This window comes from Mitsuaria sp. WAJ17, from assembly GCF_014174515.1.
Lineage (GTDB): Bacteria > Pseudomonadota > Gammaproteobacteria > Burkholderiales > Burkholderiaceae_C > Roseateles_B.
In genome coordinates this window covers 56,563-111,189 of the sequence record NZ_JACJUG010000007.1, presented here as the reverse complement: position 1 = coordinate 111,189, position 54,627 = coordinate 56,563, and the positions used below count along the sequence as shown (strand labels likewise).

At 69.6% G+C, this 54,627-nt stretch carries 53 protein-coding genes, 2 tRNA genes, 1 pseudogene and 1 riboswitch (1 of these 57 only partly in view); of the genes and pseudogenes, 21 read left to right on the top strand and 35 right to left on the bottom strand.

Features of this window, described 5'->3' with window-relative positions; all coding sequences use genetic code 11:
- Positions 1–201: 201 nt before the first annotated feature.
- Complete coding sequence (locus tag H5407_RS07615; protein ID WP_183103844.1) at positions 202–975, bottom strand: hypothetical protein; 774 nt, start codon at positions 973–975, stop codon at positions 202–204.
- Between the two features lie 67 nt (positions 976–1,042).
- Positions 1,043–1,696, bottom strand: coding sequence for a TetR/AcrR family transcriptional regulator (locus H5407_RS07610; protein ID WP_183103843.1), 654 nt, complete (start codon positions 1,694–1,696; stop codon positions 1,043–1,045).
- A gap of 113 nt (positions 1,697–1,809) precedes the next feature.
- Between H5407_RS07610 and H5407_RS07605 the strand changes: the two genes are divergently transcribed.
- The 16 genes from H5407_RS07605 (at position 1,810) to H5407_RS07530 (ending at position 14,009) form a co-directional block, all read left to right on the top strand.
- Positions 1,810–2,757 carry an ABC transporter ATP-binding protein gene (locus H5407_RS07605; RefSeq protein WP_183103842.1) on the top strand — a complete coding sequence of 316 codons (948 nt, stop codon included), beginning with the start codon at positions 1,810–1,812 and terminating at the stop codon, positions 2,755–2,757.
- The gene (locus H5407_RS07600) at positions 2,754–3,524 is read left to right on the top strand and encodes an ABC transporter permease (protein WP_183103841.1); all 771 of its coding nucleotides are present in this window, start codon (positions 2,754–2,756) and stop codon (positions 3,522–3,524) included. Before H5407_RS07605 ends, H5407_RS07600 begins: the two co-directional genes overlap by 4 nt.
- Before the next feature lie 94 nt (positions 3,525–3,618).
- Entirely contained in the window at positions 3,619–3,888 is a 270-nt protein-coding gene (locus H5407_RS07595) for a BolA family protein (RefSeq protein WP_183103840.1), read from the top strand.
- Positions 3,889–3,990: 102 nt separating this feature from the next.
- Positions 3,991–4,632, top strand: a complete 642-nt coding sequence (gene hisG, locus H5407_RS07590; RefSeq protein ID WP_183103839.1) for an ATP phosphoribosyltransferase — start codon at positions 3,991–3,993, stop codon at positions 4,630–4,632.
- Positions 4,633–4,642: 10 nt separating this feature from the next.
- The gene (gene hisD, locus H5407_RS07585) at positions 4,643–5,950 is read left to right on the top strand and encodes a histidinol dehydrogenase (protein ID WP_183103838.1); all 1,308 of its coding nucleotides are present in this window, start codon (positions 4,643–4,645) and stop codon (positions 5,948–5,950) included.
- Between the two features lie 142 nt (positions 5,951–6,092).
- Complete coding sequence (locus H5407_RS24660; RefSeq protein ID WP_183103837.1) at positions 6,093–7,640, top strand: methyl-accepting chemotaxis protein; 1,548 nt, start codon at positions 6,093–6,095, stop codon at positions 7,638–7,640.
- A 97-nt stretch (positions 7,641–7,737) separates the two neighbouring features.
- Positions 7,738–7,956, top strand: coding sequence for a CopG family transcriptional regulator (locus H5407_RS07575; protein WP_183103913.1), 219 nt, complete (start codon positions 7,738–7,740; stop codon positions 7,954–7,956).
- Positions 7,953–8,414 carry a PIN domain-containing protein gene (locus H5407_RS07570; protein WP_183103836.1) on the top strand — a complete coding sequence of 154 codons (462 nt, stop codon included), beginning with the start codon at positions 7,953–7,955 and terminating at the stop codon, positions 8,412–8,414. Before H5407_RS07575 ends, H5407_RS07570 begins: the two co-directional genes overlap by 4 nt.
- A gap of 13 nt (positions 8,415–8,427) precedes the next feature.
- Positions 8,428–9,522: a histidinol-phosphate transaminase gene (gene hisC / locus H5407_RS07565; protein WP_183103835.1), complete on the top strand. Its 1,095-nt coding sequence runs from the start codon at positions 8,428–8,430 to the stop codon at positions 9,520–9,522.
- A gap of 19 nt (positions 9,523–9,541) precedes the next feature.
- Positions 9,542–10,141 carry an imidazoleglycerol-phosphate dehydratase HisB gene (gene hisB, locus H5407_RS07560; protein ID WP_183103834.1) on the top strand — a complete coding sequence of 200 codons (600 nt, stop codon included), beginning with the start codon at positions 9,542–9,544 and terminating at the stop codon, positions 10,139–10,141.
- Positions 10,141–10,791, top strand: a complete 651-nt coding sequence (hisH, locus tag H5407_RS07555; RefSeq protein ID WP_183103833.1) for an imidazole glycerol phosphate synthase subunit HisH — start codon at positions 10,141–10,143, stop codon at positions 10,789–10,791. The genes hisB and hisH overlap by 1 nt, the downstream gene beginning before the upstream one ends.
- 90 nt (positions 10,792–10,881) lie before the next feature.
- Positions 10,882–11,631, top strand: coding sequence for a 1-(5-phosphoribosyl)-5-[(5-phosphoribosylamino)methylideneamino]imidazole-4-carboxamide isomerase (hisA, locus tag H5407_RS07550; RefSeq protein WP_183103832.1), 750 nt, complete (start codon positions 10,882–10,884; stop codon positions 11,629–11,631).
- Between the two features lie 71 nt (positions 11,632–11,702).
- Positions 11,703–12,482 carry an imidazole glycerol phosphate synthase subunit HisF gene (hisF, locus tag H5407_RS07545; protein WP_183103831.1) on the top strand — a complete coding sequence of 260 codons (780 nt, stop codon included), beginning with the start codon at positions 11,703–11,705 and terminating at the stop codon, positions 12,480–12,482.
- Complete coding sequence (gene rsmD, locus H5407_RS07540; RefSeq protein ID WP_183103830.1) at positions 12,479–13,096, top strand: 16S rRNA (guanine(966)-N(2))-methyltransferase RsmD; 618 nt, start codon at positions 12,479–12,481, stop codon at positions 13,094–13,096. The genes hisF and rsmD overlap by 4 nt, the downstream gene beginning before the upstream one ends.
- 127 nt (positions 13,097–13,223) lie before the next feature.
- Positions 13,224–13,733: a pantetheine-phosphate adenylyltransferase gene (gene coaD / locus H5407_RS07535; RefSeq protein ID WP_183103829.1), complete on the top strand. Its 510-nt coding sequence runs from the start codon at positions 13,224–13,226 to the stop codon at positions 13,731–13,733.
- 21 nt (positions 13,734–13,754) lie between these two features.
- Complete coding sequence (locus tag H5407_RS07530; RefSeq protein ID WP_183103828.1) at positions 13,755–14,009, top strand: YfhL family 4Fe-4S dicluster ferredoxin; 255 nt, start codon at positions 13,755–13,757, stop codon at positions 14,007–14,009.
- A gap of 15 nt (positions 14,010–14,024) precedes the next feature.
- Here the strand turns inward: H5407_RS07530 and H5407_RS07525 are convergent, their stop codons facing one another.
- The 29 genes and pseudogenes from H5407_RS07525 to H5407_RS07385 form a co-directional block, all read right to left on the bottom strand.
- Positions 14,025–14,567, bottom strand: a complete 543-nt coding sequence (locus tag H5407_RS07525) for a histidine phosphatase family protein (protein WP_183103827.1) — start codon at positions 14,565–14,567, stop codon at positions 14,025–14,027.
- Between the two features lie 4 nt (positions 14,568–14,571).
- A complete protein-coding gene (gene cobS, locus H5407_RS07520; RefSeq protein ID WP_183103826.1) occupies positions 14,572–15,393 on the bottom strand; it encodes an adenosylcobinamide-GDP ribazoletransferase in 822 nt (273 codons plus the stop codon).
- 47 nt (positions 15,394–15,440) lie between these two features.
- A complete protein-coding gene (locus tag H5407_RS07515) occupies positions 15,441–16,748 on the bottom strand; it encodes an ATP-binding protein (protein WP_183103825.1) in 1,308 nt (435 codons plus the stop codon).
- A 9-nt stretch (positions 16,749–16,757) separates the two neighbouring features.
- Positions 16,758–18,308 (bottom strand): DUF3369 domain-containing protein, encoded by a 1,551-nt coding sequence (locus tag H5407_RS07510; protein ID WP_183103824.1) that lies wholly within the window; start codon positions 18,306–18,308, stop codon positions 16,758–16,760.
- A 166-nt stretch (positions 18,309–18,474) separates the two neighbouring features.
- A complete protein-coding gene (gene cobT / locus H5407_RS07505; RefSeq protein ID WP_183103823.1) occupies positions 18,475–19,515 on the bottom strand; it encodes a nicotinate-nucleotide--dimethylbenzimidazole phosphoribosyltransferase in 1,041 nt (346 codons plus the stop codon).
- Positions 19,516–19,520: 5 nt separating this feature from the next.
- Entirely contained in the window at positions 19,521–20,342 is an 822-nt protein-coding gene (locus H5407_RS07500; RefSeq protein WP_220800515.1) for an ABC transporter substrate-binding protein, read from the bottom strand.
- Positions 20,339–21,820: a cobyric acid synthase gene (locus H5407_RS07495; protein ID WP_255501125.1), complete on the bottom strand. Its 1,482-nt coding sequence runs from the start codon at positions 21,818–21,820 to the stop codon at positions 20,339–20,341. The genes H5407_RS07500 and H5407_RS07495 overlap by 4 nt, the downstream gene beginning before the upstream one ends.
- The gene (locus tag H5407_RS07490; RefSeq protein WP_183103822.1) at positions 21,811–22,878 is read right to left on the bottom strand and encodes an aminotransferase class I/II-fold pyridoxal phosphate-dependent enzyme; all 1,068 of its coding nucleotides are present in this window, start codon (positions 22,876–22,878) and stop codon (positions 21,811–21,813) included. Before H5407_RS07490 ends, H5407_RS07495 begins: the two co-directional genes overlap by 10 nt.
- On the bottom strand, positions 22,872–23,813 hold the full coding sequence (cbiB, locus tag H5407_RS07485) for an adenosylcobinamide-phosphate synthase CbiB (protein ID WP_183103821.1): 942 nt from the start codon (positions 23,811–23,813) through the stop codon (positions 22,872–22,874). Before cbiB ends, H5407_RS07490 begins: the two co-directional genes overlap by 7 nt.
- Positions 23,814–23,823: 10 nt before the next feature.
- Positions 23,824–24,393, bottom strand: a complete 570-nt coding sequence (cobO, locus tag H5407_RS07480) for a cob(I)yrinic acid a,c-diamide adenosyltransferase (RefSeq protein ID WP_183103820.1) — start codon at positions 24,391–24,393, stop codon at positions 23,824–23,826.
- Positions 24,383–25,039, bottom strand: a complete 657-nt coding sequence (bluB, locus tag H5407_RS07475) for a 5,6-dimethylbenzimidazole synthase (RefSeq protein WP_255501124.1) — start codon at positions 25,037–25,039, stop codon at positions 24,383–24,385. The genes cobO and bluB overlap by 11 nt, the downstream gene beginning before the upstream one ends.
- Before the next feature lie 7 nt (positions 25,040–25,046).
- Positions 25,047–27,152 (bottom strand): TonB-dependent receptor, encoded by a 2,106-nt coding sequence (locus H5407_RS07470; protein ID WP_183103819.1) that lies wholly within the window; start codon positions 27,150–27,152, stop codon positions 25,047–25,049.
- Entirely contained in the window at positions 27,149–31,159 is a 4,011-nt protein-coding gene (gene cobN / locus H5407_RS07465) for a cobaltochelatase subunit CobN (RefSeq protein ID WP_183103818.1), read from the bottom strand. The genes H5407_RS07470 and cobN overlap by 4 nt, the downstream gene beginning before the upstream one ends.
- On the bottom strand, positions 31,149–31,478 hold the full coding sequence (locus H5407_RS07460; protein ID WP_183103817.1) for a DUF2149 domain-containing protein: 330 nt from the start codon (positions 31,476–31,478) through the stop codon (positions 31,149–31,151). The genes cobN and H5407_RS07460 overlap by 11 nt, the downstream gene beginning before the upstream one ends.
- 70 nt (positions 31,479–31,548) lie before the next feature.
- A complete protein-coding gene (locus H5407_RS07455; RefSeq protein WP_183103816.1) occupies positions 31,549–32,004 on the bottom strand; it encodes a hypothetical protein in 456 nt (151 codons plus the stop codon).
- Positions 32,005–32,022: 18 nt separating this feature from the next.
- Positions 32,023–33,324, bottom strand: a complete 1,302-nt coding sequence (locus H5407_RS07450; protein ID WP_183103815.1) for a cobyrinate a,c-diamide synthase — start codon at positions 33,322–33,324, stop codon at positions 32,023–32,025.
- Positions 33,325–33,362: 38 nt separating this feature from the next.
- A complete protein-coding gene (locus H5407_RS07445; protein WP_183103814.1) occupies positions 33,363–34,214 on the bottom strand; it encodes an ABC transporter ATP-binding protein in 852 nt (283 codons plus the stop codon).
- Positions 34,211–35,203: an iron ABC transporter permease gene (locus tag H5407_RS07440; RefSeq protein ID WP_183103813.1), complete on the bottom strand. Its 993-nt coding sequence runs from the start codon at positions 35,201–35,203 to the stop codon at positions 34,211–34,213. The genes H5407_RS07445 and H5407_RS07440 overlap by 4 nt, the downstream gene beginning before the upstream one ends.
- Before the next feature lie 14 nt (positions 35,204–35,217).
- Positions 35,218–36,159: an ABC transporter substrate-binding protein gene (locus H5407_RS07435; protein ID WP_404935605.1), complete on the bottom strand. Its 942-nt coding sequence runs from the start codon at positions 36,157–36,159 to the stop codon at positions 35,218–35,220.
- Positions 36,160–36,301: 142 nt separating this feature from the next.
- Entirely contained in the window at positions 36,302–36,850 is a 549-nt protein-coding gene (gene cobU, locus H5407_RS07430; RefSeq protein WP_183103812.1) for a bifunctional adenosylcobinamide kinase/adenosylcobinamide-phosphate guanylyltransferase, read from the bottom strand.
- A gap of 115 nt (positions 36,851–36,965) precedes the next feature.
- A complete protein-coding gene (locus H5407_RS07425) occupies positions 36,966–38,903 on the bottom strand; it encodes a TonB-dependent receptor domain-containing protein (protein ID WP_183103811.1) in 1,938 nt (645 codons plus the stop codon).
- Positions 38,904–38,978: 75 nt separating this feature from the next.
- Positions 38,979–39,216, bottom strand: a riboswitch (cobalamin riboswitch).
- A gap of 1,063 nt (positions 39,217–40,279) precedes the next feature.
- Positions 40,280–40,897: pseudogene (gene pth, locus H5407_RS07420) on the bottom strand (aminoacyl-tRNA hydrolase); the annotation flags it as partial.
- Positions 40,898–40,946: 49 nt separating this feature from the next.
- Positions 40,947–41,324 carry a carboxymuconolactone decarboxylase family protein gene (locus H5407_RS07415; RefSeq protein ID WP_183103809.1) on the bottom strand — a complete coding sequence of 126 codons (378 nt, stop codon included), beginning with the start codon at positions 41,322–41,324 and terminating at the stop codon, positions 40,947–40,949.
- A 319-nt stretch (positions 41,325–41,643) separates the two neighbouring features.
- A complete protein-coding gene (locus H5407_RS07410; RefSeq protein WP_183103808.1) occupies positions 41,644–42,267 on the bottom strand; it encodes a 50S ribosomal protein L25/general stress protein Ctc in 624 nt (207 codons plus the stop codon).
- Positions 42,268–42,405: 138 nt separating this feature from the next.
- On the bottom strand, positions 42,406–43,368 hold the full coding sequence (locus H5407_RS07405) for a ribose-phosphate pyrophosphokinase (protein WP_310737628.1): 963 nt from the start codon (positions 43,366–43,368) through the stop codon (positions 42,406–42,408).
- Between the two features lie 66 nt (positions 43,369–43,434).
- Positions 43,435–43,511: transfer RNA gene (locus H5407_RS07400), tRNA-Gln, on the bottom strand.
- A gap of 38 nt (positions 43,512–43,549) precedes the next feature.
- Positions 43,550–44,560 (bottom strand): 4-(cytidine 5'-diphospho)-2-C-methyl-D-erythritol kinase, encoded by a 1,011-nt coding sequence (ispE, locus tag H5407_RS07395; RefSeq protein ID WP_183103807.1) that lies wholly within the window; start codon positions 44,558–44,560, stop codon positions 43,550–43,552.
- A gap of 103 nt (positions 44,561–44,663) precedes the next feature.
- Positions 44,664–45,257 carry a lipoprotein insertase outer membrane protein LolB gene (locus H5407_RS07390; protein WP_183103806.1) on the bottom strand — a complete coding sequence of 198 codons (594 nt, stop codon included), beginning with the start codon at positions 45,255–45,257 and terminating at the stop codon, positions 44,664–44,666.
- On the bottom strand, positions 45,257–47,041 hold the full coding sequence (locus H5407_RS07385; RefSeq protein WP_183103805.1) for a tetratricopeptide repeat protein: 1,785 nt from the start codon (positions 47,039–47,041) through the stop codon (positions 45,257–45,259). The genes H5407_RS07390 and H5407_RS07385 overlap by 1 nt, the downstream gene beginning before the upstream one ends.
- A gap of 168 nt (positions 47,042–47,209) precedes the next feature.
- On the opposite strand from H5407_RS07385, the gene mutM reads away from it, so the two are divergent.
- The 3 genes from mutM to H5407_RS07370 all read left to right on the top strand — a co-directional run bounded on the left by mutM (position 47,210) and on the right by H5407_RS07370 (position 49,514).
- Entirely contained in the window at positions 47,210–48,028 is an 819-nt protein-coding gene (gene mutM / locus H5407_RS07380) for a bifunctional DNA-formamidopyrimidine glycosylase/DNA-(apurinic or apyrimidinic site) lyase (protein WP_183103804.1), read from the top strand.
- Between the two features lie 7 nt (positions 48,029–48,035).
- Positions 48,036–49,094: an A/G-specific adenine glycosylase gene (gene mutY, locus H5407_RS07375; RefSeq protein ID WP_255501122.1), complete on the top strand. Its 1,059-nt coding sequence runs from the start codon at positions 48,036–48,038 to the stop codon at positions 49,092–49,094.
- A 102-nt stretch (positions 49,095–49,196) separates the two neighbouring features.
- The gene (locus tag H5407_RS07370) at positions 49,197–49,514 is read left to right on the top strand and encodes a hypothetical protein (protein WP_183103802.1); all 318 of its coding nucleotides are present in this window, start codon (positions 49,197–49,199) and stop codon (positions 49,512–49,514) included.
- A gap of 33 nt (positions 49,515–49,547) precedes the next feature.
- Here the strand turns inward: H5407_RS07370 and H5407_RS07365 are convergent, their stop codons facing one another.
- The 4 genes from H5407_RS07365 to H5407_RS07350 are packed head-to-tail and all read right to left on the bottom strand — an operon-like array spanning position 49,548 to position 53,447.
- Complete coding sequence (locus H5407_RS07365) at positions 49,548–49,901, bottom strand: DUF3147 family protein (protein WP_183103801.1); 354 nt, start codon at positions 49,899–49,901, stop codon at positions 49,548–49,550.
- A gap of 28 nt (positions 49,902–49,929) precedes the next feature.
- Positions 49,930–50,847 (bottom strand): RNase adapter RapZ, encoded by a 918-nt coding sequence (gene rapZ, locus H5407_RS07360; RefSeq protein WP_183103800.1) that lies wholly within the window; start codon positions 50,845–50,847, stop codon positions 49,930–49,932.
- Positions 50,844–52,532, bottom strand: a complete 1,689-nt coding sequence (recN, locus tag H5407_RS07355) for a DNA repair protein RecN (protein ID WP_183103799.1) — start codon at positions 52,530–52,532, stop codon at positions 50,844–50,846. The genes rapZ and recN overlap by 4 nt, the downstream gene beginning before the upstream one ends.
- Before the next feature lie 39 nt (positions 52,533–52,571).
- Entirely contained in the window at positions 52,572–53,447 is an 876-nt protein-coding gene (locus H5407_RS07350) for an NAD kinase (protein ID WP_183103798.1), read from the bottom strand.
- A 68-nt stretch (positions 53,448–53,515) separates the two neighbouring features.
- Between H5407_RS07350 and hrcA the strand changes: the two genes are divergently transcribed.
- Both hrcA and H5407_RS07340 read left to right on the top strand, forming a co-directional pair.
- Positions 53,516–54,532: a heat-inducible transcriptional repressor HrcA gene (gene hrcA / locus H5407_RS07345; RefSeq protein ID WP_183103797.1), complete on the top strand. Its 1,017-nt coding sequence runs from the start codon at positions 53,516–53,518 to the stop codon at positions 54,530–54,532.
- A 90-nt stretch (positions 54,533–54,622) separates the two neighbouring features.
- A tRNA-Ile gene (locus H5407_RS07340) sits at positions 54,623–54,627 on the top strand; it runs 72 nt beyond the window's last position.

The following is a 54,627-nucleotide window of genomic DNA, read 5'->3' as shown; positions in this document are numbered from 1 at the left end:
TGAGACGGTGCGGCGCGGGCCCCGTGGACCCGCTCGGCGGTAAAAGTGCACACAGCTTAGCGGGCCGCAAGCCCGATGACCATTGAGGACATCCACCGAGGAGGGGCGCAATCCGTGCGCTTTCCCACGAATCGTCGGGGTCGCCCCCGCGGCTGCGGGGGCTGGGTCGGCGCCAAATTCAGGGCTTTCCCGAGTGCGGCTTCACTCCTCCAGCTCTTCCTTGGCCAGTTCCACATCCAGGCACTCCATGGCGTCCATGGGCTCGCAGGCGGCGGCGTCGGCATAGAGCTGCTCGGCCAAGGCCATGCGCTTGTCACCCTCCAGCATGACCAGCCCGTTGGCGCGCTCGATCATGGCGATGGCGCTGGTCGGATTGAGCTTGAGGGCCTGCTCGAACATCTTCAGGCCGGTGGCGGTGTCGGCCCCCTGGGTCTTGCCCAGCAGCTTGCCGACCTTGTCGATCACCTCGGCGTGGAAGGCGCCCAGGGCGATGTGGGCGTCGGCATGCTTGGGGGCCAGTTCGATGGCCTTCTCAAGCGCGGCCTTGACCTTGCCGCCAAGGCCCTGTGCCAGGGCCTTGGCCACGCTGATGCCCTGGCTGTAGCGGCCCAGGGCATAGGCCTGCCAGTACCAGGCGTTGGCGTTCTTGGGCTCTTCTTCCTGCTGAGCCTCGGCCCGCTCGGCGACCTCCAGGAACATCTCCAGCTTGGTCTTTTCCTTCTTCTCCAGGTAGTTGGCGTAGATGGCCTGGGCCTTGTTGGCCACGGTGATGCCGGCGCCGCCTGCGGCCAGGCCGGCCTCGTAGGCCTTCTGGAAGTCGCCGGCGTGGAAGTGGATCCAGGCCTGCTGCACGGCGGCGTCCTTGGGGAAGGGCTCGGCGTCGCCGGCATGCAGGCGGGCCCAATGCTTCTTCAGGCTGGCGGCGTCGTGCTGGAAGGCCGCGTTGTCGTAGGGGAAGGCAGTCCACTTGGCCATCGATGTCTCCGTGTTGTGTCGGTATCAGGTGTCTCGGGGGGGGGCAGGTCTTGCTCCGAGCCTCGGGCTAGCCGGTGTATCGGCCTGCGAGCCTGAAGAGATGCTCGCGGGAGTCGGGTTCGAGATAGGGCAGCAGGGTGCTCAGCACATGGAAGGCGCCGCGCATCAGCGCGCTGCCGGCACGGTCGGGCTCCAGGGCATGGCGCGGGTCACGCACGTATTCGTAGCTCAGCCAGTAGCTCTGCAGCACCACCATGGCTTCGGCCGTCGGGCCGGCGTCGCGGCTCTCCATGCGCAGCGCGCCGCCATGCTGCAGGCCGGACAGCACCGCGCGCATGGCCTGGCCCTTGTGCGCCAGCACGGTCTGGAAATGCGTCTCCAGCTTGCGGTTCTTGGAGAGCAGGTCGTTGAGGTCGCGGTAGAGGAAGCGGTGCTTCCAGATCAGCTCGAAGAGCATGTGGAAGAAGAGCCAGGCGTCTTCCACGTTGCGGACGTTGTCCGAGGCGCCCAGCAGTTCGGTGAGCTCGCGCTCATAGGCCGCGAAGAGCGCGTTGATCAGCTCGTCCTTGGCCGGGTAGTGGTAATAGAGGTTGCCGGGGCTGATGTTGAGCTCGGCCGAGATGAGCGTGGTCGAGACGTTGGGTTCACCGAAGCGGTTGAACAGGTCCAGCGTGACTTCGAGGATGCGTTCTGCGGTGCGCCGCGGCTTCTTGGTGGCCATGGAGTGCTTTTAGTGGCTGTCTCGGCTGATTCTGGCACCAAGACGAGTCCCTACTCTAGGGGTTTGGCTCCAGCGCCTGCAGGAAATTGGCACGCTCCCTACAATCCGCCGCCATGCAAAGCCCCACCCCTGCAGCGGCCGCCCCCACGGGCCGCGAGCACCCGGCCCTGCGCTTCGAGTCGGTCTCCAAGACCTACCGCGGCGGCCAGGTGAAGGCCCTGGACCAGGTCTCCTTCGACATCCAGCCCGGCGAGTTCTTCGGCCTGCTGGGCCCCAACGGGGCCGGCAAGACCAGCCTCATTTCCATCCTTGCCGGCCTCTCGCGGGCCAGCAGCGGCCGCGTGCGCGTGCTGGGTCATGACGTGGTGGACGACTACGCCGCGGCCCGCAAGTGTCTGGGCGTCGTGCCACAGGAGCTGGTTTTCGACCCCTTCTTCTCGGTGCGCGAGGCGCTGGAGATCCAGAGCGGCTACTTCGGCGTGCGCAACAATGGTGACTGGATCGACGAGCTGCTGGAGAACCTGGGGCTGGCCGACAAGGCCCATGCCAACATGCGCCAGCTCTCGGGCGGCATGAAGCGCCGCGTCCTGGTGGCGCAGGCCCTGGTGCACCGCCCGCCGGTGATCGTGCTGGACGAGCCCACGGCGGGCGTGGACGTGGAGCTGCGCCAGACGCTGTGGGCCTTCATTGCCCGGCTGAACAAGCAGGGCCACACCGTGCTGCTGACCACGCACTACCTGGAAGAGGCGGAGGCCCTGTGCCACCGCATCGCCATGCTCAAGACCGGCCGTATCGTGGCTTTGGAACGCACCAGCAACCTGCTGGCCGGCAAGGCCTCGACCATGTTGCGCTTCAAGACCGACGCCGCCTTGCCGCAAGACCTGACCCCCATCTCCCGGGTGACTGGGCGCATCGTGCAGATCAAGGCGCATGACGCGGCCGAGGTCGAAAGCGTGCTGGCCCGCCTGCGAGCCGCCGGCGTGCCGGTGGAGGACCTCGAGATCGGCCGTGCCGACCTGGAAGACGTGTTCCTGGAGATCATGCAAGGAGCGCAGGCATGAGCGCGATTCGCCTGGAGGGTGCGCGCACCCTGTTCTACAAGGAAGTGCTGCGCTTCTGGAAGGTGAGCTTCCAGACCGTGGCCGCGCCGGTGTTGACCGCCGTGCTGTACCTGCTGATCTTCGGTCACGTGCTGGAGGACCACGTGAAGGTCTACGGCCATGTGGCCTACACCGCCTTCCTGATCCCGGGCCTGGTCATGATGAGCGTGCTGCAGAACGCCTTCGCCAACAGCTCCTCCTCCCTGATCCAGAGCAAGATCACGGGCAACCTGGTCTTTGTGCTGCTGACCCCGCTCTCCCACTGGGCCTGGTTCCTGGCCTATGTGGGCGCCTCCGTGGTGCGCGGCCTGGCCGTGGGACTGGGCGTCTTCCTGGTGACGGCCTGGTTTGCGCCGCCGGGGCTGGCGCAGCCGCTGTGGGTGCTGGTATTTGCGCTGCTGGGGGCTGGCATGCTGGGCGCCCTGGGCCTGATCGCCGGGCTGTGGGCCGAGAAGTTCGACCAGATGGCGGCTTTCCAGAACTTCATCATCATGCCCATGACCTTTTTGTCGGGCGTGTTCTATTCGGTGCACTCGCTGCCGGCCTTCTGGCAGGGCGTGAGCCACATGAACCCGTTCTTCTACATGATCGACGGCTTCCGTCACGGCTTCTTCGGCGTCAGCGACGTCTCGCCCTGGCTGAGCCTGGCCATCGTGGGCGCGAGCTTTGTGGCGGTGTCCGGCATCGCGCTGTCACTGCTCAAGCGCGGCTACAAGATCCGCGGCTGAAGTGGGGGGGGCGCCCGCGCGAAGCCCCGCTGCGCCACTGCGGAAGCCCCGGCTTGGCCGGGGCCTGCCGCGTCTCGGTAGAATCCCGCCCATCATGGCCGATCCCACTCCCGCTGAAGTTCAGCAATACATTGCCGACGGACTCCCCTGCCAGCTGCTGCAGGTGGAGGGTGACGGCCGCCATTTCTTCGCCACCATCGTCTCGGTGGAGTTCGAGGGCCTCACCCGCATTCGCCGCCACCAGCGCGTCTACCAGGCCCTGGGCGAGCGCATGCGCGAGCAGATCCACGCCCTGTCCATGAAGACGCTGACGCCAGCCGAGCATGCGGCCGAGCCGGCCGCGGCTGCTCATCACCACCGCTGACACCCCATCCGCTTGAAGCCGAGCGGGTGGCGGTGAGATGCCGCTCCAGGTGATCCCGCTGCCGTCCGCCGAGTCTACGAATCCAGACCGCAAAGGACGCCCATGATCACCCTGGCCCTCTCCAAGGGACGCATCTTCGAAGAGACCCTGCCGCTGCTGAAGGCCGCGGGCATCGAGGTGCTCGAGGATCCCGAGACCTCCCGCAAGCTGATCCTGCCCACCAACAGGCCGGACGTCCGCGTCGTGCTGGTGCGCGCGACCGATGTGCCCACCTATGTGCAGTACGGCGGCGCGGACCTGGGCGTGGCCGGTCGCGACGTGTTGATCGAGCACGGCGGCGCGGGCCTCTACCAGCCCCTGGACCTGCGCATCGCCAGCTGCCGCATGAGTGTGGCCACCCGCGACGACTTCGACTACGCCGCCGCCGTCAAGCAGGGCTCGCGCATCCGCGTGGCCACCAAGTACACCGAGATCGCCCGTCAGCACTTCGCGGACAAGGGCGTGCACGTGGACCTGATCAAGCTCTATGGCTCCATGGAGCTGGCCCCGCTGACGGGCCTCGCCGATGCCATCGTGGACCTGGTCTCCACCGGCAGCACGCTCAAGGCCAACCGCCTGGTGGAGGTGGAGCGCATCATGGAGATCTCCTCGCGCCTGGTCGTCAACCAGGCGGCACTCAAGCTGAAGCGCGAGGCCCTGCGTCAGCTGATCGACGCCTTCGCGTCGGCCACCCCCGCAGTCTGAAGGAGCCGCCATGCTGAAGCTTCGACAACTCGACACGCAGGACGCCGGCTTCGAGGCCGAGTTCCAGCGCGTGCTGCACTGGTCCGCAGACACCGATGCCGCCATCGAGACTCGCGTGGCCGAGATCCTGGCCGATGTGCGCGCCCGTGGCGATGCCGCGGTGCTGGAGTACACCGCCCGCTTCGATCGGCTGACGGCCGAATCGCTCGGTGCGCTGGAGCTGACCCGCGAGGAGCTCAAGGCCGCCTTCGACGGCCTGCCCGCCGCGCAGCGCGAGGCCCTGGAAGCCGCCGCCCGCCGCGTTCGCAGCTACCACGAGCGCCAGAAGGCTGCCTGCGGCGAGAGCTGGAGCTACCGCGACGAGGATGGCACCTTGCTGGGGCAAAAGGTGACCCCGCTGGACCGTGTGGGCATCTACGTCCCCGGCGGCAAGGCGGCCTACCCCAGCAGCGTGCTGATGAACGCCATCCCGGCGCAGGTGGCCGGCGTGCCCGAGATCATCATGGTCGTGCCCACCCCAGGCGGCGAGAAGAACGCCCTGGTGCTGGCCGCCGCCTACGTGGCCGGCGTGCACCGCGCCTTCACCATCGGCGGCGCGCAGGCCGTGGCGGCCCTGGCCTACGGCACCGCCACTGTGCCGCGCGTGGACAAGATCACCGGCCCCGGCAACGCCTATGTGGCCAGCGCGAAGAAGCACGTCTTCGGCCAGGTCGGCATCGACATGATCGCGGGCCCCAGCGAGATCCTCGTGCTGGCCGATGGCAGCACGCCGCCGGATTGGGTGGCCATGGACCTCTTCAGCCAGGCCGAGCACGACGAGCTGGCGCAGAGCATCCTGCTGTGCCCCGATGCGGGCTACATCGCGCAGGTGCGCGCGGCCATCGAGCGCCTGCTGCCCACCATGCCGCGAAAGGACGTGATCCGCGCCTCGCTGGAGGGCCGCGGCGCGCTGATCCTCACACGCTCCATGGAGGAGGCCTGCGAGATCAGCAACCGCATCGCGCCCGAGCACCTGGAGGTCTCCAGCCGCGAGCCGCACCGCTGGGAACCGCTGCTGCGCCATGCCGGGGCCATCTTCCTGGGCGCCTACACCAGCGAGTCCCTGGGCGACTACTGTGCCGGGCCCAATCACGTGCTGCCCACCTCGGGCACGGCGCGTTTCTCTTCGCCGCTGGGGGTCTACGACTTCCAGAAGCGCAGCAGCCTGATCGAGGTCAGCGAGGCGGGCGCCCAGAAGCTGGGCCCCATCGCCGCGACGCTGGCATATGGCGAGGGGCTGCAAGGCCATGCGCTGGCGGCAGAATACCGGTTGAAGTGATGCGATGGCGCTGCCGGTGCAGCGCTGTTGTTTATGGTCTGCAAAGCCCGGCTCGTCCGGGCTTTCTTCATGGGACTGGCACTATCCGGCTGCAAAGGACTTGGCCTAGGATGGCCCATCGCCAATGCTGCGGAGACTCGTGATGAGACTGTCGGACATGAAGGTGGGGATGCGCATCGGCCTGGGCTTCGCTGCCGTGCTGCTGATGTCGGGGCTGCTGGGCCTGCTCTCGATCTCGCGACTGGGGCTGATCCAGGCCAGTGTCAGCGACCTGGCAAGCAACTGGATGCCCAGCATCAAGGCCATCTCGGAGATCGATGACAAGGTCCAGTCGATCCGCCGGCTTGAGCTGCGCATGTGCCTCCTGGAGACCGTGTCGGAAGTCCAGAGTGTGATGGAGACCATCAAGTCCACGCGCGAGAAGGACCTGCCCAAGCTGATCAGTGTCTACGTGCCCTTGATTGCTTCGCCTGAGGAAGAGGCGGCCTGGAACGCGGCGAAGGCCAAGATCGACGCCTACCTGGCGGTGCAGGACCGCTTGATCGAGCAGCGCAAGGCTGGCAATCGTGCCGAGTACCAGGCCACCGTGGTCGGGGACTCCCTGAAGACCGTGGACGAGGCATCGTCAGCGCTTGCCAAGGTGGTCTCGATCAACGAGGGCGGCGCCGCGGCCAGCTATGCGGAGGCCAAGAGCACCTACGACAGCGTGCGCCTCACCTTGATGGTGCTGCTGGCGCTGCAGCTGGTGGCGGGCGGCCTGGTGGCGATGTTCCTGACGCGCAATACCGTCGATCCCCTGCAGCGCATGGTCAGCGTGGCCGAGCGGGTGGCCGGCGGGGACCTGGGCGTGGACGTGGACACCTCGCGGCGCGATGAGTTCGGCCGCCTGGCCTTGGCGCTGGAGGACATGCGCCAGTCCCTGAACCGCTCCATCGGCACCGTGCGCAGCAGCGCGGAGAGCATCGCCCTGTCCAGCAGCGAGGTCGCGGCGGGCTCCAGCGACCTCTCCGCCCGCACCGAGCAGATGGCCTCCAGCCTGGAGGAGACCTCGGCCACCATGCAGACCCTCAGCGAGACCGTGCGCCAGAACGCCGACGCCACCCGCCAGGCCACCGGCCTGGCCCGCGACGCCAGCCAGGTGGCCGAGCAGGGCGGGGCGGTGGTGGGCCGGGTGGTGGGCACCATGGAAGAGATCAACACCAGCTCGCGCAAGATCAGCGACATCATCGGCGTCATCGACGGCATCGCATTCCAGACCAACATCCTCGCGCTGAATGCCGCCGTCGAGGCCGCCCGGGCTGGCGAGCAGGGTCGCGGCTTCGCGGTGGTGGCCGGCGAGGTGCGCTCCCTGGCCCAGCGCAGCGCCGAGGCGGCGCGCGAGATCAAGTCCCTGATCGGGACCTCGGTCGATAAGGTCGATGCCGGCACCCGACTCGTGGCCGAGGCCGGCCAGACCATGCAGGAGCTGGTGCAGGCGGTGCAGCGGGTCAGCCACATCATCGAGGACATCAGCCGCGCCACCCAGGAGCAGAGTGTCAGCCTCTCCGAGGTCGGCCAGGCGGTGAACCGGCTGGACGAGGTCACGCAGCAGAACGCGGCCCTGGTGGAGCAGTCCAGCGCCGCGGCGGAATCGCTGCGGGACCAGGCGGCCCAGCTCAGCGCGGCGGTCTCGGGTTTCAAGACGGCCTGAGCAGGGCGGGCGTACCGGCCCAGCGTTCGACACCGGCGAATGGTGGCTTGAGGACACGAAGTTCGTGCAACACGAACTTCGTGTTACGCTGTGCCTCATGAAGAACGTCACCGTGACCATGGAAGACAGCGTGGCCGAGTGGGCCCGGCTGGAGGCCGCGCGGCGCAACACCAGCGTCTCCCGCCTGGTCGGTGAGCTGCTGGCCGAGAAGATGCGCCATGACGATGCCTACGAGCGTGCCATGCAGGACTGGCTGCACCGCGAGCGCAGCTGGGCCAGCGACGGTCAGGCCTATCCTGCCCGGGGCGCGCTGTGAGTGCCGCGCCCCTGGTCTTCGTCGATACCTCGGTGCTGATCCTCAGCGAGGACGGCGCCCGGCCTGGCGAGCAGGCCCAGGCCCTGGCCTGGCTGCGCGAGTTGTGGCAGCGCCGCGCCGGGCGCGTCTCCACCCAGGTGCTCAACGACTTCTACCGCCTCGTCACCACCCGGCTGCATCCCGCGATGCCCAATGGCGACGCCCGCGCCGAGGTGCGCCGCTACCAGCGCTGGCAACCCTGGGCCATCGACCACGCCACCGTGGAGAGCGCCTGGTCCATCGAGAGCCGCTTCGGCCTGGCCTATATGGATGCCCTGGTCGTGGCCGCTGCCAAGGCCCAGGGCTGCGAATGGCTGCTGAGCCTGGAGCTGGCCCATGGCCTGCAACTGGACAGCGTGCAGATCCTCAATCCCCTGCAGGCCGCGCCGGACGCCGTGTTCGCCGCAGGCAAGGCCTGACCCCGGAGCTTCCATGGATGAACTGAGCCAAGCCCTGTCCCGCATCCGCGAGGACGTGCGCCAGACCCAGGCCTACCCGGTGCAATCCGGCGCCGGCCTGGTCAAGCTGGACGTGATGGAGAACCCCTACCGCCTGCCCGAGGCCCTGCAGCAGCAGTTGGGCGAGCGCCTGGGCCGCGTGGCCCTGAACCGCTATCCGGCCGAGGGCACGCAGCAGCTGGCCGCGGCGCTGGCCCGCCATGCGCAGCTGCCCGCCGAGGGCTACGGCTTGACGCTGGGCAACGGCTCGGACGAGCTGATCTCCCTGCTGAGCCTGGCCGTGGCCCGGCCCGGCGCGGTGATCATGTCGCCCCTGCCCAGCTTCGTGATGTACGGCATCTCGGCCCAGTACCAGCACCTGCGCTTTGTGGGCGTACCCCTGCGGCCGGACTTCGAGCTGGACGAGGCGGCCATGCTGGACGCCATCGCCACCGAGCAGCCGGCCCTGCTGTACCTCTCGCATCCCAACAACCCGACCGGCAACCTCTGGGACGAAGCTGTCATCGAGCGCCTCATCGAGGCCGCGCCCGGCCTGGTGGTGCTGGACGAGGCCTACCAGCCCTTTGCCGAGCACGACGGCCTGGCCCTGATGCAGCGCCATCCCAAGGTGCTGATCATGCGCACCATGAGCAAGTTCGGCCTGGCCGGCGTGCGCATTGGCTATCTGATGGGCCGGCGCGAGCTGGTGGACCAGGTCGAGAAGCTGCGTCCGCCCTTCAACGTCAGCGTGCTCAATGCCGAGGCGGCGCTCTTCGCGCTGGAGCACGAGGCCGTCTTTGCCGAGCAGGCCGCCATCCTGCGTGCCGAGCGCGAGCGCCTGCATGGCGCCCTGCAGCAACTGAGGTGGGTGCAGGTCTTCCCCAGCCAGGGCAATATGCTGCTGGTGCGCGTGCCGGATGCCGCCGCGGTGTTCGCGGGGCTCAAGGCTCGCGGCGTGCTGATCAAGAACGTCTCCGGCCTGCACCCCTTGCTGCGGCAGTGCTTGCGCATCACCATCGGTACCCCGGAGGAGAACCAGGCCCTGCTGGCCGCCCTGCAAGCCGCCCTCATCGATTTGAACCTGCCCTGAACCTGCCGAAGTCCAGACCATGAGCACCGCCGCACGCATTGCCGAAGTCCGCCGCGACACCAAGGAGACGCAGATCCGCGTCCGCGTCAACCTCGATGGAACGGGGGAAGCCAAGCTGTCCACCGGCATCGGTTTTTTCGACCACATGCTGGACCAGATTGCCCGCCACGGCCTGATCGACCTGGAGATCGAGGCCCGCGGCGACCTGCACATCGACGGCCATCACACCGTGGAGGATGTCGGCATCACGCTCGGTATGGCCGTCGCCCAGGCCATCGGTGACAAGAAGGGCCTCACCCGCTACGGCCACAGCTATGTGCCCCTGGACGAGGCGCTGTCGCGCGTGGTGATCGACTTTTCCGGCCGCCCCGGCCTGGAGATGGACGTCAAGTTCACCGCTGGCAGCGTCGGCGCCTTCGACACCCAGCTGACCTACGAGTTCTTCCAGGGCTTCGTCAACCACGCCCTGGTGAGCCTGCATGTGGACAACCTCAAGGGCCACAACGCCCACCACCAGTGCGAGACGATGTTCAAGGCCTTCGGCCGTGCCCTGCGCATGGCGATGACGCTGGACCCGCGCTGCGCAGGCGTCATCCCTTCCACCAAGGGGACCCTGTGATGGCCAGCCGGACCGTTGCTGTCGTCGATTACGGCATGGGCAATCTGCGTTCCGTGTCCCAGGCCGTGATTCATGCGGCCGAGGGCCAGGGCGTGGAGGTGCTGATCACCTCGAAGCCGCAGGAGGTCTACGCCGCCGAGCGCGTGGTGCTGCCGGGCCAGGGTGCCATGCGCGACTGCATGCGCGAGCTGCGCGATTCAGGCCTGCAGGAGGCCGTGCTGGACGCCGCCACGCGCAAGCCGCTGATGGGCGTGTGCGTGGGCATGCAGATGCTGCTGGATCACAGCGAAGAGCAGGACACCCCCGGCCTGGGCTTGATCCCCGGCCGCGTGAAGCGCTTCCAGCTGGAAGGCCGCCTGCAGCCCGACGGCAGCCGCTATAAGGTGCCGCAGATGGGCTGGAACCGCGTGTTCCAGACCCGGCTGCATCCCGTCTTCGCCGGCGTGCCCGATGGTGCCTGGTACTACTTCGTGCACAGCTACTACACGGCGCCGACGGACCCCGCTCACAGTGCCGCCGAGACGGAGTACGGCGAGCGCTTTACCTGCGCCGTGGCCCGGGATAATATTTTCGCCACCCAATTCCATCCCGAGAAAAGCGCCGCGCTGGGCCTGGCCCTGTATCGCAATTTCCTGCACTGGAAGCCATGAGGACGTCCGCCGTCTCCCGCCCCTGCATGAGCGCCGCGTTATCCGCCTCGCAATCCCCTTCAACCTTCTCCCACCACCTGCATTTCGGCCATGCTGCTGATCCCTGCCATTGACCTGAAAGACGGCAAATGCGTCCGCCTGCAACAAGGCGACATGAACGCCTCCACCACCTTCGGCGAGGACCCTGCTGCCATGGCGCGGCGCTGGGTTGACGCCGGCGCCCGGCGCTTGCACCTGGTGGACCTCAACGGCGCCTTCGCGGGCAAGCCCGTCAACGAGGCGGCCATCAAGGCCATCATCCGCGAGGTGGGCGACGACATCCCCATCCAACTGGGCGGTGGTATCCGGGACCTCGACACCATCGAGCGCTACCTGGACGATGGGCTGTCCTACGTCATCATTGGCACCGCCGCGGTCAAGAACCCGGGCTTCCTCAAGGACGCCTGCTCGGCCTTCGGCGGCCACATCATCGTGGGCCTGGACGCCAAGGACGGCAAGGTCGCCACCGACGGCTGGAGCAAGCTCACCGGCCACGAGGTGATCGACCTGGCCCGCAAGTTCGAGGACTACGGCATCGAGGGCGTGATCTACACCGACATCGGCCGCGATGGCATGCTCAGCGGCGTGAACATCGAGGCCACGGTCAAGCTCGCGCAGGCGCTGTCCATCCCGGTGATCGCCTCGGGTGGCCTCTCCAACATGCAGGACATCGAGGCCCTGTGCGCCGTCGAGAGCGAAGGCGTGGAAGGCGTGATCTGCGGCCGCGCCATCTACACCGGCGACCTGGACCTCGCCGCTGCCCAGAAGCGGGCCGACGAGCTCTCCGAAGCCCAGGCCTGATCGCTCCCCAGCCTCCCTCTCCATCACAGGGCCGCTCGCGCAGCGGCCCTTGTTCTTGAAAGACCCGCCCCATGCTGGCCAAACGCATCATTCCTTGCCTGGACGTGACCGGTGGTCGCGTGGTGAAGGGCGTCAACTTCGAGTCCCTTCGCGACGCGGGCGACCCGGTGGAGATCGCCGCCCGCTACAACGAGCAGGGCGCGGACGAGCTCACCTTCCTGGACATCACGGCCACCAGCGACGGCCGTGACCTGATCCTGCACATCATCGAGGCCGTGGCTTCGCAGGTATTCATCCCGCTGACTGTGGGCGGCGGCGTGCGCTCGGTGCCTGATGTGCGACGCCTGCTCAATGCCGGGGCGGACAAGGTCAGCTTCAACTCGGCCGCCGTGGCCCGGCCCGAGCTGATCCGCGAGGCCTCGGAGCGCTACGGTGCGCAGTGCATCGTTGTGGCCATCGACGCCAAGCGCCGCCAGGGCGATGACCTTGCCGCGCGCGGCGAGGGCTGGGACGTCTACACCCATGGCGGTCGCAAGAACACGGGCCTCGACGCCCTGCAGTGGGCCCGCCAGATGGCCGAGTTCGGCGCCGGCGAGATCCTGCTGACCAGCATGGACCGGGACGGCACCAAGATCGGCTTCGACCTGGCGCTCACGCGCGCCGTCAGCGACGCCGTACCCGTACCCGTGATCGCCTCGGGCGGCGTGGGCACCTTGGAACACCTGGTCGATGGCATCCAGATCGGCGGCGCCGACGCTGTGCTGGCCGCGAGCATCTTCCACTACGGCCAACACACGGTGGGCGAGGCCAAGGCCCTGATGGCCAGCCGTGGCATCGAGGTGCGGCAGTGAAGTCACGATCGAAACCCGAGGCCGCCCCGGCTGCGCGTGCGAGACCCCAGGGCGCGCCGCGCCTGGCACCGGCCGAGGTTCGCATCATCGGCGGCCAGTGGAAGCGCTCCAAGCTGCCGGTGGCCCACAAGCCCGGCCTGCGCCCCACGCCGGACCGCGTGCGCGAGACCCTGTTCAACTGGCTGGGCCAGGACCTCTCCGGCTGGCGTGTGCTGGACGCCTTCGCCGGCAGCGGCGCCCTGGGCTTCGAGGCCGCCTCGCGGGGGGCCGACGACGTGCTGCTGCTGGAGCGCGATGGCGAGCTGGCGCGCAGCCTCAATGCCTCCAAGGCCCGGCTCAAGGCAGAGACCCTGCGCGTGGAGGCCGTCGATGCCCTGGCCTGGATGGCCCGCAGCGAGCGGGCCCGCTTCGAACTGGTGATGCTGGACCCCCCCTTCGACGCAGGCCTCTTCGAGCCCGCCCTGCGCGCCGCGGCGCCCCTGGTGGTGCCGGGCGGCTACCTCTACATCGAGGCCCCCGAGCCCCTCACGCCGGCGCCGGAGCTGGGCCTGCAGCCGCATCGCAGCGGCAAGGCGGGGGCCGTGCATTACGCCCTGTTCCGCCGCGAGGGCTGAGCCGCGTTCGAGTGGACGAAACCCCGTCCGCCGGGCGGGTACGGGGGCGAGGGATAATCCGGGCGCCGTCGCCCCCGCCACCCGCTGCAGTACTCCCGCTTTACACCGCGACGGCCAGGAGCCTGTGTTGACCACCGCCAAAGTGCTGACCGCCGTCTATCCCGGCACCTTCGATCCCATGACCCTCGGGCATGAGGACCTGATGCGCCGCGCCAGCCAACTCTTCGAGCGCCTGATCCTGGCGGTGGCCGCCGGCCATCACAAGAACACGCTCTTCTCCCCGGACGAACGCCTGGAGATCGCCCGCGAGGTGGCCGCGCGCTACCCCAATGTCGAGGTCATCGCCTTCCGCGGGCTGCTGCGCGACTTCGTCCAACAGCACGGTGGCAAGGTGGTCGTGCGCGGCCTGCGCGCCGTCAGCGACTTCGACTACGAGTTCCAGATGGCGGGCATGAACCGCAAGCTGATGCCCGATGTCGAGACCGTCTTCCTGACGCCCTCGGACCAGTACCAGTTCGTCTCAGGCACCTTTGTGCGCGAGATCGCCAAGCTGGGCGGTGATGTCTCGCAGTTCGTCTCGCCCTCGGTCAGCGCCCGCCTGGCGGACCGCGTGGCCAAGCAGGCCTCGCAACCCTGAAGGCCGGACAGGAGTCGCGCCATGGCACTGATGATCACTGACGAATGCATCAACTGCGACGTCTGCGAACCCGAATGCCCCAACGAGGCCATCTCCATGGGCGAGGAGTTCTACCAGATCGACCCGGGCAAATGCACCGAGTGCGTGGGCCACTTCGACGAGCCCCAGTGCGTGCAGCTGTGCCCCGTGGCCTGCATTCCGGTTAATCCCGAGCACGTGGAGAGCCGCGAGACGCTGATGCAGAAGTTCCTGCGGCTGACGCAGGCGGCGGCCTGATCGGGGGGGCCTGACTCAGGCCAGGTTCCAGACTTCGCCATAGCCCGGAGGTCTCGGCCATCGGTCCGCCGTGGGCCGCAGCGCGGCCTGTTCGTGCAGCCATCGCCTTGCCAGCATCCAACCGCCATGGCTGACGACCAGGGCGTCCGGCGGCAGGGCGCAGGCGGCCACGCGGTCCAGCAGGGCCTGTAGGGACTCGCCACCCGCCGGCGTGAAATGCAGGAAGTCCGCCACCCAGGCATCGATCTCGGCCTTGGGGATGTCAGACCAGGGGCGGCCGTCCCAGGCGCCGAAGTCCATCTCCCGCAAATCGTCCCGCTGGTGATGCGTCCAGCCCCAGCGCCGCAGCCAGCGGCCGGCGTCGGCGCAGCGCGCCAGGGGCGAGGTCCAGATCTCATGCGCCAGGCGCTGCCGCCGCGCGTGGGCCTGGATGCGACGGGCCAGGCGCTTGGCGCGACGCCAATGCACAGGCACGTCGCTGCCTGCGCCGATGCAGCGCCCCCTCACGCCCTCGGGGCGTGGATGGCGCCAGACCGCGATGCCTTTTGCACTGGCCATGGGGTCAGGTCGTGCCCAGGCCCAGGTGGGGCAGCATCGCCAGTGCTGCGAGCAGCAGCAGCAGCTCGCTGAGCTGCTGGCTGGCGCCAAGGTTGTCGCCCGTGTAGCCGCCCAGGCGGCGGCGCAGCCAGCGGTGCATCCATCCCAGGGCCAGGCCTGCCGCGCCGGCCTGCGTCGCCAGCATCAGCAGGACCTCGCCCAGCGGCCAGGGGCCGGTCAGCAGCGGCAGTGTGAGGACCACCGCCATCAGCACCGCGGCGGCCAGCGAGCCGACGCCGATCTGCGTGGCCAGGGGCTTGGCCTTGGCATGCTCGGCATCGCCCGCGTAGGGCAGGCTGCGCATCAGCAGCAGCGGGGCCAAGCGAGAGGCCATGTGGCCCCAGGCCAGCAGCAGCACGGCCAGCAGCGGAGCACGCTCGGCCAGGGCGGCCAGGGCCGCGGCCTTGAGCCCCAGCAGCAAGACCAGGCCCAGGGCGCCGTAGCTGCCCAGGCGTGAGTCCTTCATGATCAGCAGGGCCTTCTCGCGGCTTACCGCGCCGCCCAGGCCGTCACAGGTGTCGGCCCAGCCGTCCTCGTGGAAGCCGCCCGTGAGCCAAACGCTGGCCGCAATGGCCAGCAGGCCGGCGATCAGCGGCGGGAAGACCAGCAGCGCGCCGCCGAAGACCGCCGCGCTGAACAGGCCCACCAGGGCGCCCACTGCCGGGAAGTAGCGCGCGCACTGCTGCAGCCAAGCTGGCTCGAACCCTACCCAGGCCGGAATGGGCAGCCGGGTGAAGAACTGCAGGGCGATGAAGAACAGGCGGAGTTCGTGCAGCAGGCGGCGCATGCGTGGAAGCGGCCGGGCATGCCGGCCGCAGGCCGCGAGCCATGCGATCAGCCCTGCTCGGGCGGGTTCAGAGGGAGCTCGATGATATAGCCCGTGCCCGGCCGTGGGTCCGGGTCCAGGCGGATGCGCCCCTGCATCATCTGGCACAGCTGGGCCACCAGGTGCAGGCCCAGGCCCTGGTCCTGGACGGCATCCCAGCCCTGCAGCAGCTGCTCGCGCAGGGGCGCGGGCAGGCCGCGGCCGTTGTCGCGGTAGTGCAGCCTGGCCCAGTCGTCCTCGCGCTGCAGGCTGAGCGTGATGCGGCGGTCGCCGATGCCCTCGAAGGCATGGGCGCAGCTGTTGCGCAGCAGCTTGGCAAGCAGCTGGGAAAGCTGGCCGCCGCACATCACCACCGGCGCGGCGTCGGGCAGGTCCAGTTCCAGGCGTGCGCGGGCGCCCTTGAGCAGGGCTCCGTGCACGCGCAGGATGTTGCGCAGGTACTCGCAGAGATCGAAGGCGCTGACCTTCTGCTGGGATTGGTCGGCGGCATAGGTCTTGAAGCCGGAGAGCAGGTCCGAGGCGCGGCGCAGATGGGCGCCGGCCAGTTGGCTGGCGTCGGCGATGCGCTGGGCCAACTCGGCAGCCTCGGCTGCGGTGAGCCTGCCGCCGCGCAGGCTCTGCAGCAGGCGCTGCGCGAATTCATCCAGCCCCGAGCAGGCGGTGACGGCCACGCCGATGGGCGAGGCGATGTCGTGCGTCATGCCGGTCACCAGGCCGCCCAGGGCCGCCAGGCGCTCCTGCTCGATCAGCCGGCCAGTGGCGCGCAGCTCGCGCTGGCCATGCGTCATCAGAAGCAGCTGCTCGTGCTCGCGCGCCAGCAGGTTCAGCAGCTCCGCGCTGCAGCGCCCGGCCAGGGCCTGCATCAGCTCCAGCGCGAAGAGGCGGCGCTCCCAGGGAATGGGTGCGCGGTCCATGATGCACAGCAGGCCGATGACGAGGCCCTCTCCGTCCACCAGGGGCAGGCCCAGGTAGCTTTGCACGCCGATCTCGGCCAGCAGGCTGTCGGTGGGGTAGGCCTGCTTGACGCCGCTGGCGTGGTAGCACACGGCGCCATCGGCCACATTGCGGCAGGGCGTGCCCTGCAGGGAGTAGTTGAAGGGGGGCAGCTGGCGGCCATCCTGCCAGAAGGCCAGCAGCTGGGCACGCAGGCCCTGCGGCGCATGCTCGATCTTGCCGAGGAAGCAGACCTGGACTGCCAGCTCCCGTGCCAGGCTGCCGCTGACGGTCTCGAAGAATGCACCGCCATGCAGCGCCCCGATGGCCAGGTTCAGCGCGCGCAGTGCCTGCTCGATGTTCGGCCCCGGCATGCTGCTCATGGCGGCCCCTCAGCTATGGTCGGGCAGGCGGTGGTAGATCTCGTGAACGGCGTCCAGGTGGGTCATCAGCAATTCCACCAGCGAGGGATCGAACTGCGTGCCTGCCTGCGCCTTCACATAGGCCAGGGCCTCGTCGAAGCTCCAGGCCTTCTTGTAACAGCGGTCGCTGACCAGGGCATCGAAGACATCGACCAGGGCCACGATGCGCCCAGCCACGTGAATCTGCTCGCCGGCCAGGCCGCGGGGATAGCCCTGGCCGTCCCAGCGTTCATGGTGCTCGTGGGCGATGATGGCGCCCAGCTGCAGGATGCGCTTGTCGGATTTGCTGAGCAGCTCGTAGCCGATGCGCGCATGGGTCTGCATGATCTCCCACTCTTCCGCGTCCAGCTTGCCGGGCTTGTTGAGCACCCGGTCGGGGATGCCGATCTTCCCGACGTCATGCAGCGGCGCGGCCTGGCGCATGAACTCGATGTCGCCCACCTTCATGCCCACCAGATCGGCCAGCAGCGCGGCCATCTCGCCCACGCGGCGCACATGGGCGCCGGTCTCCTTGGAGCGCTTCTCGACGGCCTCGCCGATGATGTAGACGGTGGAGCGCTGGGTGTCGGCGATCTCCTCACGCAGCAGCAGGCTCTCGTAAGTGATGGCCACGTTGGCGCAGAAGATCTCCAGCAGCTCGCGCGCCTCGGCATCCACGGGCTCGGAGAAGACCATGTAGAGGAGGCTCTCGTTGCCGCTGCTGGTGCGGTAGTAGCCGACGAAGCGGAGGTCCTCGAAATGGCTTTGCTGGTCCCGCAGGGCCCTGTCCAGCGAGGTCCGGACCTCGTCGGGCAGGCTGTCGACTTCTTCATCGACCAGCAGCTTGGAATACTCCGAGGTGGCCGCCAGCACCTTGAGCCGGCCTTCGATGTGCGAAGCGGCGTAGGCCGAGATGCGGCTGGCGCACAGGCCTTGGGCCTCGTAGCCCAGCAGGTGCGCCACCTGCTCCAGCACGGCCGAGGCGAAGCGGCGCAGGTTCTGGCTGTCGTAGATGCGGGTGATGGCGTCGATGGAGCGGCGCAGGGCCTGGCGCGACTGATCGATGATCATGATGTCGCGATACGAGCGCAGCGCCGAGTAGAAAACCGTGATCAGCTTGCGCTTGGTGAGCTCGGTCTTCTCCTTGTAGTCGTTGATGTCGTAGGTCTTGATGACATGCTCTTCGGGCGCCTGCCCCGGCTGCCCGGTGCGCAGCACGATGCGCACATGGTGGTTCTCCAGCTCCTCGCGGATGAAGCGGGCGAGGTCCAGGCCGGCATGCTCGGACTCCATCACCACATCCAGCAGCACCAGGGCGATGTCCTGGCGGGTCTGCAGCAGCTCGCGCGCCTCGGTGGCGCTGTAGGCGTCGAGGAACTGCAGGCGCCGGCCGGCGAACTCGAAGTCCGCCATGACCAGCTGCGTCACTTGGTGAACGGCGGGGTCGTCATCGACGATCATCACCACCCAGGGGTCGATTGCCTTCGTGCGTCCCTGAGTCACTTCCTCAGGCAGTTCGTCGGCAAACACCAGGTCGGACATCGCTTGCTCCCATGGGCTGAGGCTGGGCTCATTATGGTGGCAAGTCCTGCCCTTGTGGGGCGAGCCCGGCGGGCGGCTGTGGCGGGGAAGTGGCAGAAGTCGTGCAGCTGTACCGGCCTTCGGGGGCGGGGGGCGGCCCCCCCGAAGCCGCTGTCTCCTGCGGGCCTCAGGACTGGCGTTCGCTGACCCCGGCGGAGGCGAAGCTGGCCATTTCTGCCAGGATGCGGCAGGCCGACTCCAGCAGCGGCCAGGCCAGGGCGGCGCCGGAGCCTTCCCCCAGGCGCAGGCCCAGGTCCAGCAGGGGCTGGGCCTGCAGCTGGTCCAGCATCAGGCGGTGCGCCTGCTCGTTGGAGCGGTGCGCGAAGACGCAACGCTCCAGCACCGCCGGCTGCAGGCGCGTGGCCACGAGGATGGCGCTGCTGGTGATGAAACCATCGACCAGGATCACGCGGCGCTCCAGTGCGGCCTGCAGCACTGCGCCGACCATCATCGCGATTTCGAAGCCACCGAAGGCCTGAAGCGCCTCCAGCGGCGAGCGGGCGTCCGGATGGCGGGCCAGTACCTGGCCCAGGATTTCGGTCTTGCGGGCCAATTGGGCGTTGTCAAGACCTGTCCCCCGACCCACGCAGTCGCCGATGGGCAGGCCGGCCAGGCGGGCCAGCAGCAGGGCCGCGGCCGAGGTGTTGCCAATGCCCATCTCGCCGAGGATCAGCGCGTTGCCGGGCTGCTTGGCCAGCAGCTCGCGGCCGGCGCCCAGGGCGGTCGCGCACTGGTCGGGTGTCATGGCGGGCTGCTCCAGCGCGTCGGCCGTGCCGGGCGCGACCTTGGCCTGGATCAGGCCCGGACGCGGGGCGAAGTCATGGCGCACGCCGGCATCCACCACGGTGAGGGCCAGGCCGTGCTGGCGGGCCAGCACGCTGACCGCCGCCCCGCCGGCCAGGAAGTTCTCCACCATCTGCCAGGTGACGTCCGGCGGGAAGGCCGAGACACCGCGCGCCGCCAGGCCGTGGTCGCCGGCGAAGACCATCAGCTGGGGGTGCTTCAGCAGGGGCGCTTCGCTGCCCAGGATGAGACCCAGGCGCTGCATCAGCGTCTCGAGCTGGCCCAGGGAGCCCAGGGGCTTGGTCTTGCTGTCGATGCGGGACTGCAGGCGCTGGGCCAGGGCGTCGTCGTGGAGGCTGGGGATGTGGGGGATCAGGTCGGTCATGGGGTCTACTGCAGGACGGTGGATTGGATGGCGGCCAGGACCTGGGGCGCACCGCGCTCCAGGGCCGCCAGGCCGGGCGCGAGGATGTCAGCGGACTTGATCTCCGTCAGGTTGGCCCCCAGGGCGGCAAAGCCGGGCCGGGCCAGCACCTTCTCAGGCACGAATTTCTTGCCGCACCAGGAACCCAGGATGAGCTGCGGCTCGCGTGCCAGCACCTCTTCGTGGCTGACGATGCGCTGCTTGGCGAAGCCGGCGCGGGCCCGGTCGGCGAAGACGTCATGGCCGCCGCAGAGCTGGATGATCTCGCTGACCCAGCCGATGCCGCAGATCAGAGGCTCGTCCCACTCCTCGAAGAAGACGCGCGGCCGCCTGGGCAGTGCGGCCGCGGCCTCGGCCAGGCGCAGCTCCTGGGTCACGAGGCCGGCGCAGATCGCCTCGCCCTGCGCTTCCTTCTGGACCAGGGCGGCCAGGCGGCGCACCATGGCATGGATGCCGGCGATGTCGCGCTGGTCGAACCACAGGGTAGGCAGGCCGGCGGCGTCGCACTCGGCCAGCAGGGGTTTCTGCAGGTCGGAGAAGCCGATCACGAGGTCCGGCATCACGGCCAGGATGCGTTCCAGCTTCATGCTGGAAAAGCCGCTGATCTTGGGCTTTTCGGTGCGAGCCTCGGGCGGATGCACGCTGTAGCCGGAGATGCCCACCACGCGGTCCTGGGCGCCGAGGCGGTAGAGCACCTCCACGGCTTCGGTGGAGAGGCAGGCGATGCGCCGCGGCGAGACGGGCACGGACGGGGCGCGGGACCGGGACAGGGGGGCGAGGAGTGTCATGCAGAGGGTTCCAGCAATTGCATCAGGGCACCCGGTGCGAAATGGCGGTCCACATAGTCCGCCAGGCCTTCGAACACCGGCTCCAACCCTCCTGCGTCGACCCCGAACAGGGCCTTCAGCAAGGCCGGCTGCTCGAACAGGCCGTGGGCATAGAGCCCCAGCACATTCGCCTGCTGCCAACCCACGACGCTTGCGTCCCGCTCGTGCAGGATCTCTTCTGCTGCGCCCAGCGACGGATGCTGGACGGTGCGGCCATGGTGAATCTCATAACCGTTCAAATCAAGTCCCTGTAAGGCCGACCAGGGTGACGCCATCGTCCTCGCAAAGGACAATGCCGCGGGCCTCAGCAGCTTCTCCCGCTCGAAGCGCGTCACCAGGGGCAGCAGACCCAGGCCCGGCGCATTGCCGTCGATGCCATACGGGTCCACCAGGGTCTCGCCCAGCATCTGCAGGCCGCCGCAGATGCCCATCAGCGGCTTGCCCGCGGCGGCATGGGCGGCGATGACCGCATCCAGGCGCTGCTCGCGCAGCCAGGCGAGGTCGGACGCCACGGCTTTGGAGCCGGGCAGGATGATCCAGTCGGCGCTTTGCAGCGTGCGCGCGTCGCGGGCCCAGAGAAGCTGCACGCCCGGGACCTGCCGCAGGGGCTGGAATTCATCCAGGTTGGACAGTCGCGGATAGGCCACCACGGCAATGCGCAGGCCCTGGCCCGTGGCTTGCTCGTCGAAGACGCCGTCCTCTTCCGGCAGACCATGGTGGCGCCACATGGGCAGCACCGCCATGGTGGGCACGCCGGTCAGCTGCTGCAGCATGTCGGGGCCGGGCGCGAGCAGCCGGGCGTCACCGCGAAAGCGGTTCAGTACATAGCCGCGGATCAGCGCCCGCTCCTCGGGCGGCAGCAGCTGGTGTGTGCCGTAGAGATGGGCGAAAGCGCCTCCGCGGTCGATGTCGGTGGCCAGCAGACAGGCGGCCTGCACCTCGCGGGCGGTGCGCATGTTGACGTAGTCGCTGGCATGCAGGTTGATCTCGGCCGGCGATCCCGCGCCCTCGATCACCACCACCTCGTTCTCGTCCATCAGCTCGTGCAGGGCCGCACGGGCATGTGGCCACAGCAGCTCGCTGCGCTCGCGCCAGGGGGCGCGGCTGAGGGCCTCATCGACCTCGCCCAGCACAACCACCTGTGAGGCGGTGTCGGCCTCGGGCTTGAGAAGCACCGGGTTCATGCGGACTTCGGGCTGGCGGCGGGCGGCCAGGGCCTGGAAGTACTGCGCAGAGCCGATCTCGCCCATGTGCCCGTTCAGCCCGGGCACCACGCGGGCGTTGTTGCTCATGTTCTGCGCTTTGTACGGCGCCACCTTGAAGCCCTGGCGCGCATACCAGCGGCACAGGGCGGTGGCCAGGAAGCTCTTGCCGGCACCACTGGTCGTGCCCAGCACCATCACGGCGCGTGCGCGCCCTTTCTTGTCGTTCAGAGGCATTCGAGGTCCGTCAGGGCTTGGAGCAGCACGTCCTGGCTGTCCGGGCTTTGCACCGAGAGCCGCAGCCAGCCCGGCGCGCCGAGGGAGTCGGCATTGCGCAGCTTGATGCCGCGCTGGCGCAGGCCGCCCAGCAGGGTGGGGATGTGGGTGCCCGAGCCCGGGCGCCACAGGGCGAAATTGCAGACACTGGGCCGGGCCGCCCAGCCGCGCAGATGCAGGGCGCTGTGCTGGGCCAGGCGCCAGGGGCGCAGGCGGTCGCGCCGCTGCTTCAGCGCCAGCAGCGTGTCGGGGCGCCAGGCCTGGTCCAGCAGGGCCACGCCCTCGGCCGACAGCACCCAGCTGGGGGCCAGCTGCTGCAGGCGTGCGGCGGCTTCGCCGGCGTCCAGTGGAGCCTGCAGCAGGCCGGCTCGAACGCCGGTGAGGCCCAGGGCCTTGTTGGGGCAGCGCAGGCGCCAGGCCTGGCCGGCGAGCGCGGGCGGGAGCTGGCTGCTGCCGTCCAGGCGCAGCTCCTCATAGGCCAGGTCGATGGCCAGTTGGGAGCCGCTGTTGACCAGGGCGTCGGCCACGCCCTGCCAGGCGGGGGCCGAGGGGCTGCTGCCGTTGGGGTTCAAGGGATCGCAGGCCCAGACCAGGGCCGGGCTTTTCATCGGCAGACCGTCCTCCTGGGCACACAGCTCGCGGGCGAGCTGGCCGAAGCCCTCGTAGACATGGACCCGCAGACCCAGGGCCTGCGCGGCGGCGGCGTATTCGCCAAAGCCGGGCCGCGGCACCCACACATGGCGCAGGCCCTCCAGCGAGGCCCACAGGGTGAGCCGGCGTATGGCCTCGGCGCCACCGGCGCTGGGCAGGATCAGCTCAGCGGGGTGCTGCAGCAGGGCCGAGAGCTGCTCGCGCAGCTGTCCGTAGGCCGGGTCCGGATAGTGGCGGCGGTCGGCGGCCTGCAGGGCGGCCAGCACGGGCTCGGGGCTGGGCAGGGGGCTGGCATTGCTGGAGAAGTCATGCAGCACGGGCGGCCCGCCGTCGGGGCCGCCGTGTTCCAGCAGCGGCAGGTTCACCATGCCAGGCCTCCTCGCAGGCCCAGGGCCAGCCCCATCAGCAGCAGGGCAGCGAGGGTCAGGCCTTGCCAGGCCACCGTCACCGCTCGGGCGACGTCGCCGGCCGCGGCTTCGGCACCCTGGGCGTTCAGCAGGTAGACGCCCGCCTTGCCCAGGCGCCGCTCCAGGCGCAGGGCCATGGCGCCCATGGGCCAGCCGCCATTGGGGGAGGGCGTGAGGCCGGACTGCCGCCACAGGGCGGGCCATTGCGCGGGCGGCGTTATCAGCAGACCGGTGAGGCGGGCCGGGATCCAGGACAGCAGGTCATCCATCCGTGCCGCGCACTTGCCCGCCCATTCCCAGGGGCCGTGGTAGCCCCACATGGCGTCGGCGGTGTTGGAAAACCGGTACAGTGCCGCGCCCGGCAGACCGGCGACGGCGAACCAGAACAGGGGGGCCACCACCGAATCGTTGAGGTTCTCGGCCAGGGTCTCGATGCTGGCTTCGCGCACCTGTGCCTCGCTCAGGCGCTGCGTGTCCCGGCTGACCAGGTGTGACAGCCGCTCCCGTCCGGCGTCCAGCGAAGTTTGCAGCGCTTGTTCCACGGCCATCACCTCCGCGCGCAGCATGCGCCAGGCCAGCAGCGGCTTCAAGAGCAGGCCCATGAATGCAAGGGCCATCCCCCACCGGAGGGGGCCCTGCCAGGGTTGGATCCCCTGCCACATCAGCTGCTCGGCCAGCCAGGCGAGCAGGACGCTCACGCCAGCGCCCAGCAGCCACAGCAGGCCGCCCCAGGCAAAGGCCGGCCCGGCGGCGAGGGCGGGCAGCCAGCGCCTGAAGGCGCCCAGGTAGCGGCCCATGGCCACCACCGGATGCGCCCAGGCGGGCGGCTCACCAAAGAGGCGGTCCACCAGCAGGGCCAGCGCCATGGCTGCGGGGAAGAGCCAGACGGGGTTCATCGCGCCCAAGTCAGTCTTCGATGCCGCGCTGGGCCGGAACGCCGGCCTTGAAATGGTGCTTGACCAGGGTCATCTCGGTGACCGTGTCCGCCAGCTCGATCAGCTCCTGCGGCGCGCGCCGGCCTGTCAGCACCACGTGCACATGTGAGGGTCGCTCGCGCAGGACCTGCAGCACCGGCTCCAGCGGCAGCCAGCCGTAGCGCAGGGGGTACATGATCTCGTCCAGCACCACGAGGAAGTGCTCGCCGGCGCGGATGGTCGCCTCGGCCCGGGCCCAGCCTTCGCGGGCCAGCTCGGCGGAATGGTCCAGGTCCTTGCTCTTCCAGGAGAAGCCGTCGCCCAGGCCCTCGATGGGCACGCCCAGTTGCTCGAACAGCCGGTGCTCGCCGAAGCGGGCCGAGGGCACCTTCATGAACTGGTAGATCTTGACCGCCTTGCCGCGGCCATGGGCGCGCAGGGCCAGGCCGAAGGCGGCCGTGCTCTTGCCCTTGCCGTCGCCGGTGTGGACGAGGACCAGGCCGCGGCGCTCGGCGGTGGGGACGATGCGTTCGCGGTCGATGGGCGGGGTCTCAATTTCCATGGTCGGGGGCTTTCATCAGCAGGTCCTGCAGGGGCCGGCGCTGACGCCAGCCTTCCTGTTCCAGGAGGGGTTGTTCGTAGAAGGCCGGCACCGGGCCCAGGCACAGAAGGCCCAGGGGCTGGGCGCCGGGCGGCAGATCGAGCACGCGCGCCAGGGCCTGCGGCTCGAACATGGACACCCAGCCCAGGCCCAGATTCTCCACGCGGGCGGCAAGCCACAGGTTCTGCACGGCCGCGCCGGCCGAGCACAGCGCCATTTCCTGGGGCAGGGTGCGGCGGCCGAAGACGGTGCCGTCGTCCGGCGGCAGGATCAGGGCCAGCAGTTCGGCGCAGTCGCGCAAGCCCTCGACCTTGAGCCGCAGGAACTCGTCGGCCCGCGCGCCCAGGGCCGCTGCGGTGGCCTGGCGCTCGGCCTGCACCAGCGGGGCCAGACGCTCGCGCCAGCTGGGCGTGGACAGGCGCATGAAGCGCCAGGGCTGCATCAGCCCCACCGAGGGCGCCTGGTGCGCGGCCTGCAGCAGGCGTCGAAGCTGTTCGTCCGGCAGGGGCGGACCCGGCAGGAAATGGCGGCAGTCGCGGCGCAGGGCCATGGCCAGGCGCACGGCATCGGCTTGCTCGGGGCTGAAGTGCTGCGGGTTCATGTCCATGTCGATCTCAGAGCTGTACCCGCGCGCTCAAACGCAGGCTGCGAGGCTCCATGGGATGGACCAGTCGCCCGGCCAGACCTTCGCCGCCGCCGCAGGCCGCGCCTTCGCGGCGGGTGCAGGCATTGCCCCAGTACTCGATGTCATGCGCCTGCGTGTTCAGGGCATTGAGCAGGTCCAGTCCCAGCTCCCAGCCCGGCGCCGGGCGCCAGGCCAGCTTGGCGTTGACGGTGAAGGCGCCGCCGGAGCGCTCGCGGCCGCTTTCCTCCAGCGCATAGCGGCCGATGTAGCGCAGGCGCAGGCCGGCGCTCCACGCGCCGCCCGGCTCGTAGCTGGCGCTGACCGAGGTGCTCAGCGGGATGGCATTGGGCACCTGACGGCCGCCGTTCCCGGCCTGCACGAAGCGGGCGCGGGACCAGGCGACGTCGGCATCGACAAGCCAGTCCCGGCCCATGCGGATGTCGTTGGACCATTCCAGGCCCATGCGGCGCGAGGCACCGCGGGGCTCGGTGACGCCCTCGTCGCCCACGAAGACCAGTTCCGAATCGAGCTCGGCCTGCCACAGGCTCCAGCTCGCCTGCCAGCCCGGGCCGAAGCGATGGCGCAGGCCCAGCTCCTGGCTGCGCGTACCGGCCAGCAGGGGCAGGGGATCCTGCGCGCTGCCGTCCTGCGGATTGAAGCGGCTGGTGGCGCCGCGGGCGTCGTTGGAGCGGAAGCCGCGGCCCCAGTGGGCGTAGAGCTCGGTCTCGGCGTTCCAGCGGTGCACCAGGCCCAGTCGGGGGCTCAGGCGGCTGGCGCCGGCTCGTCCGCCGTTGCCGGCGTTGTACTCGCCATCCAGGGCCTGGACCTTGGCCTGCACGCGGTCCCAACGCGCGCCCAGGACGGCGCGCCAGTCCGGGCGCAGCGCCTGCTGCAGCTCGGCGAAGGCGCCCAGGGCGTCCTGGCGCACGCTGTCCTCGCGCACCGTGTGCCGGCGCTCGCGGTCCACGGTGTCGTAGAGGCCCAGCATTGCGATGCGATCCTGGCGCCACTGAAGGCCCCAGCTCAGTTGGGCCGGGGTCAGGTCTTGCCACAGGGCCAGGCGCGGGTGCTGGGCCTGCCAGGCGAAGCCCCGTACCTGGCGGCGGTCCAACTGCTCGTGCTGGTCGCCGTCCGGCCCGCTGATGAAGCCGGACGGGGCGGCGTAGAGCTGCAGGCCGTAGTCGATCAGGTAGGCCGTGGCCTGCTGCTGCCAGGGGCCGCTGCGGCCAGCCCAGTCCAGGCTGAGGCTGTGGCGGTGGGTGATGCCGCCGTCGTTGGGAGAGAGCGTGCCGTAGCGGCCGATCTCGCCGGACTCGACGGCGCGCAGCGGCACATGCTCGCTGGCTCTCCAGCGGGCGGTGTAGCCCATGAGGCTCACGCTGAGGCCCTCGCGCTCGTCGCCCCAGGACCAGCGCAGCACGGCATTGCGCCGCTGCAAACCCTCGGGCTGCTCCCAGGGACCGTCGTTGCGGCTGGCCTCCAGGGCCGCGAGGGCCTGGCCGCCGCCCAGGGGCTGGCTGCCCGCCAGCAGCGCGCGGCGGTAGTTGTGCGGGCCCAGGCTCAGTTCGGCAAAGGGCCTGGCCAGCTCGCGTACATAGGCGATGCGCGAGGCGCCGGTGGTGGCGAAGTCGCCGTCCTCGGCGGCGAAGGCGCCTTTGCGGTAGCGCAGGCTGTCCACCAGCTCGGGCATCAGGAAGTTCAGGTCCATATAGCCCTGGCCATGGGCGTGGCTGGCCATGTTGACGGGCATGCCCGACAGCATCGTGGCGAAGTCGCTGCCATGGTCCAGGTTGAAGCCGCGCAGGAAGTACTGGTTGGCCTTGCCGTCCCCGCTGTGCTGAGTGACGATCATGCCGGGCATGGCCTCCAGCAGCTCGCCCGGGCGCAGCAGGGGCTTGGTGGCCAGGCGCTCGGCGCCGACCTCTCCCTGCGAGGCGCTCTCCGCGCCGCCCAGCACGGCGCGGCCCTGCAGCTCCACCTTCTCCATCTTTTCCGCCTCTTCCGCATGCAGGTTCAGCGCGACGGGCGCGCACATCGCCAGCAGCCAGGGCAGCGGGCGGACGGGACTGCGGGACGGGGATCGTTTCAGTTTCATGCAGGACGGAAGGAAGCAGGCGCAGCAGCGCCGATGGAAGGAGCAGGGGCGCCCGCCCGGAACCAGCGCCAGCTCGCGCCGCAGGCCATCAGCAGCCCCATCAGCACCCAGGCCAGGGCGGTGGATAGTGGCGAGGGGCCCGCGAAGCGCGGCGGCTGGGTCGCTGGCAGGGGTTGCAGCTGCAGGCCGCGCACCACGGGGGGCTGGACGGCGTCGCCTGTCTGCGGTGGCCTGGGCGCGGCAGGGCGCGGTGCGGCCGGCTTGGGCAATGGGTCCCGCACCCAGCGCTGCACGCCGTCCAGCTCGTCGGGGCGACTGCGGGCGCTGCGCAGCTCGGTGTAGCGCTGGGCCAGCTCGCGGCGGGTGGCAGCATCGGGCTGCCAATGCCCTTGCGCGGCGGCGCGGACCAGGCCGGCCAGGGTCTGGGCATAGCTCTCCTTGTGCCGGGCCAGCCATTGGGGCAGCTGCAGCTGGTGCTTGTCCCGCACCAGCACGTCGAAGAGGCTTTGCCAGTGATCGGGGCGCACGGTCTCGGGGGCCATGTTCTGCCAGCCCAGGGTGAACTGCACGGTCTTGAGCACCTGCAGCGCGCCGGCATAGCCTTCGTCGCGTTGGGCCTTGAGCCAGCCGGGGTGCAGGTAGCGGCTCTGCATCTCCAGGGCGATGGCGCGGCCGGCGCTTTCGGTCTGCTGCTCGGCGGCGTCCTGGAGCTGGCTCACGTGCAACTGCAGGGCCTCCTTGCGTCCCGCGGACCTGGCAGCGGCGGCCAGGCCGCCCAGGTACTGGAAGGGATCGTCCGAGCTGAGCATGGCGTAGAGGTGCGAGCTGCGCGACATCAGTGCCGCGTCTGTGCGCTTGAGCTGCGAGGCGAAGGCGTTGCGGGCGGTGCGCTCGTCGATGGCCAGCGGCTCGCCCTGCACATAGGGCTGGCTCATGCTCTGCAGGAAGAGCCCACCCAGGCGCGGATCCTCGCGCTTGAGGCCGTCGGCCTGCATGGCCTCGGCCACGCCCGTGCCGTAGGCGCCGACGCTGTTGCCGAACATGCGGGCCTGGGCCAGTTGGCGCGCCTGTGCCAGCTTCAGTCCTTGCCGGCGCAGCTCCTGCTCGACCTCGCGGCTGTGGCGGGTGATGGCGTTGTCTCCCTCCTGCGCAGCGGCGCTGGCGGCCAGGGCCACGGCCTCGTCCAGCAGCTTCATCAGGCCGGGGAACTGGTCGCGGTAGGAGCCGGTGATGGACAGCAGCACGTCGATGCGCGCATGGCCCAGCTGCGCCAGCGGGACGAGGCGCAGCTTCGTCGGCCGGCCGTTCTCGTCCCACACGGGCTCGACGCCCAGGGCGGCCAGGGCCTGGGCTTCCATGAGGCCTTGATGGCGCAGGGTCTCGCCGGCCCACAGCGACAGCGCCAGGCGCTGCGGCGGCTTCGGGGCCTTGGCCTGCCCGGCCCACCACTGCTTGAAGAGACGCTGGGCGGCCTCGTAGGCCTGGGGCGTGGGCAGGCGGGCCGGGTCCAGGCCGCTGAGGTTGCGGCCGGTGGGCAGGCTGTCCGGGTTGCGCAGGGGGTCGCCGCCATAGGCCGCGGGCACGAAGCGGCCCTCCAGCGCGGCCAGAAGGCCCGGCAGCTCGCCCTCCTGGCTGAGCCTGCGCTCCATCTCCTGGGCGCGCAGGGCCAACTGGTAGAGGGCGGGCGTGTCGATGGGCTTGCGGGCCGCGTGGTTAGGCACCGGGCCGTCGGGCAGGGCGGGGCGCAGGTCCAGCTCGCTGGCGGCCCGGGCGTCCTTCAGCGCCAGGTCCAGCCAGCGCGCCGGGCGGGCGGTGGCCACGCGCTCGTAGTCGATCAGGAAGGCTTCGTCGATGTCCTCACCCAGGGCCTCAATCAGAGGCACGCGCAGCATCTGCAGAAGGGTGCCGCGACGCGCGGCTTCGTCGGGCACGCGGCCGAAGATGGCCAGGCCCTGGGGCTGCGAGCTTTGGGCCAGGCGGTCCAGGTAGGGATGCAGCAGCTCCAGGAAGCCCGAGAAGTTGGCGCTGATCTGTGCGGCCGTCCAGCCAAGGTCGCGATGCAACTGGTGCTCGACGAACTGCTCCACCATCTGCCGTTCCAGGCCCTGGCGCGTGGGGCCGGGGTCCACGGTCTCCCATTCATGCATCAGCTCGTGCATGCGGGCCATGCGGGCGTTGAAGCCGGCCGGCGCGAAGCTGGGCGTGCGGTGGCTCACCATCAGCGCTCGGCCACGGCGCTTGGCGGTCAGGGCCTCGCCGAGGTTGTCGACGATATAGGGGTAGATCACGGGCACGTCGCCCAAGGGCAAGAGGGCGTCGTCCATCACGTCCAGGCCGCGCAGCTTGCCGTTGGCCCACTCCTGGGTGCCGTGGGTGCCGAAGTGGATCAGCGCATCGGCCTGTCTGGCCCAGAGGTAGACGGCGAGGTAGTGGTGGGACAGCGGCGTCTTGCTGCGGTGTTGCAGGGTGTCGCGGCCCAGGTGCTGGTCCTCCTCGCGGGGAGGCTGGGGCAGCACGGCCAGGTGGCCCAGCTGCAGGCGCGGGATCACGAAGACGCGCTTGCCCTGATGCTGTCGAACGTAGCGGCTCAGCGCGGGGGGGCCCCAGCGCTGCAGCATGGGCTGGCGCACGGCGGCAGGCAGGGTGTCGAACCAGCGCTGGTAGTCCGCCACGGGCAGGGCGGCGGCCTGGCCGCTGCGCAGCAGGGTGTCGAGGTCAGCCCCGGGATAGTAGGCGGCCAGCAGGCCCTGCAGTCCGTGCAGCCATTGCGCCTCTTCACGAGGCTCGACGGCATAGCCCGCGGCCTGCAGCCCCTGGCTCAGCTGCTCCAGGCTGCGCGGCACGTTGAGGAAGCTGGCGCCGAAGTTGCTGGCCCCGGCGGGGTAGTTGTAGACGAAAAGGCTCAGGTGTTTGTCCGCCGCGGGCTTCTCCTGCAAAGCGATCAGGCGCCGTGCCTTGGCTGCCACGGCTTCCCCCTGGCGCGCGATCAGCTGCGGCTCGGCGCCGCCCGCGGGATGGGTCACGACCAGCATGGGGTCGATCAGGCCGGCGCTCTCGGGCTGGGCCAGGTAAAAGGGGAGGTCGCTCTGCGCAAGGCCAGTACTGCCGGCCTCCCATTGCGTGATGTCGCCCTGCCGGTAGGGCAGGGTGGCCAGCACGGGCTTGCCCCAGCGTGCGAACAGGGTCTGCAGGGTGCCGGCTTTGGGCATCAGCGTGTGGGTGACCAGCAGCTGGTGCAGGGGCTGGCCCTGGGGTGCCAGCAGGGCCTGCAGCTGGGTCTCGTCCAGGGGGCTGGCGAAGGCCGCGAGTGCCTGCAGGCCCTGGGCCTCGAACTGGCGCAGCCAGGCGTCCAGCCAGGCCGTCTGGCCCTGGACGAAGTGGTAGCGGTGCAGCAGCACGATGACCAGGCGCGTCGGCGAGCCCTGGGCGCGCTGCCCGGCCCAGTGCCGAGCCGCATCGGCGTCCGGCAGCAGGGCGGGGGCATCCGGGTGGTAGAAGCCGCGCAGGGGCAGGCGCTGGGCCAGGGGCATCTCGAGCCTGCGGCCTTCGGCCTGCGCCTTCAGGACCAGGAAGGCGGAATGGGTGTTGGCCGCGCCGCCGGCCTGCAGCAGGGCGCGCAGGCTGCGCTCGGTCGCGGGCGCTTCTCCGCCGGGAATCCACAGGGGATGGCGCGCATCTAGGCCGGGCATGTCGGCCAGCAGTGCGCGCAGGCGCGTCTCGGCCACCGCATGGGGCGCGTCTATCCACACCCAGCGCGCCGTCTGCACGAGGGCCTGCAGCTGGCGCTGGCGGGCTTGGCGATCCTTGTCGGCCAGGGTCTCGGCCTGCAGGGGCACTTGCCAGCGCTGCACGGTGATGCCTGCTGCCTGGGCCTCGCGCATGAGCAAGGCCTCGCGGGCCGCAGGCGTGACGTCCGTGGCGATCCACAACAGCTGGGCTTGGGCCAGGCCGGCGAGGGACATCAGGCCCAGCAGCAGGGCCTTCCGCAGCAGGCGGTCAATGCGCATCCGGCGCACCTTCTTCGGGAACGTAGATGACGCTGCCATCCTTCAGCTTGTAGGCCACGCCCGCCTTCACGCCCTGGCCTTCGCTGCTGCCGCCGTTGCCGCGGTACTTGATCTCCTGGCCGTTCTTGCGCACGACGATTTCCATGTCCGGCTCCCCGGCACGGCGGATCACGGTCTCGTCCGCCTGGGACTGCTGCTGCAGGGCCACGGCTGTCAGCAGGGCGACGACCAGGACCAGGAAAACGTCCACGAGGTTGACGGCCGAGAGCATGGGATCGTCGTCCTCCTCGGCGAGGATGTGCAGGCGATGACCGCTCATTCGGGCACCCTTCGCTGGGCGTGCTGTCCCGCCCAGCGGGAATGAGCCCCTTCGGGCGGCCGGGCGGCGCTCATTCCCAACCCCTTTCCTTCTTGATGTCCAGCAGCTCGGCCAGCAGCCAACGGCGGCGCACTGAGTAGACGACCAGGGCGATGGCCGCCGCCGTCATGGCCAGCACCACGCCCGAGAAGGCCGAACCGAACACGGCCAGGGCCTGGTGACCCTGGCCCGCGGCGACCTGCTGCAGGGCCGGGCCCAGGGGCACCATGGTGGCGATCAGGCCCAGCAGCGGGCACACCCGGCCCAGCAGGCGGGTGGGCTCCAGCTGGCGCAGCACCTGCAGCTCCAACTGCTCCAGGGAGTCGGCATCGGGCTGCAGCAGGCGGCGGCCGCGGCGGCGCAGCAGGGCGTCCATGAGCGTGACCCCCACGGTCCAGAGCGCGTAGACAAAGCCCAGGGCAACGAGGATCAGCACCGGCCACAACAGGGCCTGGGTGATCTGGGCGAATCCAGTTTCGATCAGCATGGGGTGGAACTCAGAGGTTCAGGCGCCGAAGAACTGCGCCACGGCGCCAGCATTGGCAGGGAAGTAGTGATGTATGTAGCTGGCTCGGATCGCGCCCTGCTGATAGAGCGACTCGCAGGTCTTGCCGCCGTTGGGATTGACGGCCAGGGCAATGCCGGTCAGCGGCGTTTCCATCGTGGAGTAATGGAAGCTGTGGCCGCGCAGCTCACCCTCGGGCCAGGCGATGGACTGCAGGCCCAGGGCCGAGAGGCGGGTCTGCATGCGGCCAGTGCCGGGCAGGAGTCCGGCCAGGGGCCAGGTCTTGCCTTCGGCATCGGTGAGCTGCTCCAGCAGCACCAGCAGACCGCCGCACTCGGCCAACAGGGGCTTGCCGGCGGCCTGATGCCGGCGCAGGGCCGCAAAGAAGCTGGGGTGGTCGGCCAGGGCCTGGGCATGCAGCTCGGGGTAGCCGCCGGGCAGCCAGAGGGCTTCGCAGTCGGGCAGGGCCTCGCCGGCCAGGGGCGAGAAGAAGCGCAGCTCGGCGCCCAGCCCGCGCAGGCAGTCCACGTTGGCGGGGTAGATGAAGCTGAAGCAGGCATCGCGGGCGATGGCGATGCACCGGCCGGCCAGCGGCTGGCCGTGGTCCGGCTGGGCGGGCGCCTGGAAGTCCACCGGCGCCAGTGCGGCCTCCAGGCCCTGGCCCAGCAAGCAGCCTGTCTCCCAGGCGTCGGCCCAGGCCTGGAGCTGCGCATCCAGCCCTTGCAGCTCCAGCGCCTGGACCAGGCCCAGGTGCCGCTCCGGCAGGCTCAGCTCGGGCTGGCGGCGCAGCGCGGCAACGAGGGGCAGGTCTTGCGGCAGGCCCTGGGCCACCATGCGGGCATGGGATTCGCTGCCCACGCGGTTGGCCACCACGCCGGCCACGCGGATGTCGCTGCGGTAGCGGGCCAGGCCGGTGGCCAGGGCGGCGAAGGTCTGGGCCATGGCCGAGGCGTCCAGCACGGCCAGCACCGGCAGGCCGAAGGCGGCAGCGAGGTCGGCACTGCTGGGTTCGCCGTCGAAGAGGCCCATCACGCCTTCCACCAGGATCAGGTCGGCCACGGCCGCGGCCTGCGCCAGCAGGGCCTGGCAATGGGCCAGGCCGCCCATGAAGAGGTCCAGCTGGTAGACCGGCGCACCGCTGGCGCGCTCCAGGATCATGGGATCCAGGTAGTCCGGACCGGTCTTGAAGACACGCACCCGCCGGCCCTGGCGGCGGGCCTGGGTGGCGATGGCGGCGGTGACGCTGGTCTTGCCCTGGCCGGAGGCCGGGGCGCTGATCATGAGGGCGGGGCAGCTGGGCATGGTCGATCCAGGGTTCAGGCCTGACGGCAGGCGGGACTTCAGGCGGGGCGGCGCAGAGGCAGCACGGGGGCCAGGTCTCCCGGGGCGGGCGGCGGGGCCGCAGGCGCGGGGCTGAAGGGCAGGGCCAGCCACTGGCCCTGCACCTGCAGGATCTGCAGGCGGTCGTCGAAGACAGCCTGCAGGGCGCGGTGCGTGGCGGGATCGGCCGGGGCGCCCTGGTGGTGGATCTGACCCTTGGCCATCACCACCAGCTCGTCGGCCTGCAGGGCGATGTTGAGCTCGTGCAGCACGCTGATGACGGTGCGGCCCTGGGCGGTGAGGCCGCGCACGCAGTCCAGCCAGTCGGCCTGGTGCGGTGGGTCGAGGTGGGCCAGGGGTTCGTCCATCAGCAGCACCTCGGCCTGCACGGCCAGCGCGCGGGCCAGCAGCACGCGCTGGCGCTCGCCGCCGGAGAGGCGCTGCAGGCGGCGCTCGCGCCAGTCCCAGCATTGGGTCTGGCGCATGGCCTGGGCCACGGCCTCGTGGTCCTCGGCGCTGGGTGGCGAGAGCCAGGCCTGGTGTGGAAGGCGGCCCAGCATCACGACCTCGTAGGCGCTGAGGTCGTCGCCGCCGCTCTCGTTCTGGCCCAGCCAGGAGAGGCTGCGGGCGCGGACCTTGGGCATCCAGTCACCCAGGGGCCTGTCCAGGAAGTCGATGCGGCCCTGGGCCGGCAGCAGCGCGGCCATGGCGCGCAGCAGGGTGGACTTGCCGGCACCGTTGGGCCCCACGATGGCTGTCCAGCGCTGGCGGGGCAGGGCGGTGTAGAGCGTCCTGAGCACCGGCTGGCCCTGCAGCTGCAGGCCCAGCAGATCGACCTCGAAGGCCATGGGCAGATGCAGTGAAGGACTCATGCGCGCTTCTCCGACAAGGGCCCACGATGCATCAGCACCAGCAGGTAGGCTCCGCCCAGCAAGGAGGTGACGACGCCCACCGGCAGCTCCTGCGGGGCGATGACCCAGCGGGCGACGATGTCGGCGGACAGCAGCAGGCAGCCGCCGGCCAGGGCCGAGAGCAGCAGTAGCCAGCCATGGGTGCACAGCACGCGGCTGCGCACCAGGTGCGGCGCCACCAGGCCCACGAAGGCGATCAACCCGGCCTGCGCTACCGCCGCCCCCGTGGCCAGGGCCAGCAGCGCGATCAGGAAGAGTCGCACCAGGGACAGACGTACGCCCAGCGAGCGTGCCGTGGCCTCGCCCAGGGTCAGGGCGTCCAGCGCGCGGCTGGCGCCCAACGCGCCCATCAGACACAGCAGCAAGGCGGGGGCCAGCACCCACACCGAAGCCCAGCTCAGGAAGCCGCTGGTGCCCAGCATGAAAGCCTGCATGGGGCGCATGATGTCCGGCGTCATCAGGGTCAGCAGCGAGGTGAGGGCGAACAGCACCACGCCCACGATCACCCCGGCCAGCAGCAGGCGGATGGACTGCTCGACACCGCGCGCCAGCAGCAGGGTCAAGCTCACACCGGCCAGGGCGCCGATGAAGGCGGTGCCGGTGAGGCCGATGCGCAGCATCAGCGCCACCGCCGACGGACTCACCCCGATGGCCACCAGCAGGGCAGCCACGCCCAGCGAGGCGCCGGCAGAGGCCCCCAGCAGGTAGGGGTCGGCCAGCGGGTTGCGAAACAGGCCTTGCGCGATGGCGCCGCCCAGGCCCAGCAGCGCGCCGGCCAGCAGGGAACCGATGGAGCGCGGGAAGCGGATCTGCCACAGGATCTGCTCCTGCATGGCGTCCTGGCTGGCGAGGATGTCGAAGGCGAAGCCGGTGCTGCCCACGGCCACGCCGGCGAGGCACAGGCCCGTGGCGATCAGGGTCAGCAGGACGAGGAGGGCCCAGGGTTTCATGGTGACTTACCCCCTCAGCGCATGCCACCCGGAGGCGCGTTGAAGGGCGTGGTCGGCAGGGGCACCGGGCCTGCGGCGGCCTGGCGCAGGCAGCGCGCCATCAGCACGGCGGCCTCGGCCATGCGGGGGCCGGGGCGTACCAGCACGTCGGACTCATCGGGCAGCCAGACGCAGATGCGCTGGTTCTTCACCGCCTGGATGCTGTTCCAGCCCGGCCGCTGCGGCAGGCCCGGCGCGCTGCGTTGCCCCACCATGATGACCTGCGGGTTGGCTCGCACCACGTACTCGGGATTGAGCTTGGGGAAGGGGCCCAGCTCGGCGGGAATCACATTGCGCGCGCCCAGCCGAGCGAGGGTCTCGCCGATGAAGGAACTGGTGCCGGCGGCGTAGGGGGCGCTATCGACCTCGTAGTAGACGTTCAGCTGCCGTGCCGCGGGCGGCAGGCTGGCGGCGGCTTCCTTGATGCCTTCGTCGATGCGCTGCCAGACCTGGGCGCCTGCCTGCGGTTTGCCCAGCAGTTGGGCGACCTTGCCCAGCACGCGCTGCACGTCCGCATGGGTCTTGGGCTCCAGGGCGATGACCTTCAGGCCCAGCGCCTCCAGGCGGTCGGTCAGTCGCGAGGAGATGGCCACCAGCACCACGTCGGGCCTGAGGGCGACGATGCTTTCGATGCTGGTGTCGTCCATGCCACCCAGGCGTGGCAGGGACTGGATGGAGGCGGGGAAGTTGGAATAGCGGTCCACGCCCACCAGGCGCGTGCATTCGCCCAGGGTGCAGACGGACTCGGTCAACGAGGGCAGCAGGCTGATGATGCGGCGGGGCACGTCCGGCAGCGTGACGTTCTGGCCGCGGTCGTCCTTGAGCTGGACGGGGGCGGCGCTGGCCATGTTCCAGCAGAGGGCCGCCAGCAGAGTCAGCAGCAGCCTGGCGAGGGGTCGGGTCTTGCCCATCAACATGCTCATCTCAGTCGTCTTTCACTCAAAGCACCACACTCACGCACAAACCAGGCCTCGCTTGCGGCTCAAGGCCGCACGCAGGGCCACCCCGGCGGGGGCAAGGGGCGCCAGCTCCCATGGGCCGGCGCCCTCGGGGAAGGGGCTAGACATCCCTTGTCCAGGCCTGGCCCGCCACCATCAGCGTCAGCTGGGCGCAATGGCGTGCCACCGCCTGGTTCAGGCGGCCGAGCTCATCAACGTACTCGCGCACCTCGCGGCCCATGGGCATCACGCCCCAGCCCACCTCGTTGGAGACGAAGACCACCGGCGAGGCCAGCGTAGGCAGCATGGCCAGCAGGGCATTGAAAGCCTCATCCCAGGCCTCGCGGCGCGGCTGACCGTCCATGGGCATCAGCCAGTTGGTGAGCCACAGGGTCAGGCAGTCCACGATCAGCAAGCGCCCCGGCGCGGCTGCCGACTGCAGGGCCTCGGCCAGATGCAGCGGCGCCTCCACCGTGGCAAAGCCCGCCGGGCGATCGGCCTGGTGGCGGGCGATGCGCTGCCGCATCTCCTCGTCATGTGCCTCGGCCGTGGCGATCACGCAGACGCTGTGGCCGGGCCCGCGGGCCCAGTCCAGCGCGAGGCGCTCAGCGTGCCGAGACTTGCCGCTGCGCTGGCCGCCGACAATGAGTGTGTGTGACTGCGTGCTCATGCTCGTGGGCCTTTCCGCATCAATCTGCATTCACCGAGCGACGCCCGCGGATCCGGCGCCGCCGGGCCTGCGGGCGTGCCCCCTCAGGGGGCGCGCGAAGCGCGCAGGGGGGACGTCACACTCCCGGCGTGAAGCGAACGCCGACGAAGAAGGTGCGCGGCGCCTGCGAGTAGCCCTTGGCCGTTTCGTAGTCCTTGTTGAAGGCGTTGTCGATGTTGGCCTGCAGGCGCACTTGCGGGTTCACGCGATAGCTCAGGTCCAGATGGACCAGCGCATAGCCGCCCAGGGGCTTGGTGTTGGCGTTGTCGTCGAAGCGGCTGCCGTGGGCCTGGATCTGAAGGCCGCCGGACCACTGGTTCAGCGTCTTCTCCAGTCGCAGGCTGCCGTGCTTCTTGGCGCGACGGCCCAGCAGCTTGTCGGTGCCCAGGTCGCGCGGGTTCTGGAAATCCAGCGAACCTTGCATGCGCAGGCCTGCGATCTGCGTCTCGCCCTGCAGGGTCACGCCCTGCAGTCGCACCTTGGCCAGGTTGCCGTAGCAGCCGCCGTAGGTGGAGACGCAATGGGCGGCGAAGCTGCCGTCCCAGGAGATCAGGTCGCGGATGCGGTTGTTGTAGACCGTCAGCCCCAGCTCGCTGTCGCCCTGGCTCCAGTTGAGGCCCAGTTCCGTGTTGCGGCCACGCTCGGGATTGAGGGCGGCCACGCCGGGCTTGGGACCGAATTCGCTGTAGCTCTGGTAGAGCGTCGGCGCACGGAAAGCGGTGCCGGCGCTGGCCCAGGCGCGCAGGCCCGGCAGAAAGCGCCAGCCCGCGGCCACGGTGCCGGTGTTGACGCCGCCGAAGGCGCTGTCCTGGTCATGGCGCAGGTGCAGCTGGGCATCGATGCTGCTGTTGCTGTAGAGGTAGCTGGCGCCCACGGCGTTCTGGTGGCGCTGGACCTGGCCGCCGGTGGCGGGCATGAGGCCGGAGTTGACCAGCTTGTCCTCGCGCCGTTCCAGCACGGCATTGAGCTGGCCCACGGGGAGCTTGATCGTGCTGCCCAGGGCGTACTGGCGAACCTGGGTCTCTGTCAGGTAGGTGGAGGCATTGTTGGTGAGGGTCTCGTAGCGCTCGCGCGAGTCGCCGAGGCTGGCCTCGGTCTGCCAGTCGTTCGTCCACTGGGCACTCCACAGGGCGCGGCTGGCGTGGGTGTCATGCACATTGCGGTCGCGCACACCGACCTTGGGCTTGGCCGAGGCATCGTAGTCGCTGTCCAGGCTGCTGTAGGTGTTGACCAGCTCCAGACGCTGGCCCGCGTCCAGCTGGTAGCCCAGGCGGGCGTTGACGCTGTGGGTGCGCCAGCCGTCGATGTCCGGGTTGTAGCCGGGGTCGTTGCTGACCTTGCGGATGTTGAAGCCGTCGGCCACTTCCTGAGCCAGGCTCAGGGCGTAGTCCAGGGCGCCGGCAGCGCCGCTGAGGCTGAGGTCGCCCTTGACCAGGCCCAGGCTGCCCACGCCGGCGCCGATCTCGACGGTGGGCGTGCGCTTGCCCTTGCGGGTGAAGACCTGGATCACACCGGACATGGCATCCGAGCCATAGACACTGCTGGCCGCGCCACGGACGATTTCCACGCGCTCGATCTGGGCCAGGGGGATGGCTTCCCAGGCGGCGCCGCCGGAGCCGGACTGGGTGTCCATGCGCACGCCGTCCACCAGCAGCAGCGTGTGCTGTGTGTTGGCGCCGCGCAGGAAGAGGCTGGTGTTGGTGCCGGGATTGCCGTTGCGCACGAGCTCGACGCAGGACTGACGGCCCAGCAGGTCAACCAGGTTGCCGAAGCCCTGGCGTTCGATGTCGGCGCGGGTCAGCACGGTGACATCGGCCAGCGCCTGACTCAGTTCCAGCTTGGAGCGCGTGGCGGTGACCTGGACCTGGCCCAGCTTGTTGGGGGTCTCCTGGGCCTGTGCCGACAGGGCCAGCAGGCTTAGCGCGATCACGCTCAGGGTGGAGGAGGGGCGAACGGAGGCAGGCAGGCGCGCAGGCGAAGGCTGGCGTGCAGCACGCAGGAAGGAAGCGGACATGAGAAAAACGGGACTACGAGGCGGTCCAGGTGCCAGCTTCCCCGCAGGCTCCTGTGAAAACGAGGCGCTGCTTGCGCAGTCGCCTCACCCGTTGGCCGGTATCCGGGCTGGCGGATCGTGTCACTGCATCCTTCCCAGTGCCCTGGACACCAGTGGATTCATGTGCAGCAACTGAAGGCCTTGCAGCCTTGTCCGCTTACCGTTGCGGGGACAGCTCAGGTTAGGTCGGCCTCGTGGAGGCGTCCCCTTCTGATTCCCGTTTAACTGCCCTGACCGATGGGTCCGGGCGAGCACCAACAGCGCGCATTCTAGTCCAGCCTGGCTTTCGCTTCGCTGAAGGCCCCGCTTGACCGGGCTCAAGCGCTCCCGGAGCCCGGGGGCTGGCGCCGTCAATCCACGCTGCGAGACCACGGGGCAGGGCTCGGGGAGCGAGCGGGGCGTGCCGAGGGGAGGGGGGGAGCGAGGGGACTTGTGCGTGGTGCAAGGCGTGGTGCAAGGCGCGTGCACAGGGCGGGCACGCACGCGATGGATGCGGGCCTCGGGCCTGAGGGGGCGCGGCAGCGACGCCGTCTTCTAGGGGCTCTTGCGCGCCAGCGGTCCCGGGCCTGGCTGTGCCGGCCTGGTGGCTGGCTTGTTTGCTGGTTTGCCTTGCCGCACCCAGGCCTTGCGCTGGGGGGAGGCCTTGGCTGGTGCCGATGCAGAAACGCTCGGAGGCAAGGCCTTGGGCCCAATGGCTACCCCTGGCCCCGCGCGCTCGATGGCCTGGCGCTCGGCGCGTGCCCGTGCTTCGCGTTCCCTGGCCAGGCGGTCGAGCAGCAAGCCTTCTTGGCGGATTCGCTCCCGTGCAGCGGCGGCGGCCTGGGCATCGTCGGCGTCGTAGTGCAGCACTTGGCTGGCACCGGGCTCCTGAGGGCAGGGCGTGTTGCGCAGCTCGCGCCCCTGCGGGCCGCAGCGGTAGAGCGTGAACCGGCCGGGTTCCGCCGGAACCTGCGCCGCGAAGGCTGCACAGGCCAGCGCGCCGACCCGCAGGGCGTGGCGGGCGCAGAGAGCGTGGCAGGTGCCGAGAGCGAGGCGCGCGCGGATGCTGCGGAGGGCACGGAGCGGCATCGCTGGCATGGCGGGTGCCCCGGCCTGCAGGGTCAGGTCTTGTTCCTGCCCAAGGCCGAGGCCAGGGCTGAGGACAGTGCGGACGGCAGTGCAGCCCCCGGCTTGGCCACCGGTGCGGCGGGCCGGGCCGTGGCGGCGGGAGGCGCCTTCGACACTGCCTGTGCCACAGGCGAGGCCGCAGCGGGCGCGGAGGCCGCAGACGAGGGCGCTGCCATAGAAGCCGCCAGGGGCGCTGCAGGGGGAACTGCAGAGGGCGCTGCCACCGACCCCGTTTCGGCCGTAGCGGGCCTGGGCGGCTTGGGCCTGGGCGGCTTGGCATGGATCTGGGTCAGGGCCTTGGCCATATCGCCCTTGAGCATGAGCTCCACGGCGTCCAGGCTCTTGTTGATGCACTGTTCGACGCCGATGCGTTCGTCCACCGGCGGCTTGCGCAGCACATAGGCCGCCACCTCGCCCTTGTGGCCCGGATGGCCAATGCCCAGGCGCAGCCGCCAGAAATTGCCCGAGCCCAGCTGCGCCTGCATGTCCTTGAGGCCGTTGTGGCCGCCGGTGCCGCCGCCCTGCTTCATCTTCATCTCGCCGGGGGGGAGGTCCAGCTCGTCGTGGATGGCCAGGATCTCCTCGGGCGTGATCTTGAAGAAGCGCGCCAGCGCCGCCACCGACTTGCCCGAGAGGTTCATATAGGTGAGCGGCTGCAGCAGCCAGATGGGGCCGCTGGCGCCCGGGGCGTTGTTGATGCGGGCCACCATGCCGTAGTAGCTCTTGTCGAGCTGCAGGCTGCCGCCCAGACGCCGGGCCAACTGGTCTATCCACCAGAAGCCGGCGTTGTGGCGGGTGTCCTCGTATTCAGGGCCTGGGTTGCCCAGGCCGACAAAGAGTCGAATCATGGGGCTGATTATCCCAGCCCTAATGTCGGGCCCGCATCCGCAGAGCTGCTCAGGCCTGCGGCGCCGATGCCGCGGCGGCAGGGCCTGCCTGCGCGCCCAGGCCCTCGTGCAGGCGCAGCGCCATGAGGCCGTGGGCGAGGGTGGCCCCGCCTTTGACGGCTGCTGCCACGGCGGCCACCTCGGCCAGTTCCTCGGCCGTGCTGCCCAGGCGCTTCGCCCCGCGCACATGCACGTCGATGCAGTAGGCGCATTGTGTGGCCAGGGCCACGCCCAGGGCGATCCACTCGCGCTGCTTGGCGCCGATGTGGCCGCCCTCGCGGAAGACGGCGTGGTCAAAGGTCAGCCAGGCCTGCGACTCCATGGGCACCTTCTCGGCCAACTGGCGGGCCAGCAGCAGGTCTTCGGGGGTCTGGTAGCTCGAGCTCATCGGGGGTCTCCCTGTTGCGGATGCGTGTGCTGGCGCCGATGTTCGGCGAAGCCGCTGCTGCAGGACAAGACCTGACCCCGTGTACCGAACGGGTCATTGACAAGGCGATGCTGCGTGCCGGCAGCCGAATGCGGCCGCCGGGCAAGGGTGATGGACATGGAACGCTCCTGGGTTTGCAGCCGGCGGGATACCGGCGCTTGGATCCAGGAGGCGCGCAAGAGCGCGATGGATTCGCGGTCTGATGGCGGCCGTGCGATGAGCGCCACAGACGAAAAAAAGCCCCGCCAGGGCGGGGCTTCTTGCGCAAGGCGGCGAAGAATTACTTCTTGCCCTTCTTGCCCTTCTTGTCGTCGGCGGCCGGAGCAGCAGCCACGACGATCTCTTCCACGACCGGGGCCACGGCGGTGGCGACCACGGGGTTGGGCTTGCCGTGGGTCACGATCTTGACGTGGTCGGCGACGACCAGGTCGTTCACGTGCACCGAGTGACCCAGGGTCAGCTTGCTCAGGTCCACTTCGATGAACTCGGGCAGCTGCTCGGCCAGGCAGTTGATCTCCAGCTGGGTGATCACGTGGTTGACCGTGCACTTGTCGGTCTTGACGGCCGGGGATTCGGCTTCGCCCACGAAGTGCAGGGGCACCTTCTTGGAGATCTTGGTGGTGGCATCCACGCGCTGGAAGTCCACGTGCTGGACTTGCGGCTTGTAGGGGTGCATCTGGAAGTCACGCAGCAGGACCTTGGTCACGGTGCCGTTCAGTTCCATCTCGAGGATGGAACTGTGGAAGGCTTCCTTCTTCAGGGCGTGGAACAGGGCGTTGTGGTCCAGTTCGACGGCTGCGGGTTCACCGGCGCCGTAAACGATGCCAGGCACCTTGCCAGCGATACGCAGGCGGCGGCTCGCTCCGGTCCCCTGCAGCTTGCGCTCAAAAGCGACGAATTTCATAGGTTTCTCCAATAATGGATGGATGCCCGCGACCAGGCACCCGTGGATGCGGTCTGTCGACCGCTGACAAAAACCGGCCCGTCAAGGCCGGTCACAAACAAGCGGGCGCTCCCTTGCGAGGAGCGCCCGGCTTCAGACTCAGAAATTGTTGTTCTGCTCGGAGAACAGCGAGGTCACCGATTCGCCGTCGGAGATGCGACGGATGGTCTCTGCGAACAGGAAGGCGACCGACAGCTGGCGGATCTTGCCGCAGGCCTTGGCGGCGTCCGACAGCGGAATGGTGTTGGTGATGATGACTTCGTCCAGGGCCGATGTCGTGATGCGATCGATGGCCGGGCCGGACAGGATGGGGTGGGTGCAGTAGGCAAACACGCGCTTGGCGCCGCGGTCCTTCAGCACTTCGGCGGCCTTCACCAGCGTGCCGGCGGTGTCGATCATGTCGTCCATGATCACGCAGTTGCGGCCGTCGATGTCACCGATGACGTGCATCACCTCGGAGACGTTGGCAGCGGGGCGGCGCTTGTCGATGATGGCCAGGTCGCAGCCCAGCTGCTTGGCCAGCGCGCGGGCGCGGACCACGCCGCCGACGTCCGGGCTCACCACCACCAGGTTGCTGTAGTTGCGGGCCTTGAGGTCCGACAGCAGCACGGGGCTGGCGTAGATGTTATCGACGGGGATGTCGAAGAAGCCCTGGATCTGGTCAGCGTGCAGGTCCATGGTCAGCACGCGCTCGACGCCCACGGTCTCCAGCAGATTGGCCACGACCTTGGCCGAGATGGGCACGCGGGTGGAACGCGGACGGCGGTCCTGACGGGCATAGCCGAAGTAGGGGATGACGGCGGTGATGCGACGGGCGCTGGCGCGCTTGAGCGCATCGACCATCACCAGCAGTTCCATCAGGTTGTCGTTCGTGGGCGCGCAGGTGGGCTGGATCACGAAGACGTCGCGGGCGCGGACGTTTTGCTGGATCTCGACCGCGACTTCGCCATCAGAGAAACGGCCGACCGAAGCCTTGCCGAGTTCCAGACCCAGATGGGTGGCGATTTCTTGGGAGAGCACCGGGTTTGCATTGCCGGTGAAGAGGACGGTATTCAGCAGCACAGGCCATCCTTTGAGTCAATGGCCCCGTGGCCTACCCAGCGGGTCCGGGAGGTAAGCAATGAAATTTGGCAGGGGAGGAAGGACTCGAACCCTCGCATGTCGGAATCAAAATCCGATGCCTTAACCAACTTGGCGACTCCCCTACACAGGACACTGCAGAGCTGCAGCACCCTTGTACTCTTCAGTCTTCGGTCCATCCGCGAAGCGGGTGCTGAACCAGACTGCGGCACACCTTGCCAACCCATCCCGGAGGCAGCTCCGGTAATGTCGCCATGGGTTGGTTCGACATGCCATCTTTCCCTTGAACAGTAGCGAACACTGCACTGCCTGAACCTGTCATCCGGCTGTTGCCGAATCTCGATTCGAGCAAGGCGAGGGCCTGCGTCACTTGACTGCTGTACTGCTCAGCGGGTTTCTGGAGATCATTTCGCAGCGCGTTGTTCAACTTGCTGTCGATTTCCAGAAAGCTTGCGATTCTAGCACAACTTTCAGCGTTCAGTTCCAATCTCGGCGCAGAATTTTTTGCATTTTGCGAAGCGGCGGCAACATTTGATCTGTTGCTTTCACTCGGCTCGGTGCTTGTTTTGCTGCCGTGCTCAGGAAAGACCGCAACTATAGCCAGAGTTTCAGAGCGCTGCAAGAGGGGGCTCGAAAAAATATCCTTGGTCGGAATGCTGACGTCGGGCTTGACGATGGCGAAGGTCTGCTCCGGCAGTTCGATGGGGGTCAGGTCTTCACCGATGCCCTGCACGAAGGCATTGCGGCCGCCCAGGAAGAAGGGCACGTCGGCGCCCAGCTTCAGGCCCAGGGGCAGCAGGCGGGACAGCGGCCAGCGCAGGCCCCACAGCCGGTTCAGCGCCAGCAGGGTCGAGGCTGCGTCAGAGGAGCCGCCGCCCATGCCGGCGCCGCTGGGGAGGCGCTTCTCGATGTGGATGTCGGCGCCCAGGCCGCAGCCGCTCTCGGCCTGCAGCAGTCGTGCGGCGCGTAGGCAGAGGTCGTCGGCGGGCAGGGCGTCGCCCCGGTCATGGCGCTGCAGTTGGCCGTCGGTGCGGCGCTCGAAATGCAGGGTGTCCGCCCAGTCGATCAGGGCGAAGACGGACTCCAGCAGGTGGTAGCCATCCGGCCGCTTGCCCACCACATGGAGGAAGAGGTTGAGCTTGGCGGGGGCCGGGACGTCGTAGAGCGCTTGCATGGGGTCAGGGGAAGAGGGGGGCAGCCGATGCAGCCCTCAGGCGAGCAGTATGCCGGCTTGCCGGGCCATACCGTGCCCTGCTGTGCCGAACTGTGATTGAGGCTCAGTCCTCGCGAGCCAGTCGCACCCGCAAGGTGGCGGAGCGTCCGCCCAGCTGATGGGCGCTGAGCAGGCCCTCGGCCAGCCGGTCGGTCTGGACCCGCCAGCCCAGCTGCTCGAAGCCCTGCTCGGGCGCGGGCAGCAGCGCCGCGGCAGCGCCGCTCCAGGGGCGGCCCCGCAGCCAGTCGAAGAGGGCGGCGACGGGCACTGACTCGCCCAGCAGCTCCAGGGTCAGCGCATCCAGGCTGTCATAGCTGCGCTGCTCCTTGGGCTGCTCCAGGCTGACGCTGGTGGGGCTCCAGCGCACGCGGGCCAGCAGCGAGCCGGTGGGCGTGGACAGCTCCAGCTGGCCCTGGCCGGCATCGCCCAGCAGCTCGAAGCTGCCACTGCCGCCCTGGGCGACGCGCTGGCCGGGCTGCGGCGGGACCTGCACACTGAGCTTGCCGCTGAAGCTGCGCGTCAGGGGGGCGTCGGGGTCAGGTCTTGCCTGCATGGCGGCGCGCATGTCCGCATGGCGCGGGCCGTGCGCGCAGGCGGCCAGCGCAGCGAGCAGCAGGGCAGAGCCAAGCCGCCGGAACCCCCGGGACAGCGCGCGCATCAGGGCGCCGCCTGCAGGCGCTGGCGGGCTTCCAGGATGGCCTCGTTGCCGGGCTCCCGCTTGAGGCCTTCGGCCCAGACTTGTCGCGCCTTGTCCTTCTGCCCGCTCTGCCACAGCACCTCGCCCAGGTGGGCGGCGATGTCGCCATCCGGGCGGCTGGCATAGGCCTCGGCCAGCCAGCGCTGCGCCTCCTGCAGCCGACCCAGGCGGTACTCCACCCAACCCATGCTATCGACGATGGCTGGCTCCTTGGGGGCCAGGCTCAGGGCTTTGACGATGAGCTCGCGGGCTTCGTCCAGGCGCAGCTTTCGATCGGCCAGGGAATAGCCCAGGGCGTTGTAGGCATGGAAATGCTTGGGGCTGATCTCGATGGTGCGGCGCAGCTGCTGCTCCATCTCGTCCAGGAGGTTGAGCTTCTCGGCCATCATGGCCTGCTCGTACAGCAGGTCGGCATCGGCCGGCAGCCGAGCGGTGGCGCGGCCCAGCAGCTCGTAGGCGGCGGGCCACTGCTGCAGGTCGCGCAGCAGCTGGGACTCGGCCATGAAGCGGGTGCGCAGCTGCTCGTCGGTCTCGCCGGGCAGCTCGTGGATCACTTGGCGGGCCTGGTCCAGGCGGCCCTGCCGGGCCAGCAGCAGGGCCTTGCGGTAGCTGAGGTCGGCACGCGGCGAGGCCACCTCGATCCGGTCCAGCCAGGCTTGTGCGGTCTTCCAGTCCTTGCGCTGCTCCGCCACGCGCGACAGCAGCAGCCAGGCCTGCTGGCGGGCCTCGCGGCCGGATTCGCTGAGTTCGCCGTCGGCGATGCTGTCCTCCAGGCGCTTCAGGAAGGTTTGCAGGGCGGCTTCGGCGCGTTCGGGATGATGCAGCTCCAGCTCCAGGGAGCCCAGGGCGTACCAGGGGGTGGGCTGCTCCGGCGTATCGACGGTGAGGCGACGGAACTCGGCGGCGGCCTCGACCAGGCGTTGCGAGCGCGCCAGGGCGCGGGCATAGGCCTGGCGCAGCCCGTGGTGATCGGGCTTGGCGGCCAGAGCGGCGCGCACCGGCGCTTCGGCGGGGGGCTGGCGGTCCATCAGGTCCAGCGCCAGGCCCAGCGCCTCCTCCTGGCCCGGCTCCTGCTGCAGCACCTGCTCGGTGAGCGTCCAGGCCGGGGCCGCATGGCCGGCGGCCAGCTGCAGCCGCGCTTCGCAGAGCAGGGCGCCCTGACGCAGGGCGGGGTTGCGGGCCGAGGCCTGCAGGGTGGGCTGCAGGGCCTCCAGCACGCGCTGCGGCTCGGGGGTGCGGGCGAAAAGCCCAGGCAGGCTGCGCAGCAGCTGCTGCGACTGCGACTCGCTGCCCAGCTTCAGCAGGCTCTGCACCGGGGCGGCGATCTCCTGGGGCTTGTTCAGCAGGGCCAGCAGCTGCAGCGTGGTCTGGTGTGCCTCCAGCGAGCCCGGCATGCCATCCCGCCAGGCCTTGGCAGCGACCAGCGCCTGCTCGCCGGCACGCCCCTGCACGGCGATCTGCACGACGCGCTTGTAGAGGGGCTCGTCCTGCGTGCGCCGGGCCGCATCGAGCAGCACCTGGTAGGCCACGCCCATCTCGCCCGAGCGCAGCTCCATCTCACCCACCAGCAGTTGGTAGAACATGGGCGCGTCCATGGCGGAGTTCTGCACCGGTTTGGCAGGTGCCGCCGGCTCCACGGCATCGGCTTCGCCGGCATGCACCGACAGGGCGAGGGAGCCCAGCCCCAAGGCGCAGGCCAGGGCCAGCCGAGAAGGGCGAAGCAGCGGGAACGGGGAACGAGGCATGAAATCTCCAGAGGACGCCGGCCGCCTGGGGGCGGCCTGCCGGCCCATTCTAGGCACGGCGGGGCGCCCATCCCTTAGGACACCCTGAGTGTCCATTCTTACGGCGGACCCCTGCCTGGGATGCCTGGGTCCGGGCGCATCGTGTGGCGGCTGCGTATCATGCCGGCCATGCCCGAGCTGCCCGAAGTTGAAGTCACCCGCCGCAGTTTTGCCGACGCCATCCACGGCGCGACAGTGCAGTCCCTGCGCCTGGGCAAGCCCCTGCGCTGGCCCCTGGGCTGCGCGGCGGAGCGCTTGGTGGGGCAGCGTGCTGGATTGGTCCAGCGCCGAGGCAAGTACCTCTGGCTGCCGCTGGGCGAGGAGGGCCTGCTGCTGCACCTGGGCATGTCGGGCTCGCTGGCCTTCGGGCGCGACCTCGGGCCTGCCGGCCCGCATGACCACTTCGAGCTGCAGACCGACCGCGGCCTGCTGCGCCTGCACGACCCGCGCCGCTTCGGGGCGGTGGTCTGGTCCACGGGCCTGGACGCACCGCCGGTGTCCCGGCTGCTGGCCGGCCTGGGTCTGGAGCCCTTCGACGAGCGCTTCACCGGCGCCTATCTGCACAAGCTGCTGAAGGGGCGGCGCGTGGCCATCAAGCAGGCCCTGCTGGCGGGGGACATCGTCGTCGGGGCTGGCAATATCTACGCCTGCGAGGCCCTGTTCCTGGCCGGCATCCACCCCGCGAGTAAGGCCGGCCGCCTCAGCCGCCCTCGTGCCGAGCGCCTGGCCGCCAGCGTGCGCCAGGTGCTGGCGCAGGCGCTGGAAGCCGGCGGCACCACCTTGCGCGACTTTAAGGATGCCCACGGCGTGGCCGGCAGCTTCCAGATGCAGGCCCAGGTCTATGGTCGCGAAGGCCAGGGCTGCCGACATTGCGGCACGCCCATCCGCCGCCTGGTCCAGGGCCAGCGCTCGACCTTCTTCTGCCCCCGTTGCCAGACCCGTTCCTGAGCCGATCTTGAGTTCCTCCCCCGCTTCCCTCGACAGCTCCGTCGCCTCGCTGGCCCTCGACTTCGCCCCGCGCCTGGTGGCCTGGCAGCGCCAGCACGGCCGCCATGCCCTGCCCTGGCAGCAGACCCGCGACCCCTACCGCGTCTGGCTCTCGGAGATCATGCTGCAGCAGACCCAGGTGAGCACGGTGCTGGGCTACTACCAGCGCTTCCTGGAGCGCTTCCCGTCGGTGCGCGAGCTTGCTGATGCGCATCTCGACGAGGTGCTGGCGATGTGGCAGGGCCTGGGCTATTACAGCCGGGCGCGCAATCTGCACCGCTGCGCCGAGGCGGTGCGCGACCACCATGGCGGCGCCTTCCCGCCCTCGGCGGCTCAACTGGCCGAGCTGCCTGGCATCGGCCGCTCCACGGCGGCGGCCATCGCCTCCTTCTGCTTCGACGAGCGCGCGGCCATCCTCGACGGCAATGTGAAGCGCGTGCTGGGCCGCCTGCTGGCCTTCGACGGCGACCTGGCCTCCAGCGCCCAGGAGAAGCGGCTGTGGCGCCATGCCGAGACCCTGCTGCCCACCGCGCGCGCCGACATGCCGGCCTACACCCAGGGCCTGATGGACTTGGGCGCCAGCCTGTGCAGCACGCGCTCGCCGCAATGCCTGCTGTGCCCCGTGCAAGACCTGTGCGAGGCCCAGCGCCAGGGGACGGTGGAACAGTTCCCGATCAGGACTCGCAAGCTCAAGCGCAGCCAACGCGAGCACTGGTGGCTATGGCTGGAACACGAGGGGCGGATCTGGCTGGCGCAGCGTCCGGCACGCGGCGTCTGGGCGGGGCTGTGGACGCTGCCCCTGTTCGAGGACGAGGCTCAGCTGCTGAGCCAGGCCCGGCTGCTGTCGGCCCAGGCGCCGCAGCCGCTGCCCCGCATCGAGCATGCGCTGACGCATTTCGACTGGGTGCTGCACCCGCGCCGCCTGCACCTGCAGCAGGCCTTCCAGCTGGGCGAGGGCGTCTGGGTGGCGCGCGAGGAGCTGCCGCGCTACGCCCTGCCGGCGCCGCTGAAGAAGCTGCTCGGTTGATCGGGCATGTCCCGGGGGGCGCAGTGCGTGCCTGGCATTGGTCTCGCGGCTGGAATGCGCGTATGCTTGCGCCCGCCCGATTCGCATGCCAATGACAACGCCATGAACGCCCAGGTCAAGAATGCCCTTGAATCCGCCCTGCTGGCGGCGCTGGTCTTTGCCGTGTGCCTGTGGCTGGTGCTGACCGGCGACGAATCCGGCGGTGTCCTGCGCGCCACTTTCGGCGGGCTGGGCATGGGCGTGGGCATCATCGCGCACATCGCCTATGTGGCCGTGGCCCTGCAACATGCGGGCCGTTCGGTGTGGCCCTGGGTCGTGGCCATGGTGCTGATTCCCGGGGTGTCCGTGGTGGCCATGGTGCTGCTGAGCAGCGCGGCCCATGAGGCGCCTGGGGCGGGGCAGGCGCCGCGGGCCGACTGATCTCCTTGGATCGCCAGGGCACCAGGGCCCGGCTCAGTCCAGCAGGATGATGCCCAGCGGTCGCACGGCCCAGGCCGTCAGCACGAAGCACAGCACGGTGAGTGCGGCCGATCCGCCCAGCGCGCCCCAGAAACCCCAGCGCGAGAGCATCCAGGGGAAGGCCAGGAACATGGGCAGCGTGGGCAGCACGTACCAGAAGGTGTACCAGGCGTGGTTGGCGATGCGTTCGGCCGGCTGTCGTTCCACGTAGAGCCAGACCAGGGTCAGCAGCGTCACCAGGGGCAGGGCCGCCACCAGGCCGCCCAGGCGGTCACTGCGCTTGGCCAGCTCGGAGATGCCCACCACCAGCCCGGCGGTGATCAGGTACTTGGTGATCAGCCAGGTCATGAGCAGGGGGCACCGGGGGCAGGCCGCCTCACTTGGCGTCCAGCTCGCGGTGCCGCTTCAGCACCTGGCCGTGATAGGCGAACTGCTTGCACAGGGTCTCGACCAGATAGACCGAGCGGTGCTGCCCGCCCGTGCAGCCGATGGCCACGGTGAGGTAGCTGCGCTGGTCCGCCGAGAAGTTCGGCAGCCACTGGGCGATGAAGGCGCTGATCTGGCTCAGCATCAGCCTCACCTCGGGCTGGGCTTCGAGGAAACGGGCCACGGGTTCGTCGCGACCGGTGAGGGGGCGCAACTCGCGGTCGTAGTAGGGGTTGGGCAGGACCCGCACATCGAAGACGAAGTCGGCGTCGCTGGGCACGCCGTGCTTGAAGGCGAAGGACTCGAAGACCAGGGTCAGCGAATCTCCCGAGACCACGACCAGGTCTCGCACCCAGGCGCGCAGCTGGGCGGGGCGCAGCTGGCTGGTATCGATCACGGTGGATTCCACCCGCAGCGCGGCCAGCAGCTCGCGCTCCAGGTGGATGGCGTCCAGCAGGGCGCGGTGCTCGTCCTCGCCATGCTCGCCCGCGGCGCCCGGCACTGCGGGGTGCTGGCGCAGCGGATGGGGGCGGCGCGTCTCGGAGAAGCGTCGCATCAGGGTCTCGGTGTTGGCGTCCAGGAAGATGGAGCGCAGGGCCACGCCCTCGCCGCGCAGCTGCTTGATCAGGGGCAGCAGGTGGGGCAGGGAGCCCGCGCTGCGCACGTCCACTGCGATGGCCACGCGGCGCTTGCCGCGCTGTTGCTCCAGTTTCAGGAAGTCCAGCAGCAGTTCGGGTGGCAGGTTGTCCACGCAGAAGAAGCCAGCATCCTCCAGCGCATGCATGGCGATGGACTTGCCGCCGCCGGACACCCCGGTGACCAGCACCACATCGCTCTGCTCGCGGGCCTCGGGCTTGGCTTTCTTCATGGCTTGGCCTTTCGGGGGCTTGGCTTGGCCGCCTGGGCTGAGAGGTCCAGCATCTCCTGGGCATGGGCCAGGCTGGTGGACGAGAGGCGCTCGCCGCCCAGCATGCGGGCGATCTCGGCCACTCGCTGCTCGCCGACCACGGGGCGGACGTCCGAGCAGGTGGCGCCGTCCTTCAGGGCCTTGGACACGACGAAATGCTGGTCGGCGCAGGCGGCCACCTGGGGCAGGTGGGTGACGGCCAGCACCTGGCGGTCGCGGCCCAGCAGCTTCATCAGCCGGCCCACGGTTTCGGCCACTGCGCCGCCGACGCCCGCATCGATCTCGTCGAAAATCAGCGTGCCTGCCCCGCCGCTGTGCTGGCAGGTGGTGACGGCGATGGCCAGGGCGATGCGGGAGAGCTCCCCGCCAGAGGCCACCTTGGCCAGCGGTCGCGGCGTGCTGCCGGCATGGCCGGCCACGAGGAATTCCGCGGACTCCAGGCCGAAGCTCTGCGGCTCGGCCTGCGGCAGCAGGGCGATCTCGAAGGCGCCGCCGGCCATGCCCAGCTGCTGCATGGCCTGGGTGACAGCGGTGGCCAGCCTGGGGGCGGCGGCCTTGCGGGCCTTGCTGAGGGTGGCGGCCTGGGTGTCGTAGGCCTTGCGGGCGGCGGCGAGCTGGCGCTCCAGAGCGTCCAGGTCGGTCGCGGCATCCAGGCGGACCAGCTCCGCCTTCCATTCCTGGTGCAGGGCCGGCAGCTCGGCCGGCTGGCGGCGGTAGCGGCGCGCCAGCTGCATCCAGGCCGAAAGGCGTTCGTCCAGCTGCTGCAGGCGTTCGGGGTCCAGCTCGGCGCCATGCAGATAGGTGCTGAGGGTGTGGGCGGCGTCCTGCAGCTGGGCCTGGGCGCCCTGCAGGGCCTCGACGGCCGGGGCCAGGCTGGGGTCATAGCTGAGCACGTCCTGCAGGCCGTCCAGGGCCTGCTGGGTGAGGGACTCGGCATTGAGCTCGGCCTCGCTGAGCGCGTCCAGGGCGTGCCGGGCGGCGTCCATCAGGGACTGCGAATGCGAGAGACGCTGGTGCTCGCCGTTGAGCCCGTCCCATTCGTCCTCGCCGGGAGCCAGGCGTTCGATCTCGCCCAACTGCCAGCTCAGGCGCTCGTGCTCGCTGGCCAGGGTGGCTTGCTGGGTGCGGGCCTTCTCCAGGGCCTCGTGGGCCTGGCGCCAGGCGGTGTAGGCCTGAGCCACTGCGCGTGTGTCGGCCTGGGCATAGCCGTCCAGCAGCTCGCGCACGGCGGGGGCCCGGGTCAGGCCTTGCCAGGCGTGCTGGCCGTGGATGTCCAGCAGGTGGTCCGCCAGCTCGCGGAGCTGGGCCACGGTGGCGCTGCTGCCGTTGATCCAGGCCCGGCTCTTGCCTTGGGCGTCGATCACTCGGCGCAGCAGGAGGGTGTCGGACTCCAGCTCGAAGCCGCCTTCCTCCAGCCAGGCCAGCAGGGAGGCGGGGCGGTCGAACTCCGCGCTTATCTCGGCACGGGCTGCGCCTTCGCGCACCACGCCGGCATCGCCGCGCTGGCCCAGGGCCAGCTGCAGGGCGTCGATCAGGATGGACTTGCCGGCCCCAGTCTCGCCGGTCAGCGCGGCGAAGCCGGTGCCGAAGTCCAGCTCCAGCGCGGGCACGATCACGAAATCTCGAAGGCTCAGGCGGCGCAGCATCGGGCGGAATGAGTGGGTGAAGTGAGGGGTGAGGGGAAATCAGCTCACGCCTTCGTACCAGCGCAGCTTGCGGCGCAGCGTGGCGTAGTAGCTCCAGCCCTTGGGGTGGAGGAAGGACACCTTGTGCGCCGAACGCCGCACCGTGATGCGGTCACCGTGCAGCAGGCTGGCGAGGCTTTGCATGTCGAAGTTCACGCTGGCGTCGCGGCCGGCGACGATCTCCAGGCTCACTTCGCCCAGGTCCGGCAGCACGATGGGTCGGTTGGACAGCGTGTGTGAGGCGATGGGCACCAGCACCCAGCCGGCGATGCTGGGGTGCAGGATGGGGCCGCCCGCGGAGAGCGAGTAGGCCGTGGAGCCGGTGGGCGAGGCCACGATGACACCGTCGGCCCGCATATTGGCCACGAACTCGTCGCCCACGTCTACCCGCAGCTCCACCATGGAGGCCGTGGCGCCGCGGCTCACCACCACATCATTCAGGGCCACCCCTTCGAAGATGATGGCGTTGTCCCGCCAGACCTCACCTTCGAGCATGGCGCGCTGCTCGGCGTCGTAGTCGCCGGCGAGGATGGGGGAGAGCGCCTCGCGGAAGTGCTCGATGGAGATGTCGGTGATGAAGCCCAGGCGCCCCTGGTTGATGCCCACCAGCGGTGTGCCGTGGCGCGCCATCTCGCGGGCGAAGCCCAGCATGGTGCCGTCGCCCCCGACCACGATGGCCAGGTCGCAGCGCTGGCCGAGCTCGTCGTTGTCCAGGGCGTCATAGGCTGTGATCCCCGTGTTGAGCGCCGTGTCGCGCTCCAGGGAAACCTCCAGGCCTTGACTGGCCACAAATTGGGCAATCTCCTCCAGGACCGGCCGGATGCCGCGAGCCTGGTGCTTGCCCACAATCGCCACATGTTGGAATCGTTTGGCCATGCGCAGAATTACACCACAGCGCTCCCGGGCCGAATGACGAGGTCGCCCATGTCCGTACAATGAAAACCATGCTCGACGAGCGATCCAAATCCCTGCTGAAAACCCTGGTCGAACGCTATATCGCGGACGGGCAGCCTGTCGGTTCCCGCACGCTGTCCAAGGCCTCGGGGCTGGAGCTGTCTCCGGCCACCATACGCAATGTGATGGCGGACCTGGAAGACCTGGGTCTCATCGCGAGCCCCCACACCAGCGCCGGGCGCATCCCCACGGCCCGCGGCTACCGCCTCTTTGTGGACACCATGCTGACGGCCAACCCCGGCCTGCTGGGCGCCGAGCCCATCGCCCTGGATGCCCAGCTGCAGCCCGACCAGCCCCAGCGCGTGATCACCAGCGCCGCGCAGCTGCTGTCCAATCTGTCCAGTTTCGTGGGTGTGGTGACGGCGCCGCGCAAGCCCAGCGTCTTCCACCACATCGAGTTCCTGCGCCTGGGCGAGCGTCGCGTTCTGGTCATCATGGTCTCGCCGGACGGCGACGTGCAGAACCGCGTGATCTTCACCGCCCAGGACCACAACCAGGGCGAGCTGGCCGAGGCCAGCAACCGCCTGAATGCGCAATACGCCGGCCTCAGCCTGGAGGCGGTGCGCGAGAAGCTCAAGACCGAGGTCGATGCCTTGCGCGGCGAGATCGCCCTCCTGATGAACGCGGCCGTGCAGGTCGGCACCGAGGCCAGCGCCCAGGAGGAGCAGGTCATCATCAGCGGCGAGCGCAACCTGCTGACCGTCCAGGATTTCAGCCAGGACATGAACAGCCTGCGCCGCCTCTTCGACCTCTTCGAGCAGAAGACCCAGCTCATGCGCCTGCTGGACGGCTCCAGCCGCGCCGAGGGCGTGCGCATCTTCATCGGTGGCGAGAGCCAGGTCGTGCCCTACGAGGAACTCTCCATCGTGTCCGCCCCTTATGAGGTGGACGGCCAGGTCGTGGGCACCCTGGGCGTGATCGGCCCCACGCGCATGGCCTACGACCGCATGATCCAGATCGTGGACATCACCTCGCGCATGGTGTCCAACGCGCTGTCGCAGAAGTAGGGCGGGGGCCTCATTGCGGGCCCGTACAATCCGCGCTCCCGGCTCCCCGCCGGGTTGTCTTGCGGCGCCTCCCCGGCGCTGGAAACACGGGGGCC

Bases quoted from the DNA above. Each gene is read 5' to 3' on its own strand.
- H5407_RS07615 (WP_183103844.1), bottom strand. From the start codon at position 975: ATGGCCAAGTGGACTGCCTTCCCCTACGACAACGCGGCCTTCCAGCAC.
- H5407_RS07610 (WP_183103843.1), bottom strand. From the start codon at position 1,696: ATGGCCACCAAGAAGCCGCGGCGCACCGCAGAACGCATCCTCGAAGTC.
- H5407_RS07605 (WP_183103842.1), top strand. From the start codon at position 1,810: ATGCAAAGCCCCACCCCTGCAGCGGCCGCCCCCACGGGCCGCGAGCAC.
- H5407_RS07600 (WP_183103841.1), top strand. From the start codon at position 2,754: ATGAGCGCGATTCGCCTGGAGGGTGCGCGCACCCTGTTCTACAAGGAA.
- H5407_RS07595 (WP_183103840.1), top strand. From the start codon at position 3,619: ATGGCCGATCCCACTCCCGCTGAAGTTCAGCAATACATTGCCGACGGA.
- hisG (WP_183103839.1), top strand. From the start codon at position 3,991: ATGATCACCCTGGCCCTCTCCAAGGGACGCATCTTCGAAGAGACCCTG.
- hisD (WP_183103838.1), top strand. From the start codon at position 4,643: ATGCTGAAGCTTCGACAACTCGACACGCAGGACGCCGGCTTCGAGGCC.
- H5407_RS24660 (WP_183103837.1), top strand. From the start codon at position 6,093: ATGAGACTGTCGGACATGAAGGTGGGGATGCGCATCGGCCTGGGCTTC.
- H5407_RS07575 (WP_183103913.1), top strand. From the start codon at position 7,738: ATGAAGAACGTCACCGTGACCATGGAAGACAGCGTGGCCGAGTGGGCC.
- hisC (WP_183103835.1), top strand. From the start codon at position 8,428: ATGGATGAACTGAGCCAAGCCCTGTCCCGCATCCGCGAGGACGTGCGC.
- hisB (WP_183103834.1), top strand. From the start codon at position 9,542: ATGAGCACCGCCGCACGCATTGCCGAAGTCCGCCGCGACACCAAGGAG.
- hisH (WP_183103833.1), top strand. From the start codon at position 10,141: ATGGCCAGCCGGACCGTTGCTGTCGTCGATTACGGCATGGGCAATCTG.
- hisA (WP_183103832.1), top strand. From the start codon at position 10,882: ATGCTGCTGATCCCTGCCATTGACCTGAAAGACGGCAAATGCGTCCGC.
- hisF (WP_183103831.1), top strand. From the start codon at position 11,703: ATGCTGGCCAAACGCATCATTCCTTGCCTGGACGTGACCGGTGGTCGC.
- H5407_RS07530 (WP_183103828.1), top strand. From the start codon at position 13,755: ATGGCACTGATGATCACTGACGAATGCATCAACTGCGACGTCTGCGAA.
- H5407_RS07525 (WP_183103827.1), bottom strand. From the start codon at position 14,567: ATGGCCAGTGCAAAAGGCATCGCGGTCTGGCGCCATCCACGCCCCGAG.
- cobS (WP_183103826.1), bottom strand. From the start codon at position 15,393: ATGCGCCGCCTGCTGCACGAACTCCGCCTGTTCTTCATCGCCCTGCAG.
- H5407_RS07515 (WP_183103825.1), bottom strand. From the start codon at position 16,748: ATGAGCAGCATGCCGGGGCCGAACATCGAGCAGGCACTGCGCGCGCTG.
- H5407_RS07510 (WP_183103824.1), bottom strand. From the start codon at position 18,308: ATGTCCGACCTGGTGTTTGCCGACGAACTGCCTGAGGAAGTGACTCAG.
- cobT (WP_183103823.1), bottom strand. From the start codon at position 19,515: ATGACCGACCTGATCCCCCACATCCCCAGCCTCCACGACGACGCCCTG.
- H5407_RS07500 (WP_220800515.1), bottom strand. From the start codon at position 20,342: ATGACACTCCTCGCCCCCCTGTCCCGGTCCCGCGCCCCGTCCGTGCCC.
- H5407_RS07495 (WP_255501125.1), bottom strand. From the start codon at position 21,820: ATGCCTCTGAACGACAAGAAAGGGCGCGCACGCGCCGTGATGGTGCTG.
- H5407_RS07490 (WP_183103822.1), bottom strand. From the start codon at position 22,878: ATGGTGAACCTGCCGCTGCTGGAACACGGCGGCCCCGACGGCGGGCCG.
- cbiB (WP_183103821.1), bottom strand. From the start codon at position 23,813: ATGAACCCCGTCTGGCTCTTCCCCGCAGCCATGGCGCTGGCCCTGCTG.
- cobO (WP_183103820.1), bottom strand. From the start codon at position 24,393: ATGGAAATTGAGACCCCGCCCATCGACCGCGAACGCATCGTCCCCACC.
- bluB (WP_255501124.1), bottom strand. From the start codon at position 25,039: ATGGACATGAACCCGCAGCACTTCAGCCCCGAGCAAGCCGATGCCGTG.
- H5407_RS07470 (WP_183103819.1), bottom strand. From the start codon at position 27,152: ATGAAACTGAAACGATCCCCGTCCCGCAGTCCCGTCCGCCCGCTGCCC.
- cobN (WP_183103818.1), bottom strand. From the start codon at position 31,159: ATGCGCATTGACCGCCTGCTGCGGAAGGCCCTGCTGCTGGGCCTGATG.
- H5407_RS07460 (WP_183103817.1), bottom strand. From the start codon at position 31,478: ATGAGCGGTCATCGCCTGCACATCCTCGCCGAGGAGGACGACGATCCC.
- H5407_RS07455 (WP_183103816.1), bottom strand. From the start codon at position 32,004: ATGCTGATCGAAACTGGATTCGCCCAGATCACCCAGGCCCTGTTGTGG.
- H5407_RS07450 (WP_183103815.1), bottom strand. From the start codon at position 33,324: ATGCCCAGCTGCCCCGCCCTCATGATCAGCGCCCCGGCCTCCGGCCAG.
- H5407_RS07445 (WP_183103814.1), bottom strand. From the start codon at position 34,214: ATGAGTCCTTCACTGCATCTGCCCATGGCCTTCGAGGTCGATCTGCTG.
- H5407_RS07440 (WP_183103813.1), bottom strand. From the start codon at position 35,203: ATGAAACCCTGGGCCCTCCTCGTCCTGCTGACCCTGATCGCCACGGGC.
- H5407_RS07435 (WP_404935605.1), bottom strand. From the start codon at position 36,159: ATGTTGATGGGCAAGACCCGACCCCTCGCCAGGCTGCTGCTGACTCTG.
- cobU (WP_183103812.1), bottom strand. From the start codon at position 36,850: ATGAGCACGCAGTCACACACACTCATTGTCGGCGGCCAGCGCAGCGGC.
- H5407_RS07425 (WP_183103811.1), bottom strand. From the start codon at position 38,903: ATGTCCGCTTCCTTCCTGCGTGCTGCACGCCAGCCTTCGCCTGCGCGC.
- H5407_RS07415 (WP_183103809.1), bottom strand. From the start codon at position 41,324: ATGAGCTCGAGCTACCAGACCCCCGAAGACCTGCTGCTGGCCCGCCAG.
- H5407_RS07410 (WP_183103808.1), bottom strand. From the start codon at position 42,267: ATGAAATTCGTCGCTTTTGAGCGCAAGCTGCAGGGGACCGGAGCGAGC.
- ispE (WP_183103807.1), bottom strand. From the start codon at position 44,560: ATGCAAGCGCTCTACGACGTCCCGGCCCCCGCCAAGCTCAACCTCTTC.
- H5407_RS07390 (WP_183103806.1), bottom strand. From the start codon at position 45,257: ATGCGCGCGCTGTCCCGGGGGTTCCGGCGGCTTGGCTCTGCCCTGCTG.
- H5407_RS07385 (WP_183103805.1), bottom strand. From the start codon at position 47,041: ATGCCTCGTTCCCCGTTCCCGCTGCTTCGCCCTTCTCGGCTGGCCCTG.
- mutM (WP_183103804.1), top strand. From the start codon at position 47,210: ATGCCCGAGCTGCCCGAAGTTGAAGTCACCCGCCGCAGTTTTGCCGAC.
- H5407_RS07370 (WP_183103802.1), top strand. From the start codon at position 49,197: ATGAACGCCCAGGTCAAGAATGCCCTTGAATCCGCCCTGCTGGCGGCG.
- H5407_RS07365 (WP_183103801.1), bottom strand. From the start codon at position 49,901: ATGACCTGGCTGATCACCAAGTACCTGATCACCGCCGGGCTGGTGGTG.
- rapZ (WP_183103800.1), bottom strand. From the start codon at position 50,847: ATGAAGAAAGCCAAGCCCGAGGCCCGCGAGCAGAGCGATGTGGTGCTG.
- recN (WP_183103799.1), bottom strand. From the start codon at position 52,532: ATGCTGCGCCGCCTGAGCCTTCGAGATTTCGTGATCGTGCCCGCGCTG.
- H5407_RS07350 (WP_183103798.1), bottom strand. From the start codon at position 53,447: ATGGCCAAACGATTCCAACATGTGGCGATTGTGGGCAAGCACCAGGCT.
- hrcA (WP_183103797.1), top strand. From the start codon at position 53,516: ATGCTCGACGAGCGATCCAAATCCCTGCTGAAAACCCTGGTCGAACGC.